This window comes from Nocardiopsis sp. NPDC055551 (genome assembly GCF_053619415.1).
In genome coordinates, this window is the sequence record NZ_JBSHJJ010000003.1 from 55,613 (window position 1) to 113,283 (window position 57,671).

The 57,671-nt window shown below is 67.3% G+C and carries 42 protein-coding genes (2 of these 42 running past the window's edge); 15 read left to right on the top strand and 27 right to left on the bottom strand.

The features are described from left to right. The 4 genes from pdhA to ACWGSK_RS06675 all read left to right on the top strand — a co-directional run. Window positions 1–807: the 3' portion of a pyruvate dehydrogenase (acetyl-transferring) E1 component subunit alpha gene (pdhA, locus tag ACWGSK_RS06660; protein WP_358503963.1), read on the top strand. 309 nt of this gene lie to the left of the window's left edge; 807 of the gene's 1,116 nt are visible here — the last part of the coding sequence; its start codon lies off the left edge, out of view; it ends in the stop codon at window positions 805–807. Between the two features lie 3 nt (window positions 808–810). Beyond that, window positions 811–1,791 (top strand): alpha-ketoacid dehydrogenase subunit beta, encoded by a 981-nt coding sequence (locus ACWGSK_RS06665; RefSeq protein WP_358503960.1) that lies wholly within the window; start codon window positions 811–813, stop codon window positions 1,789–1,791. A gap of 19 nt (window positions 1,792–1,810) precedes the next feature. Continuing rightward, window positions 1,811–3,259, top strand: a complete 1,449-nt coding sequence (locus tag ACWGSK_RS06670) for a dihydrolipoamide acetyltransferase family protein (protein WP_452455381.1) — start codon at window positions 1,811–1,813, stop codon at window positions 3,257–3,259. Between the two features lie 383 nt (window positions 3,260–3,642). Then, a complete protein-coding gene (locus ACWGSK_RS06675; protein ID WP_358503954.1) occupies window positions 3,643–5,343 on the top strand; it encodes an OmpA family protein in 1,701 nt (566 codons plus the stop codon). Window positions 5,344–5,412: 69 nt separating this feature from the next. Here ACWGSK_RS06675 and ACWGSK_RS06680 read toward each other — a convergent pair whose 3' ends face one another. From ACWGSK_RS06680 to eccCa, 15 genes are all read right to left on the bottom strand, one after another. Then, window positions 5,413–6,345 (bottom strand): AEC family transporter, encoded by a 933-nt coding sequence (locus tag ACWGSK_RS06680; protein ID WP_358503951.1) that lies wholly within the window; start codon window positions 6,343–6,345, stop codon window positions 5,413–5,415. A 78-nt stretch (window positions 6,346–6,423) separates the two neighbouring features. Next, window positions 6,424–6,864 (bottom strand): GerW family sporulation protein, encoded by a 441-nt coding sequence (locus ACWGSK_RS06685; RefSeq protein WP_358503948.1) that lies wholly within the window; start codon window positions 6,862–6,864, stop codon window positions 6,424–6,426. A gap of 113 nt (window positions 6,865–6,977) precedes the next feature. Beyond that, a complete protein-coding gene (locus tag ACWGSK_RS06690) occupies window positions 6,978–8,102 on the bottom strand; it encodes a hypothetical protein (RefSeq protein ID WP_452455382.1) in 1,125 nt (374 codons plus the stop codon). A gap of 174 nt (window positions 8,103–8,276) precedes the next feature. Next, window positions 8,277–8,834, bottom strand: a complete 558-nt coding sequence (locus ACWGSK_RS06695; RefSeq protein WP_452455383.1) for a hypothetical protein — start codon at window positions 8,832–8,834, stop codon at window positions 8,277–8,279. Window positions 8,835–8,855: 21 nt separating this feature from the next. Next, window positions 8,856–11,510 carry a TPR repeat region-containing protein gene (locus ACWGSK_RS06700; RefSeq protein ID WP_452455384.1) on the bottom strand — a complete coding sequence of 885 codons (2,655 nt, stop codon included), beginning with the start codon at window positions 11,508–11,510 and terminating at the stop codon, window positions 8,856–8,858. A 30-nt stretch (window positions 11,511–11,540) separates the two neighbouring features. Beyond that, window positions 11,541–11,867: a hypothetical protein gene (locus ACWGSK_RS06705; RefSeq protein ID WP_452455385.1), complete on the bottom strand. Its 327-nt coding sequence runs from the start codon at window positions 11,865–11,867 to the stop codon at window positions 11,541–11,543. A 25-nt stretch (window positions 11,868–11,892) separates the two neighbouring features. After that, a complete protein-coding gene (locus ACWGSK_RS06710; RefSeq protein WP_452455386.1) occupies window positions 11,893–13,995 on the bottom strand; it encodes a serine/threonine protein kinase in 2,103 nt (700 codons plus the stop codon). Between the two features lie 68 nt (window positions 13,996–14,063). Then, the gene (locus ACWGSK_RS06715) at window positions 14,064–14,426 is read right to left on the bottom strand and encodes a hypothetical protein (RefSeq protein ID WP_358503939.1); all 363 of its coding nucleotides are present in this window, start codon (window positions 14,424–14,426) and stop codon (window positions 14,064–14,066) included. Between the two features lie 14 nt (window positions 14,427–14,440). Then, on the bottom strand, window positions 14,441–14,734 hold the full coding sequence (locus ACWGSK_RS06720) for a WXG100 family type VII secretion target (protein ID WP_067602323.1): 294 nt from the start codon (window positions 14,732–14,734) through the stop codon (window positions 14,441–14,443). A gap of 43 nt (window positions 14,735–14,777) precedes the next feature. After that, window positions 14,778–15,119, bottom strand: coding sequence for a hypothetical protein (locus ACWGSK_RS06725; protein ID WP_358503936.1), 342 nt, complete (start codon window positions 15,117–15,119; stop codon window positions 14,778–14,780). A gap of 264 nt (window positions 15,120–15,383) precedes the next feature. Next, window positions 15,384–15,935 (bottom strand): hypothetical protein, encoded by a 552-nt coding sequence (locus ACWGSK_RS06730; protein ID WP_452455387.1) that lies wholly within the window; start codon window positions 15,933–15,935, stop codon window positions 15,384–15,386. Continuing rightward, window positions 15,925–16,482 (bottom strand): hypothetical protein, encoded by a 558-nt coding sequence (locus ACWGSK_RS06735; protein ID WP_452455388.1) that lies wholly within the window; start codon window positions 16,480–16,482, stop codon window positions 15,925–15,927. Before ACWGSK_RS06735 ends, ACWGSK_RS06730 begins: the two co-directional genes overlap by 11 nt. Window positions 16,483–16,540: 58 nt before the next feature. Then, on the bottom strand, window positions 16,541–19,204 hold the full coding sequence (locus ACWGSK_RS06740; protein ID WP_452455389.1) for a TPR repeat region-containing protein: 2,664 nt from the start codon (window positions 19,202–19,204) through the stop codon (window positions 16,541–16,543). Between the two features lie 71 nt (window positions 19,205–19,275). Further along, on the bottom strand, window positions 19,276–19,602 hold the full coding sequence (locus ACWGSK_RS06745) for a hypothetical protein (protein ID WP_067602334.1): 327 nt from the start codon (window positions 19,600–19,602) through the stop codon (window positions 19,276–19,278). 276 nt (window positions 19,603–19,878) lie between these two features. After that, window positions 19,879–23,841, bottom strand: a complete 3,963-nt coding sequence (gene eccCa, locus ACWGSK_RS06750) for a type VII secretion protein EccCa (protein ID WP_452455530.1) — start codon at window positions 23,839–23,841, stop codon at window positions 19,879–19,881. Between the two features lie 218 nt (window positions 23,842–24,059). Between eccCa and eccD the strand changes: the two genes are divergently transcribed. Next, on the top strand, window positions 24,060–25,400 hold the full coding sequence (gene eccD, locus ACWGSK_RS06755; protein WP_358503927.1) for a type VII secretion integral membrane protein EccD: 1,341 nt from the start codon (window positions 24,060–24,062) through the stop codon (window positions 25,398–25,400). Window positions 25,401–25,435: 35 nt separating this feature from the next. On the opposite strand, the gene ACWGSK_RS06760 is transcribed toward eccD, so the two are convergent. The 6 genes from ACWGSK_RS06760 to ACWGSK_RS06785 form a co-directional block, all read right to left on the bottom strand. Beyond that, window positions 25,436–27,469 carry a tyrosine protein kinase gene (locus ACWGSK_RS06760; protein WP_358503924.1) on the bottom strand — a complete coding sequence of 678 codons (2,034 nt, stop codon included), beginning with the start codon at window positions 27,467–27,469 and terminating at the stop codon, window positions 25,436–25,438. 43 nt (window positions 27,470–27,512) lie between these two features. Beyond that, window positions 27,513–29,564, bottom strand: coding sequence for a protein kinase domain-containing protein (locus ACWGSK_RS06765; protein WP_452455390.1), 2,052 nt, complete (start codon window positions 29,562–29,564; stop codon window positions 27,513–27,515). Window positions 29,565–29,583: 19 nt separating this feature from the next. Next, a complete protein-coding gene (locus tag ACWGSK_RS06770) occupies window positions 29,584–31,662 on the bottom strand; it encodes a WD40 repeat domain-containing serine/threonine protein kinase (protein WP_358503918.1) in 2,079 nt (692 codons plus the stop codon). Window positions 31,663–31,820: 158 nt separating this feature from the next. Continuing rightward, complete coding sequence (locus ACWGSK_RS06775; RefSeq protein WP_452455391.1) at window positions 31,821–32,360, bottom strand: hypothetical protein; 540 nt, start codon at window positions 32,358–32,360, stop codon at window positions 31,821–31,823. A gap of 11 nt (window positions 32,361–32,371) precedes the next feature. Further along, the gene (gene solA / locus ACWGSK_RS06780) at window positions 32,372–33,586 is read right to left on the bottom strand and encodes an N-methyl-L-tryptophan oxidase (RefSeq protein ID WP_358503912.1); all 1,215 of its coding nucleotides are present in this window, start codon (window positions 33,584–33,586) and stop codon (window positions 32,372–32,374) included. Window positions 33,587–33,611: 25 nt separating this feature from the next. Continuing rightward, complete coding sequence (locus ACWGSK_RS06785) at window positions 33,612–33,986, bottom strand: hypothetical protein (protein WP_358503909.1); 375 nt, start codon at window positions 33,984–33,986, stop codon at window positions 33,612–33,614. A 607-nt stretch (window positions 33,987–34,593) separates the two neighbouring features. On the opposite strand from ACWGSK_RS06785, the gene ACWGSK_RS06790 reads away from it, so the two are divergent. Next, entirely contained in the window at window positions 34,594–35,844 is a 1,251-nt protein-coding gene (locus ACWGSK_RS06790) for an MFS transporter (RefSeq protein WP_358503906.1), read from the top strand. Window positions 35,845–36,005: 161 nt separating this feature from the next. Here the strand turns inward: ACWGSK_RS06790 and ACWGSK_RS06795 are convergent, their stop codons facing one another. Beyond that, window positions 36,006–37,823, bottom strand: coding sequence for an acyl-CoA dehydrogenase (locus ACWGSK_RS06795; RefSeq protein WP_452455392.1), 1,818 nt, complete (start codon window positions 37,821–37,823; stop codon window positions 36,006–36,008). A gap of 307 nt (window positions 37,824–38,130) precedes the next feature. Between ACWGSK_RS06795 and ACWGSK_RS06800 the strand changes: the two genes are divergently transcribed. Then, a complete protein-coding gene (locus ACWGSK_RS06800) occupies window positions 38,131–38,661 on the top strand; it encodes a hypothetical protein (protein ID WP_452455393.1) in 531 nt (176 codons plus the stop codon). 314 nt (window positions 38,662–38,975) lie between these two features. On the opposite strand, the gene ACWGSK_RS06805 is transcribed toward ACWGSK_RS06800, so the two are convergent. Both ACWGSK_RS06805 and ACWGSK_RS06810 read right to left on the bottom strand, forming a co-directional pair. Further along, window positions 38,976–39,974, bottom strand: coding sequence for a hypothetical protein (locus ACWGSK_RS06805; RefSeq protein ID WP_358503897.1), 999 nt, complete (start codon window positions 39,972–39,974; stop codon window positions 38,976–38,978). Window positions 39,975–40,154: 180 nt separating this feature from the next. Continuing rightward, window positions 40,155–40,826 carry a DedA family protein gene (locus ACWGSK_RS06810; protein ID WP_358503894.1) on the bottom strand — a complete coding sequence of 224 codons (672 nt, stop codon included), beginning with the start codon at window positions 40,824–40,826 and terminating at the stop codon, window positions 40,155–40,157. 166 nt (window positions 40,827–40,992) lie between these two features. Here ACWGSK_RS06810 and ACWGSK_RS06815 point away from each other — a divergent pair, with 166 nt between their 5' ends. The 3 genes from ACWGSK_RS06815 (at window position 40,993) to ACWGSK_RS06825 (ending at window position 44,239) form a co-directional block, all read left to right on the top strand. Continuing rightward, window positions 40,993–41,595 carry a suppressor of fused domain protein gene (locus ACWGSK_RS06815; RefSeq protein WP_358503891.1) on the top strand — a complete coding sequence of 201 codons (603 nt, stop codon included), beginning with the start codon at window positions 40,993–40,995 and terminating at the stop codon, window positions 41,593–41,595. Window positions 41,596–41,670: 75 nt separating this feature from the next. Next, window positions 41,671–43,710 carry an acyltransferase family protein gene (locus tag ACWGSK_RS06820; RefSeq protein ID WP_358503887.1) on the top strand — a complete coding sequence of 680 codons (2,040 nt, stop codon included), beginning with the start codon at window positions 41,671–41,673 and terminating at the stop codon, window positions 43,708–43,710. A gap of 211 nt (window positions 43,711–43,921) precedes the next feature. Beyond that, on the top strand, window positions 43,922–44,239 hold the full coding sequence (locus tag ACWGSK_RS06825; protein WP_358503884.1) for a hypothetical protein: 318 nt from the start codon (window positions 43,922–43,924) through the stop codon (window positions 44,237–44,239). 517 nt (window positions 44,240–44,756) lie between these two features. On the opposite strand, the gene ACWGSK_RS06830 is transcribed toward ACWGSK_RS06825, so the two are convergent. The 3 genes from ACWGSK_RS06830 to ACWGSK_RS06840 all read right to left on the bottom strand — a co-directional run bounded on the left by ACWGSK_RS06830 (window position 44,757) and on the right by ACWGSK_RS06840 (window position 52,690). Next, window positions 44,757–49,811 carry a DNA repair ATPase gene (locus tag ACWGSK_RS06830; RefSeq protein WP_452455394.1) on the bottom strand — a complete coding sequence of 1,685 codons (5,055 nt, stop codon included), beginning with the start codon at window positions 49,809–49,811 and terminating at the stop codon, window positions 44,757–44,759. An 11-nt stretch (window positions 49,812–49,822) separates the two neighbouring features. After that, window positions 49,823–51,868 (bottom strand): flotillin family protein, encoded by a 2,046-nt coding sequence (locus ACWGSK_RS06835; RefSeq protein WP_452455395.1) that lies wholly within the window; start codon window positions 51,866–51,868, stop codon window positions 49,823–49,825. A gap of 180 nt (window positions 51,869–52,048) precedes the next feature. Then, on the bottom strand, window positions 52,049–52,690 hold the full coding sequence (locus ACWGSK_RS06840; protein ID WP_452455396.1) for a DUF1449 domain-containing protein: 642 nt from the start codon (window positions 52,688–52,690) through the stop codon (window positions 52,049–52,051). 307 nt (window positions 52,691–52,997) lie between these two features. On the opposite strand from ACWGSK_RS06840, the gene ACWGSK_RS06845 reads away from it, so the two are divergent. The 5 genes from ACWGSK_RS06845 to ACWGSK_RS06865 all read left to right on the top strand — a co-directional run. Then, window positions 52,998–53,426 (top strand): YciI family protein, encoded by a 429-nt coding sequence (locus ACWGSK_RS06845; protein ID WP_358503872.1) that lies wholly within the window; start codon window positions 52,998–53,000, stop codon window positions 53,424–53,426. 82 nt (window positions 53,427–53,508) lie between these two features. Next, window positions 53,509–54,780: an RNA polymerase sigma factor gene (locus ACWGSK_RS06850; RefSeq protein WP_452455397.1), complete on the top strand. Its 1,272-nt coding sequence runs from the start codon at window positions 53,509–53,511 to the stop codon at window positions 54,778–54,780. A gap of 33 nt (window positions 54,781–54,813) precedes the next feature. Continuing rightward, window positions 54,814–55,797: an NAD-dependent epimerase/dehydratase family protein gene (locus ACWGSK_RS06855; protein WP_452455398.1), complete on the top strand. Its 984-nt coding sequence runs from the start codon at window positions 54,814–54,816 to the stop codon at window positions 55,795–55,797. A 433-nt stretch (window positions 55,798–56,230) separates the two neighbouring features. After that, window positions 56,231–56,788, top strand: a complete 558-nt coding sequence (locus ACWGSK_RS06860) for an RNA polymerase sigma factor (RefSeq protein ID WP_452455399.1) — start codon at window positions 56,231–56,233, stop codon at window positions 56,786–56,788. Then, on the top strand, window positions 56,785–57,671 hold the 5' portion of the coding sequence (locus ACWGSK_RS06865; RefSeq protein WP_452455400.1) for a CU044_5270 family protein. Its footprint extends 199 nt past the window's final position; only the first 887 of its 1,086 coding nucleotides appear in the window; it begins with the start codon at window positions 56,785–56,787; the stop codon falls past the right edge of the window. The genes ACWGSK_RS06860 and ACWGSK_RS06865 overlap by 4 nt, the downstream gene beginning before the upstream one ends.

Consider the following 57,671-nt stretch of genomic DNA (forward strand, 5'->3'; position numbering starts at 1 on the left):
ATCGAACCGAAGGAACTCCTCGGCATGTTCCGCGGGGTCACCAACGGAGGTTGGGACCCGCACGAGTACGGCCTGCACCTGTACACGATCGTCATCGGCAGCCAGGCCCTGCACGCCACCGGCTACGCCATGGGCGTCCAGCGCGACGGCGCCGTGGGCGAGGACGGCACCGCCGTCATCTCCTACTTCGGCGACGGGGCCACCAGCCAGGGCGACACCAACGAGGCGTTCAACTTCGCCTCGGTGAACAACGCCCCGGTCGTGTTCTTCTGCCAGAACAACCAGTGGGCCATCTCCGAGCCCCTGGAACGTCAGGCCCGCGTACCGATCTACAAGCGCGCCGCCGGCTTCGGCTTCCCGGGTGTGCGCGTGGACGGCAACGACGTCCTCGCCTGCCTGGCCGTGACCCGTGCCGCCCTGGACAACGCGCGCACCGGTCAGGGCCCCACCCTGATCGAGGCGTTCACCTACCGGATGGGCGCCCACACCACCAACGACGACCCCACCCGTTACCGGGACGCGGCCGAGCTCGACGAGTGGAAGGCCAAGGACCCGATCATGCGGGTCCGCAACCACCTCGAACTGTACGAGCTCGCGGACGAGGCGTTCTTCGCGAAGATCGACGAAGAGGCCGACAAGGTCGGAGAGATGGTGCGCACCCAGTGCCGCTCCATGGCCGACCCCGAGCCGCTGGAGATCTTCGACGAGGTCTACGCCGAGCCCAACGTCCACATCGACCGACAGCGGTCCGAGTTCGCCGACTACCTGGCCTCGTTCGAAGGCGCCGGCGCGGAAGGGGGCCGTTAGGCCATGGGAACCAACCTCACGATCGGTAAGGCCATCAACGCGGGGCTGCGCGCCTCGATGGAGCACGACCCCAAGGTCCTCGTCATGGGCGAGGACGTCGGTCGCCTGGGTGGCGTCTTCCGCGTCACCGACGGTCTGCACAAGGACTTCGGCGCCGACCGGGTCATCGACACCCCGCTGGCCGAGTCCGGCATCGTCGGCACCGCCATCGGTATGGCGATGCGCGGCTACCGCCCCGTGGTGGAGATCCAGTTCGACGGGTTCTTCTTCCCCGCCGCGAACCAGACCTTCACCCAGTTGGCGAAGATGCGTCGCCGTTCGGCGGGCAAGCTCAGCATGCCCGTCGTCATGCGCATCCCCTACGGCGGCGGCATCGGCGCGGTCGAGCACCACAGCGAGTCGCCCGAGGCGTACTTCCAGCACACCGCCGGTCTGCGAGTGGTCAGCGTCGCCAACCCGGAGGACGCCTACTGGATGATCCAGCAGGCCGTTCGATCCGACGACCCGGTGATCTTCCTGGAGCCCAAGCGGCGCTACTACGAGAAGGCCGAGGTCGACACCGGAGCCTCGATCGACGCGGTCACCCCGATGGGTGCGGCGCGCATCGCCCGCCCGGGTACCGACTGCACGCTGCTCGCCTACGGACCGATGGTCAAGACCGCGCTACAGGCGGCCGAGGCCGACGTCGACCACTCGATCGAGGTCATCGACGTGCGCTCGCTCGCACCGGTCGACTACGCCACCATCACCGAGTCCGTGAAGCGCACCGGCCGCCTGGTGGTCGCGCACGAGGCCACCCTCACCGGTGGCCCCGGGGCGGAGATCGCCGCGCGCGTCACCGAGGAGTGTTTCTACCACCTCGAATCGCCGGTCATCCGCGTGGCCGCGTTCGACACCCCCTATCCGCAGTCCAGGCTGGAGGAGCACTACCTGCCGGACCTGGACCGCGTCCTGGACGGGGTCGACCGGGCGTTCGCGTACTAGATCGGGGAAACCGCAAGACATGGCGATTCAGAAGAGCACGCCCGCGGTCGACGGCGTGAACGCGTTCAAACTGCCCGACGTCGGTGAGGGCCTGATCGAGGCCGAACTCCTCACCTGGTACGTCCAACCGGGCGACAAGGTCACCGACGGTCAGATGATCTGCGAGATCGAGACCGCCAAGGCCGTCGTCGAGCTGCCCTGCCCGTTCTCCGGGACGGTCAAGGAGTTGATGGCCGCCGAGGGTGAGACGGTCGAGGTCGGTTCGGTCATCATCACCGTGGACGACGGAACGGGCGGCACGCGTGCCTCCGGTTCCGCCGACAGTGGTGCCGATGGTGAGGCCGCCGAGGAGACCGAGGAGCGGGAGAAGCCCCTGGTGGGCTACGGCGAGAGGGCGGCTTCCACCCAGCGCCGCGCTCGTCGTCGTCCCACCCCCTCGGCCCCGGTGTCCGCACCGCCGCCCAAGTTGAGCGAGCCCGCTCCGGCGGGCACCCCCGGGGTGATGGCCGCTCCCGCCGGTCCGGCGCCCGCTTCGGGGCCGGTGGGCCGCCCGCTGGCCAAACCGCCGGTGCGCAAGCTCGCCAAGGACCTCGGGGTGGACCTGGCGGCGGTGACGCCCACCGGCAAGGGCGGCGTCGTCACCCGCGAGGACGTGCACGCCGCCGTCGAGACGCCCGAAGCCCCGGCCGCCCCGGCCGCCCCGGCCGCCCCGGCCGCCGCGGTGTCCGCGGCGCCGGAGGCCACGCCCACGCCGGACCGCACCGCGCGTGAACGTCGGGTGCCGATCAAGGGCGTGCGCAAGCACACCGCCGCGGCCATGGTGAACAGCGCGTTCACCGCCCCGCACGTCACCGAGTTCCTTCAGGTGGACGTCACCAAGACGATGAAGGCCGTCGCCCGCTTGCGGGAACGTCCGGACTTCGCCGACGTCAAGGTGTCGCCGCTCTTGTTGGTGGCCAAGGCCCTGCTCATGGCCATCCGACGGCATCCGGACGTCAACGCGTCCTGGGACGAGGAGAGCCAGGAGATCGTGGTGAAGAACTACGTGAACCTGGGGATCGCGGCCGCCACCGAGCGCGGGCTGGTGGTGCCCAACGTCAAGGACGCCGACGCCAAGCCCCTTCCGGAACTGGCGGCGTCCTTGAAGGAGCTCACGGACACCGCGCGTGCGGGCAAGACCAGCCCGGCCGACATGTCCGGTGGCACGATCACCATCACCAACGTCGGTGTGTTCGGGGTGGACGCGGGGACACCGATCCTCAACCCGGGTGAGGCCGCCATCCTCGCCTTCGGCCAGATCCGCGACATGCCCTGGGTGCACAAGGGTGAGCTGAAGATCCGTAAGGTCACCACCCTGTCGCTCTCCTTCGACCACCGGTTGGTCGACGGTGAGCTGGGATCCAAGGTGCTGCGGGACATCGGCACCGTACTGGAGGACCCGGAGCGGACCGCCCTGGCCTGGGGCTAGATCCTGGAAGAGCGAGGGGCCGGCGCACCGTGGGTGCGCCGGCCCCTTCACGTTCGCCCGTCGAACACGTGGACGGGCCCGTCCCCCAAGGGGGTGGGGGCGGACCCTACCGTCCAGTGTTCCCGTCATGTGGACTTGACCAACCTTTGGCCGGCGTTTTTGTCGACCGATTCACGAAGGCCGACCGTGGGCACGGTCGGGTGTCGGTGAGCGGGGCCGACGATTCGGTTTCCCCTCGGCTTTCCCCGATCGACACCTACGGAGAACCGTTCTCTCGGCGCGGGTGCCGTTCCGTCGAGAAAACGGGACCCGGCTAGAACCAACACTGTGTTGGTGGAGTCTCAATCAGCGTTGACCAAAAGAGACACAGAAGGGCACTCTCCATGCCGCCCACCCCCCACCTCCTGCTCCCCGCCAAGGCCGGCACCGGCCGAGACCGCGGTTCCCGGACCGTTGGTGCCAGGCTCCTGGCCGGCACCGCGTTGGTGGCCACCGCCGCCCTCACCCTGTCGAGTTGCGGTCTCGTCCGGGACATCCAGGGCGAGGACCCCGACCAAGTGGAGCCCACGACCGAGGAAGAAGCGGTCGAGGAGGACCCGCGCCCCGAGGTCGAGGCCGACTTCCCCTACACCCGTGAGGGCCGGATCTTCCAGGAGTCCGGCCAGGACTCCACCCTGCGCTTCGCCATCACCGGCCTGGAACGCACCGACGACTACACCGTCATGTACTTCGACAACACCTTCGTCGACCACTTCCGGGGCATCGACAGCAGCCTGTCCATGCCCAACACCCTCATCGACCCGGTCAGCGGTCAGGCATTCTGGGAGCTCACCGACGAGGACGGCTATCCCTTCGGTTCCGTGCCGCCCGACGACGGTGTCTTCCCCGTCCGGGTGGACGCCACCAACCAGTACCGGAGCTACTTCCCCCGCCTACCGGAGGAGGTCGAACAGATCACCTTCGTCGGCAGCGGCCTCGGCGCCATGACCGGTATCCCGGTGGTCGACGTCGACGAGGAACAGCCCGATCCGGCCGACCCCAACGGCGCCGACATGACCGTGTCCAACGGCCCGGACGCGGGCGAGACCGTCGAGTTCGAGAACCGACGCCCCGAACCCGGTTGGGAGGAGTACGCGGGGGAGATGGAGAGCTTCGTCGACTCCGAGGTCGCCTCCACCACCCGAGACGGCGACACCGAGACCGTCGCCCTCAAGTCCGACGTCATGTTCGACTTCGACTCCGCCGAACTCACCTCGGACGCCGAGGAGGTCGTCCGCGAGGCTGCGGCCACCCTGCGAAGCAACATCGATCCCGACGACCCCGAGGTCACCGTCATCGGGCACACCGACGGCACCGGGAGCGACGACTACAACCAGGACCTGTCCGTGGAACGCGCCGAGACCGTACGCGAGATCCTGGAGGGGGAGGTCGATGACCTGTCCTTCAGCGTGGAGGGTCGCGGAGCCGACGAGCCCGTGGCGCAGGAGGGCGGTTCGGACACCGAGGAGGCGGAGGCCCGCAACCGACGCGTCGAGTTCTCCTACCGGGTCGACCGCTCCAACGACGAGAACGGCGAAGGCGGCGAGGGTGGACAGGAGGAGGGGGCGCTCGGCTCCAGCGAACGCCACGTCCACCCGCCCGCGGCCTTCGTCGAGGACGACACCACCGAGATCGTCGAGAGCGTGACCGACGACGACGTCCGACTGGACGTGCACCCGCTGCGCCGCGACGGCGCCTACGTCATCAGCACGGTCACCCTCACCAACAACGGTGACGAGCCCGTCCTGCCCGACATGGGTGGCGAGGACGCCGTCTCCCCCGGCGGGCCGACCGACTTCAGTCAGGGCGCCCTGGGCGGCTTCCAACTGCTGGAGCCCGACACCGACCTGGTCCGTTACGTCACCCAACTGAACTTCGGCATGGAGGAGAGCTACGCCGGGTTCGCCGAGGAGGTCCACGAGATGCAGCCGGACAACCAGTACCAGCTCATCGCGGTCTTCCCCGCCCCCTCCATGGAGGGGGCGGAACTGACTCTGCGCGCCGGCCCGTTCGGTGAGATCGAGGGTGTGTACTTCGCCGAGTGACCACCCTTCCCAGGGAGATCCGCCCGGCCCCGTCCTTCGGGATCGGGGCCGGGCCGGTGAACGCGGGGATCAGCCCAGGAGCAGGGTGACGGTGAACAGGACCGGGACGGTGAGGACCGTGGTCATCAGGACCACCTCGCGGGTGAGCGCCTCACCCGTTCGGTACAGGGTCGCGTAGTTGAACACGTTCTGCGCGGTCGGCAACGCGGCCAGGACCACCACGGCGAACAGGGCGGCGCCCTCCAGACCGAACACCAAGGAGCCCAAGGCCCACGCCGCCAGCGGTTGTCCCACCGACTTCAACGCCACCGCCAACAGCACCGGCACCTGGTCCGGACCGCTCCGCCCGGGCATCGCGCTGCCGTGCAGGGAGATCCCGAACGCCAGCAGCATCGACGGCACCGCCATCCCGCCGACCAGGTCGAAGGGTTCCATCAACGGTGCCGGCGGCACCCAACCGGACGCCGATACCGCCACACCGGTCAGGGACGCGATCACCACGGGGTTGCGCACCGGGGTGCCCAGGGAACGGCGCAGCACCGGCCAGAACCCCCGCACACGCCCGTTGCCCAGGTCCAGCACGGTCAACGACACCGGTGCCAACACCAGCAGTTGGAACAGCAGGATGGGAGCGACGAGGGAGGCGTCGCCGAGGACGTACGCGGAGATCGGAATGCCGAGGTTGCCCGCGTTGACGTAGGAGGAACCCAGGGTGCCCACGGTCGTGCGTCCCACACCCCATCGTCGGATGACCCCGACGACGAGGAAGAGCACCGCGACGACCACCACGCTCAAGACGCTCACCAGGACCGGCGGCGACAGCAGCACGGACAGGTCCGTGCGGGCCAGGATCGTGAACAACAGAGCCGGGCTGGCCACGTAGAACGCCAGCCGGTTGAGGACCTCCCTGGCCCCGGGGCCCAGAAGCGGGATCCGGCCCAGCATGTAGCCGATGGCGACGATACTGGCGATGACTCCGAACCCGACGATGACCCCGGACAAGGGGCGCCCCCCGAACTACCGTGCGGCTAAAGACCGGCAAACGCTATCCGAGGCGGCGCACGACGACTACGGCACAGGTCACACCGAGTGCTGTGAGCACTCCTGGTGTCGCCCACATTCGAGTTCCAGCCGCTTGCGTCGCCGGGCCTCCTTCACGGACACCGAGACGATGCGCGCCGCCGCCACCGCGGTGATCGCGGCGAGTGGCAACACCAACCTGGCGGCCGGCTGATGGATGGCCCGGAAGGCGGCGCCCTCGGGAGAGACGACCAGGAACCCGGCGGGGCGCGCCCGCATGAGTCCCATACCTCCGGCGCCGTCGCCACCGGACATGGGCATCTTCCCGGTGCCGCCGCCGATGGTGTTCAGCACGCTGATCCGCGCCACCGGTACCACGGTGGTGGCCCCGGAGGTCACCGGGTCGCCGAACACCGTGGAGGTTCGGGCCAGTGAGCGCGTGCTGTCGATGAGCGAGGTGATGGCGGCGATCGCTCCGCGCGGCCTGTCCTGCTTCGCCATGTTCGGTGTCCTCTCCTCACGGGTGGTCGTGGGATTTCACGCTATAGGGGGCGACCAGGGGTCGGGGGAAGGTCGATGGTCCCGGAGTGTTCGGATTCCCGGACCGAACGGGATCAGGTGGTGGGGCTTTCCGAGGGATCCTCGCTCGGCTCGGCGGGCGGCTCCTGTGCCCAGCGCACGAGCAGGGGCCAACCGTCCATGGAGGCGTCGTGGTAGCGGGGGAAGAGCTCCTCGGTCTCACCGACCGCCCCGTCCTCCAGACCGACGCGGAACCACGCTTGTTCGGTCTGGAGCAGCACGGCGTCACGTTCGGTGGAGGGGGCGAACTGCACCACGGGGGAGCCCTCGTCGGCCAACAGCTCGGCCGTCGAGAAACCCTGCCCCTCCAGGGTCAGCAGAAGCACGCCGCCGGGTGCGTCGTCGCTCTCGTCGGGGCGCAACAGGGCGCTTTCGCCGCCCCACACCGTCGCGTCGTCGAAGGTCTGCCACTGCTCCCCGCCGGTGGTGAGGGTCGCGTTGACGGTGGTGCCGTTGGTCGATCGCGTCACCAACTGGCCCTCCCCGCCGGACAACTGCTGGGTGGGCACGCTGTTGCGGATGTGCAGGGAACCATCCGGGGTGAGCGCCCAGTCGCTGGGCCGCTGCCCCTCACCCAGGGCCAGGCTGCCCTCCTGGTTGGGGGTGCCGTTGGGGGCGTCCAAGGGCACCGAAAGGACCTGGGGTGGTTGCCCGTCAGGACCTCTGGAGACGTACCAGAGGCGGTCTTCGTGGATCAGGGGTTCCGACAGGACCTCGTTCTGCGGCGCGGCGATCGACTCGATCGGTTGGTAGGAGAACCCCTCGACCTCGTCCCCCTCCTCCCCCTCGGCGTCCTCGGGGTCGGTGAGGGCGGCCAGGTGCACGGCGCTGGGCTCGTCGGTGACGAAGGCGAAGTGCTGCCAGTCCTCGGAGAAGCGCCCGTGTACAGGGACCTCCGAGGCCATCGGGTCCACGGCCCCGTCGGGCAGCTCGATCCGCTGGAGCGGCGCACCGGTCTCGGGGTCGTGGAAGACCAGGACCTGGTCGGTTTCGGGGTCGCCGCCCTCGAATCCCCGGTGGATCAGCGCCAGGCCGACCATTCCCCCCTCGGTGAGCTCCTCCACGGTCTCGGGGGATTCGTCGGAGGAATCGGAGGAGGAGTCACAGGCCGTCACGGCGAGCAGGCACACGGCCGAGGCCAGGGCGAGGGAACGCCGCATCGGGTCGCCTTTCCGGGAAGAGTGGGGCTGAAGAACCTGTCCGGGAGGTGGGATCACCGCAGGCACACGATGGTTCTCCTGGTTCCTCACGTTATCTGAGCGTGCGGGTCCCGGCTCTGGAGACCCCGTTCGAGGACCTGGGGGTACTGAGCTGAAACCGGGAGAGCGTGGGGTTCATTCGGTTCCGCAGTTCACGTACTCGATGATGTCTTCGGTGTACTCTTCTCGGGTTTCGAAGCGCCTTTCGGGCCCATCCAAATAGGAGTCAGCAAAGTCAGTGGCGAGAACGGCCTCGTCTTGGCCTGAGCACCATTCAACATCAAAGTTCCGAATGGTGAGATAGAGCATATCCAGTGTTTTCTCTCGGCCATGCTGTCCGCTGAGATCCCATTTTTCCTGGTCTGTTTCGACATGAAACTCACCATCCTCATCCTCGATGAGGACTTGGGAGGAAGTGAGAATATCGTAATTGGATAGAGTGAAGGGTATGTTTTCGTGGCCGGAAGTTGCTTCGGGGTGGCCGTAGATGTCGGTGACCACCTTGTGGCTTCCGTATTCATCGACGGCCTTCGCAAGGATCTGAGAGTAGACAGATCCCGCAATCCAAAGGCGGTTGACCTTCTTGTCTTGGGGTGGGACGGTTACGGGATTATCCACTTCGGGGCTTGTGCAACTAACCATCGAAACCGATATTAAAACGGAAAAAACAACGCAAGAAGCTTTTTTCTGCATAGGGTCACTCTGAAGTTCTTTTTAGTTCAGCTCTAGGGGTTCTCTATTGTAGAAGTTTTCAAGGTTCTCTTTGCTTGTTCTGTACCTGTCTAGCTCACTGCTAAGATCCTCATATGGGTTTCTAAAGCTTTCAGTGAACTTGTTTGCCAGGGAGCTGCCGGCTGGGTAGTCTCCCTGGATCGTGTCAACATGCAATTCTTCATTAACAAACTCGAGGGCCTCAAGAATACTATCCTGAGAGTAGCCTTCATTCCACCTGGAATCATCGAGTTCGATTCTGTATCTGCCTTCGGACTCGACTAGCACTCCACTCTCTTCAAGTACCTCCGAGGCATTTTTTCCTCGAACAAGTTTATCTGTTTCAGGGAAGGCGCCTCCATTGCTATCAAGTTCTCCCGACAAAACATAGGCATGGCTCCGCATGTCGGTGTAGTTTGCAGTTTCCGTTCCACCCCGGGGGATTGTATCAATAGCCCTACTGAGTGCATTTTCGATCATTTCGTTGGTCAAATATTCGACTCCATTTTGGAGTATGAACCCTACGCGAGGAATGCTTCCGACAGGGTTGGTTAGAGTAGCTGCAGCTGCACCATATAGCTCTCTCTTTCGTTCGTTTATTTCATCTTCCCCTAGACCTCTTTCGAGAGCCTCGTTCATGATGCTTTGATTGACAAGGGCATTCAGTCGGCCAGCATTCCCTCCAGTGTAGTGATGTTCACCTGTCTCCAGCAGAGTTTCCATCTGGATGGCTCGGTAAACTTCTGTTGCGGCAATCGCTTCCGCAGCAGAATCTGAGTTCCCCATAATGTACTCGAGGAAAATTGTCCTTTCCGCGATTCCGGTAGTAAACGTATTGTTATCTGAATCCCAAGATTCTTCTGCAGGAACTCTTTCATAATTTAGATCGATGGTTTCGCCGGAAAAACCTTCTTCACCTGAAAAGCTATCGATATAGCTCTCATAAATTTTCATCAGGCTGTCAGCGATGTAGTCGTTGTACATCGTGAATGAAGGATTGTGGAACTCGCCCCCATTTTCATCCGTGAAGGCCACCTCCGTTCTAGAGAGGGTCTCATGCATCTCTGGGCTGGTAATTGTTTCAATGAAACCAACAGCTGCTTCGCCCGCACGTTGCTGAACATCTGGGTCTTCACTCAGTTTGTCCTCATGGATCCAATCAGTTAGCCCGGCAGCGGCTCGGCCATTATCACTCCAGTCAAAGGCCAAGATGCCGCCAAGTGCGTTGTCAATGACGGACTGTCTTGCTCTTTCGTTTGCTTCTTCCTGGGTTTCTAGATCACCGTTCTCGTCTTCTTGACGTTCAACGTTGAGATAGTTGCCATCGCTATCAATCAGATTAGGGTGATCAAAGTCGCCAGTCAGAACGGCGTGATTAGCATCTCGGTTTCTTGTGGAGGCATCAAGGATGGCTTCGAGATCGTCGGAAGTGAGCAGGTCTGACATGTGAGAATCTGCTGGGAAAGCATCTGCATGCATTCCGGTTGTGAGGTTCAATGTTGCGGAGAATCCAAACCCACCTTCGATTCCCTCTGATGTGTGTTCTAATAGATCAGAAAGATTGCTGAAGTCTGCCGCCCAGTCATCGTAAGAATAATTTTCTCCGTCCGGTAGAAAGTAGGTACCCTCTGCAGTCCGGCGTATGCTTTCGGGAAGATCGTTATAACCTCCACCAATTCGATGATCAGACTGAACGAGAAGTCCATCACCGATCACGCCTAGAGCGTGTTCCATGTCATTTTCATTAATACTCCCTTCTTTCATGATGTCAGGAATGTCAATAATTCCTCCATGGTGGCTATTCTCAAGAGCCTCATTGAATGCGATGAGGAATTCCAGTTCCTCATCGACATCTGTACCATCTTGCTGAGCCTGCATCGCCTTTGTACTGACCATACTCAGTACGAGCATTAGCTCGTGGTATTCATCATCAATTGGCTTCTCCCCGGTCCAATATGGATTAAGTTGATCAGGGAGTTCTCTCGCACGTTCCTCGGAGAGGTCCTCTTCATCCAAAAGCATCGTATATTTTTCTGGGCTGATGTTAAAGAACGCCCAAGAAGTATGTCCACCATCGATTAGTTTTTGAACGTTTTCTTCAGTCGCACCCTGCTCGAGCATTTTTCTGATGTCGTCTGCCGAGTCCCGGTACTCCTGGAGCAGGTCGCTTGCCCTGCCTTGAAGCTCTGATTGGAGATTGGTGAGCTCCAAATACAGGTCTCGGCATTTATTCTCCTGCCAGTCCAGTAGCGCAATTCCTCGCTCTGGATAAGTTGCAGTAATAACAGTCCCTTGATATTTGTCTGGGACGTTTCTTTTCTTCTCGTTCACCTCCCGATTCCATTCTCGGATCAGATTGTTTTTTCCAGAGTTGTAGTCGCCGACCGCCGAGGCCCACATGTCAGTCATGTGTGAGCAGTAGGTTACTGCGTTAGCGGCATCTTGCCAGAGGGCGTAGTCTTCTTCTGATATGTACTTGATGTTCCACCCAATGACATCACTGAATTGAGTGGCCGAATCGTTAAGACTCCCGTTTAGATCTCCGGCGCGGCCTAAAATTCTTGATGTAAGAATCTCTAAATCGCTGGCAACGGATCTTATGCTAAAAGCCTCCCCGTCGATTTCTACTGGTTTAAATGTGAGGTCGAATCCGGCCATGGCTAAGGCTTTCCCTGGTGTCTGAATCAGCTAATTGTTGATGTCTCGGGCCAATTCCCACGGGTGTTCGAACTCCTCGGCGGCTTCCCAGTCAGTTTGAGCAGATTCCTTTGCTCCTGATTGAACATTATCTGCGATCTGGAGTCCATGTTCCCGAACCTTTTCGATAAACTCGATATGGTCTTCCTTGAACCTTTCGTAGCCAATTCCTACTTGAGTGTTTCCGGATTGCTCTTTTGCGTCTGAGATGAGATCCTCGAAGACTTCCACCAGGCCAATCATGGCTTCAGCCAGGGATTCTGAGAACTCCGCATCCTCGTGTGCTTTGAAGGGGTTTACTCCGACAGACCCACTCACGGTCTCTCCTCTTATAGGGGGATTTCTAGTCGTCGGCGTTGGGGGAGGGGGACGGCGAGGGGTCGGCCTCGGCTTCTTCCTCCTCCTCTTCCTCCGCCTCCCGCTCGGCCTCTTCCTCGGCCTGGCGTTCGGCTTCGGCGGCCCTGTCCGCGGCCCGCGTCGTGCAGACCTCCTCGGCGGGGGCGGACCCCTCGTCGACGGCGACCAGGGTGAAGCAGTACTCCACCTGCGTGTTCTCCGTGGGGACCTGCGCGGTCACGGCACCGGGGCCGGTCCGTGCCAGGGTCCGGGGGTCGTGGCCCTGGGCCCCGCCCACCACGAAGTAGGAGCCCGTGCCGCCGGTGTTGTCCGTCCAATTCAGGGTGACCGCGCTGAGGGTGTCCTCCAACATCACGTTGGAGGCGGGGGATACCTCCGGCAGCGGGGAGGGTTCGGCCACCGGTTGGGCGGGGGTGTCCTCCTCGACCGGTTCCTCCTCGGTCTCCTCGGCGGCGACCGCGACCACTGGTTCGGGGGTGCTCGTCGCCGCGAAGGCACTCGCCACCATGCCGGCCACGAGAACACCGCAGACCGTCACCGCGATGTGCATCTGCTTGCGCCACCGTGGCGGTTCCTGGATCGCGGAAAGGGAGTCCCACTCCGGATCCGAGGACTCCTCCTCGGCCTCGTCGACGGGGAGGTACGCGGACTTCGCGTCACCGCTCCAACCGTCCAGCCGTGACCAGGCGCGCAGCGTGGAGACCTCCTCCCCACGCAGCTTCGCCATCATGAGGTCGGCGGTGCTGTGGGCGGAGGCCTCGGGAACGGCGCCGTGGAGTTCGCGTTCCTCGGGGGTGGGCAGCGGTCGCTGGGGCGGACGCAGCCGCGCCGCGCTCTCCAGCCGACCCCGGTCCCCTCCATCGGCCGGAGGGAACCCGTCCTGGGGGAATCCGTGGCCGGTTCCCTCGGCCGGAACGTGTGGTGGGCGCTGTGGTCCGGTTCCGAATGGCGCGGGCGAAGTGTGGGGCCCGGAAGGAACGGATAGGTGCGGAACCTGGGGCCCGGACGGGTGGCCGGTCGGCCCGGGGGAAGGGGGCGCCTGAGAGGTGGGAGCGGTCGGCGGGTTCTGCGGTCCTGGGGGTACCGGAGGGGCCTGTGGTCCGGAAGGGGCGGGTGAGGTCTGCGGTCCGGTGGCTACCGGAGGTGACTGAGGCCCGGAAGGGGCCGGCGGGGTCTGCGGGCCGGAGGACGCGGGCGGGGTCTGTGGGCCGGAGGGAGCGTTCGTCGGGGCGATACCGCTCATCGAGGGCTGGGCGCCGCTGGGGGCCGTCGCCGTGCGTCCGGACCGTGCCTTCTCGAAGGCCGCGGCGAACTCGGAAGGGTTGGGGAACCGGCCCGCGGGGTCTTTCGCCAGGCCTCGGGTGAGGACCCGACGCAGGGAACGGGACACGTCCGGACGCGGCACCGGCGCGGGCTCCTCCGAGAGCACGCGCCGAGCGTAGGCCTGGGGGTCGAAGGGGGAACCGTCCATGGACGAGAACGGTGCCCGACCCATGAGCAACGTCCAGATCGTCGAGGCGAGCTGGTAGACGTCCGACGCCGGTGTACGCGGTTCGCCACGGAGGGCCTCGGGGGCCGAGTGGAGGAAGGACTCCAACTGGGGTGAGGGCGGGGTGAGCGGCTCACCGGAGGTGGACACCGCACCGAACCCGGTGAGCACGGGTGTGCGCCCGGCCCGCAGGACGTTTCCCGGACAGACGTCGTTGTGCAGCAGGCCACGGGCGTGCAGGGCGCCCAGGGCGGCGGCGACGCTTCGCGCGATCGCGGCCGCCTCCTGCAACGGAGCGGGGCCCCTCTTCGCCAGCATCTCCCCGAACGAACCGTCCGGGTAGTAGGGCATGGCGATGAAGAACGCACCGTCCGCGGTGGAACCCGCGTCCAACAGGGGGACCACGCCGGGTACGCCGTTGAGCGTGCGCAGGTGACCGAGTTCGACCTGGCCGGCCTCCACGGGAAGCACCTTGAGCACGACCTCGGCGCCGCTGGTCGCTCGGGTCGCGCGGATGATCCGGGCGCGTCGCCCCTGGCGAAGCTGCGTCGAGGTGTCGTACCCCGGGGCCCGGACGGGCCCGGGAGCGGAGCCGGACATGAGAGATCGACCCCCTGTTGGTGGTGGGATACCCGCTCGGGCGAACGGGGCAGGTGTACCGGGCTACGTCAAGGACGATCCTGGAACACCGGATGATCGAGCGTGGGGATCTCGATCATCTGGTTGCGAACGTTGTTGTTGGCTCCCCACCCTCGCTCCTCATTGATCTCCTGCTGTTTGCCGAAGGCGCCGATGAGGGCGATGACCCCGCAGATGAGCGCGATGAGGATGGCGCCGCCGATCACGGCGGGCCACACCCGCTGACGACGGCGCCAGTACCGGCTGGAGCCGTACAGCAGGGCGGATCGAAGTTGCCGATGCCGGAGAGCGTCCGCTTCGAGGACGTACTTCTCCTCGTCGGGCGTGTAGTGGAACGCCTCGGGAAGCTGCGGATCCGGATCGGTGGCAGGAGGCGAGGGTGGGGAGGACATCGGGACCCAGTTTACTAGAACAGACCGTCCAGGTACCGGGTGAGCTTGTCGTACTTGCCGGCGGTGTCACTGGTCGCGTCGATCATCTTCGCGAACGCGGAGTTGACCTCGGAGAAGTGGGTGTCGAATTCCTGGGCCTTGGCCTGGAACTGCGAGCTGCCCGACCCCTCCCACTGGCTGACGGTGCTCTCGGACTGCTCGTTGATCGCGCTCATGATGGCCGTGAAGCGACCCAGGTGCGCCTGCTGGTCGGAGGCCAGGTTCTGCAGCCCACCGACATTGCCGTAAACGTCGAAGTTACTACCCACGAATGTGCCTTTCTCGAAAGCCGTGACGGAAGCGGTGAAGGGGTCAGGCGTTGACCGGACGGGCCATGGCGCCGAGGTCGTTGGTGGACTGCGCGTAGTCGTCGCTGGCCTCGTCGTCGGTCAGGTTGAACTGCTGCTGGCCCTCGTTCAGCTTGATGCCGTTCTGGTTGCACCAGCTCATGAGCTCGTCGAAGCGCTCCATGAGGGTGGTGCGCGCCTCGCGGAAGTCGTGCAGGGCCTGTCCCTGGATGGAGTCGGCGTCACTGCTCATGTCGTCGATGAGCTGGTTCATCTGGGTGCGGAGACCGTCGGACTCCTGCCCGAGCTGCTCACCGCCCTGCGACAGGCTATTGACGTTTTCAAGACCGGCGTGCTGGGAGGACATCCGAACCCTTTCGAAGAATCTCTGATGGGAAAGTGTGCGTCCCGTCCTCCAAGAGCAGGGTGTTCGCCCGAGGCTCGGGATCAGGGGAGGTACGGCGAGTAGGGACATTAGTCAGGGTTTGACCTGTCGGTCAATGCGTATGCGCGTTTCGTGATGTTGTTGACCGGGTGCGAATTCCCTCCTTTCCTTGGTCGAACCGGCGGGCCTCGGTGGGCGTCTCAGGCCACCTGGTGCGCGTTCCGATCACCGGGCCGTCGAGGACCATCACGGCTCACCGGTGCCGCAGTCGACGTAGTCGACGACGCTCGCCTCGTAGGCGTCGTGGATGTTGAGGGTTCCCTCGTACTCGTCGATGTAGGCGTCGACGAACTCCTCACCGGTCACGACGTCCCCGCACCAGGTGACCTCGTTGTGGTACATGGCGTCGTTCAACGCACTGTCGATCCGGCTGAGGTTGATCGTGGTGTCCCACTCATCCTCGTCGAGTTCGACGGTGTACCCGTCGCCATCCTCTTGGACGACCCGGGATTCGAACAACCGATCCCGTTCGTCACCGATGTTCTCGACGACCTCGCCTGAGTCGCCTTCGGTGAACATCCGATCCAGGGTCAGCACCCGCACCTGGCGTTCGACCCAGAATGCCGAGATGTGCTCAGAGGCGTCATCGGTCTCCGGCCCGGTCTCGGACTGGGAGGTCGAGCAACCGGTCAGGGCCAGACTCGCCGACACGGCGATGCCGAGGAAGACGGGCGCACGGCCCTCACGACGGATCAACGGTTTCTCCAGGTGCTGTCGAGGCGGTCGTTCAGGGCTCACCGGTGCCGCAGTCGACGTAGTCGGCGACGCTCGCCGTGTACTCCTCCTGGCTGTCGAAGACGTCCTCGTACTGTTCCTTGTAGGCCTTGACGAAGTCATCGCCGCCGACGGTCTCGTCGCACCAGGTGACCTCGTTGTGGTTCATCGCGTTGCCGAGGGACCCATCGACATAGTGGAGGTTGGTCGGGTGCCAGGCGTCCTTGTCCAACTCGACCACGAACCCCTCCAAGTCACCGTCCTCGTATCCGGTATCCCAGTCCACGTCCGCTTCCCCGCCTCCCTCGGCGACGATGACCCCTGAGTCGAAGAGGCGCTTACGGGTGCCGCCCATGTTCACGAGGACCTCGTCGGAGCCGGCTTCGTCGATCATGCGGTCCAAGGTGTACAGCCGGATCTCCCGCTCGATCCACTGCACGGAGACGTAGTCCTCGGGCAGGCCCGACGTGGGCTCCGGTTCGGGTTCGGACGTGGAACAACCCGATAGGACCAGCCCCGCGGCGAGGGCGAGCACCGGCAGGGTGGATGTCCGGACCGTACGGTGGGTCAAGGGATCCTCCGAGGAGAGTCTGTGGCGGGGGAGGAGACGGTGTCGCGGCGATGGGGGGTCAGTTCTCCTCCGGGGGCTTCCCGAAGGTCTCCAGTTCGCCCCCGAAGTAGTCACGTGTGGTCTTGTACGCGTCGCTGTACTGACCGGTGAAGTCGCCCACCCACTCACGGCCGGACGCCGTGTGTTCGATGGGTTCTCCCGTGTGGGGGTCGGTGCTGTTCGCGGTGAGGACGGTGTTGTTCATGACGTTGCCGAGGGCGTCGTCCATCCCGGAGAGGTTCCGGTCCTCGTTGTGCTCCCACGCGCTCGGGTCCTTCTCGAACGTCAGAGTCACCGAGTCGTCGATGACGAAGTCGTTGGTGATCTCGGAGGGCTTGAGCTCCTGACCGTCCTGCACGATGGTGAGCGCGCCACCGTCGACCAGGGTCCGAAGGTCCGAGCGCTGGGTCTCGCCGTTGAACGCCTGGGGATCGTTAGCGAGCATGAAGTCCAGGGTCTCCACCCGGAAGTTCCGTTCCACGCTCTGCTCACTGGTATAGGTCGGGAACCGTGGAGACACGTCGTATTCGCCGTCGACGATCGCCGCGACGATGCTGTCCTTACCGAGGTCCAGACCCTTCGAGACTCCCTGACCGATGACCGGGATCTTCTCGGACAGGGTTCCCGCCTCGCTCACCACGAAGTCGGCGATCTGCGTCTCTCGCTCGATCGTCTTGTCCAGGTCGGCGGTGCGGTCCTCCGACTCCAGGTACAGGGCGCGCTCCAACAGTCCTTGGAGCTGCGCCGAGCCGCGCGCGGACGTCGCCTCGTTACCGGACTCCAGGTAGGCGATGGCCTCGATCTGCTGGTAGGCGTCCACCGAGTTCACGATGCGCCCGGCGGTCTCGTCGTTGCCCATGAGGAGCTGCATGAACTGGGCACGCTCGTCGGGACCCATGCGCACGTAGTTGGTATCGGGATCGAAGTCCCCGATCCCCTGCACCGGGTTGCCGTCGGTGTCCAGGATGTCGCCGTTGGCGAAGCTGAAGATGTGGGCTTCGAAGATGTCGCCCAGGCTGTCGGCCAGAGCGCCGTTGAACTGGGTGAAGGAGGCGTCGGAGTAGTCGTTGTCCCCCTCGGTGACACTGACGCCGGTGTTGATGAGGGCGTCGTGCATCTCCGGGTCGGTGATGGTCTCCATGAACCCGGTGAAGGCGTCGCCCGCGCGCTCGTTCACCTCGGGATCCTCACTGTGCACGTCCTCGGCCAACCAGTCGGTGAGCTGTCGCGCGGTGTGCCCGTCGTCGTGCCATTCGAAGGTGAGGGTGCCCTCCAGGGCCTGCTTGCGCAGGTCCTCGTCGCCGTAGGGGACGCCCGGCTCCTCGTTGAGGTGCTCCCCGGTGAGGATGTAGTAGTTGGAGTCCTTGTTCCGGGAGGCCACGTCGACCATGTGCGAGACCTGCTCGGAGTCGGGCAGCACGCCGTCGGAGTCGTGGACCTCGCCGCCCCAGGCGTCGAGGAAGGCGCCGGTGCTCAGGTGGAGGTTGGTGGACAGGCCGTAACCGGCCTCCAGGTTCTCATCGGTGTGCTCCATGAAGGCGGAGAGCGCCTTCATGTCCATGCCCATCCCCGCGGGGCCCGTGGAGATCTTGCCCTCCGCGTCGGGGTTGATCCACGGCCCCTCGACCGCGTAACGGAAGCTCTGGGGCAGGTTGTCGTAGCCACCGCCGATACGCGGGTCCGACAACGCGAGTAGACCGTCGCCGAGCGTGCCGAGGGCCTGTTCGCGTTCCTCCTCGCTCATGCCGGACTCGGCCATGAGGTCGGGGTAGGCCATGAGGCCCGCGCCGGCGCCGTCGCGGTAGTAGGGCTCCTCCAACTGCCGGTAGAACTCCTCCAGGAACTCGACCTCCTCCGACTCGAACTGTGTCCCGTTCTGCTGGTGACCGCGGGCGTTCGACCCCATCATCGCCATCACGAGCATGAGCTCGTGGTAGCGGTCGTCCAGGGGCTTGTCTCCGGACCAGTAGGCCGAGAGTTCGTCGGCGTACTCCTCGGCGTTCTCCGGGGTGAGTTCGACGTCTTCGAGGAGTCCGGAGTAACGCGACGGGTCGAGGCTGAGGAACCCCCAACCGGCGTTCCCGGCCTCGATGAGCTTGGAGACGTTCTCCGGGGTCGGACCCTCTTCGAGCATGGTCCGAACGTCTTCGGCGGTGTCCTGGAGGGTGTTCCAGTTGGTCCGCTCGCGCTCGATGAGGCCCTCCTGCACGGTGGAGAGTTCGTCGTAGAGTTCGCGACACTTCTTCTCGTCACCGGCGCCCCAGTCCGTCCAGAGGAACCCGTCGGCCTGCGGGTGGGACTCGGTGATCCGGTCACCCTGGTACTTGGAGGGGACGGCGCCCTCCTTCTCGCCCTTGCTGGTCTGCCAGGTGGAGAGTTGGGCCTCGCGTTCGTCGTCGAAGGCCTTGACGGTGTCGGCCCACATCTCGGCGACCGACGAGGCATAGCTGACCGAGACCGCGGCGTCTCGCCACTTCTGGAGGTCCTCCTCGGAATGCCCTTGGATGTTCCAGGCGATGAGGTCGGTGAACTGATGCGAGGCGGAGTCGAAGCTCCCCCCGAGGTCGTCGGCGCGACCGAGCACGCGGGCGTTGAGGATCTCCAGATCCGAAGCGCAGTCGTACATGTCGGCCGAGCGTCCGTAGAAGTCTCGGGGGAAGAAAACGAGGGCGATGGTGGCCACGGTCATCCTCAGGGGCGAAGAGCGAGCGGGGTGATGGAAGGGGACTCGGGCTGGGGCGAGGCCACGGGGCGTCAGTCGAAGTTCAGGTCACGGTGGGACTGCCAGGGGTGGAAGCCATCCGAGCTGTCCAGGTCGTTCTGGGCCACCTCACCGGCGCCGGCCTGGATGTTGTTGGCCAGGGCGAGACCGTGTTCCTGGAGGTCGATGAGGGCCTGGTCGGCCTCTTCCCGGAACTTGTTGAACCCGGATCTGACGTCTTCGTGGCCGCAGGCGCCCACCGCGTCTCCGAGGAGGAGGTCGAACGCGTCGGCCAGCCCGGCCATCGCGGCGGCGAGGGTCTCGGCGTACTCGCCGCCCTCCATCGCCTCGATCGGGTTGGCGCCCGCTTCGTTGGTCATGGGGGCACTCCTTTCGGATGAGGGTGTGCACCGGTGACGGGTACCGGTGTCCGCTGACACCGCTTCGCGGAGTGACGGGGACAGGGTCGCCTGGTGCGACGACGGTAAGAGGACGAGAGTTTCATACCAAAGGAAACAGAAGTGTAACGAGACCCGTATTGTCCGAGGTGACCGTGCGTAGGGTGACCACGCATGTACACACCGAGTTGGAGTCGTCGGCGGCGATGGCTCGCGGCTCTTGGCCGCCTGAGCCACCGTCGGTCGAGGCGGGCGTCGTTACGCGGGGGGCTCGCTCCAGCCGACCTGCAGCAGGTCGGGGCGCTTTCCACGAAGGGCCAACTGCGCACGACCCTGGGGAAGCTGCTTGGAGGCCACACCGTTGGCCAGGCGTCCCTCCATACGGTCGCCGGAGAACAGCACGCCCGGGGTGGCCATGTCGCTCAGCGACTGCAGTACCGGCTCGAACATCGCGCGTGCCGTACCACCGGTGCGGCGGGCGGCGATGACGTGCAGGCCCAGGTCGGCGCCCTGCGGGATGAACTTGGCCAGGGGAGCCAGCGGGTTGCTGCGCGAGGCGATCATGTCCATGTCGTCCACGATGACGTACAGGTCGAGCCCCTTCCACCAGCTGCGATCCCGCAGCTGTTTGGGGGTCACGTCCGGGCCCGGCAGACGTTGCTGGAGGGAACCGGCGAGGTTGTCGGCGACCGCCTTGGTCTGCTCCGCGGTCGTGCAGTAGGCCAACAGGTGCTCTTCGGGAACCAGTTCCAGGTGTGAGCGCCGGAAGTCGACCATCACGATGCCCAGCTCCTTGGCCGGGCGTTGGACGATCTGCTTGACCAGCCCGCGCACCAAGGCGGACTTGCCGCTCTGCGGGTCTCCGAACACCAACAGGTGCGGGTCCCGGTCCAGGTTCATCACGGCCGGGGCCAGGGAACTCTCGGCCATGCCCAGCACCAGCTCCCGCGACCTGCTCCGGCCGGATCTGCGGCCCTTGAGCAGCTCGTTCAGTTCGACGCGCTCGGGGAGGGTGCGCACGCCCTGGACCGCCTTCTGCGGCCAGCGTTCCCGGATCCGTTTGATCAGGTCCTGGACACCGTCGGTCAGGTCCTCGTCGCTCGCGACACCGTCCACCCGGGGCAGCGCCACGTGGGTGTGGTGCTCTTCCGCCGACAGACCTCGACCCGGGGTGTCCTTCGGGATGTCCTCGGCGATCTTGCGTCCGATGCCCGAGTCCATGGGGTCGCTCAGCCGCAGCTCGAACCGGCCGCCGAAGAGCGCCTGCAGACGGGAACGGACCTGGGAGGAGGCCGCGCCCGTCAGGATGGTGTGCACGCCCAGGGAGGGACCACGCGTCGCGATGTCCATGAGGTAGTCGTCGGCGGCGTCGAAGGCGTCCCGAACGGCCGACCAGCCGTCGATCATCAGGAACAGGTCGCCCGGGACGCTGGAGGGCACCTCGCCCTCCGCGCGGGCCTGACGAAAGGCCGCGGGCGAGTCGAGCTTGTGCTTGCGGAACAGACGCTGGCGGCGGTCGAGGTGTCCGGACACGTCGGTGAGGACCCGCTGGACCTTCTCCGGGTCGGCCCGTCCGGCCACACCCGCGACGTGCGGAAGCTCGTCCATCGCCTGGAGCGCGCCACCACCGAAGTCGATCGCGTAGACCGCCACACGACCCGGCGGGTACCGCCACGCCAGACTCGTGATGATGGTCCGCAGCAGGGTGGACTTACCGGACTGGGGGCCTCCCAGGACGACGATGTTGCCCTCGCCACCGGTGAAGTCCAGTTCGGCGGGGACCACGCGTTGTTCGCGCGGGATGTCGGTCAGTCCGAAGACCGCCTTGGCCTCGGTCGGGTTCGGCTCGGTGCCCGCGCCCTCCAGGTCCTCGCCCTCGCCGAGGTCGGTCAGGACGGTGTCGAAGGTCAGCAGCTCCGGGAGGGGCGGCAGCCAGACGGGGCGTACGGGGTCGGCGCCGGAGGCCACCAACCGATCCACGGTCACCTGCAGGGTGGTGCGCTTCTCCTGCTTGGGTTTTTCCTCCGACTTCGCCTTGATCGAGTCCACCAGCGACTCCACCAGCGATCCCGCACCCGTCACCTTGCCCAGGCCGTTGTAGGACAGCAGCGGAAGGACCGGGTCGTGCTCGGTCTTCTCCTCCTTGGCCGGTGGTTCGTAGGGCTGGGAGACCATGGCGGCCTTGAACCGTTCGAAGACCGAGGTGTCGACCTTCAGGTAACCCGAACCGGGCTCCGGGGGCAGGTGGTAGGCGTCACCGACACCGATCGCCTCCCGGCTCTCCGCCTCGGAGAACGTCCGCAGACCCACCCGGTAGGACAGGTGGGACTCCAGCCCCTTGATCTTGCCCGACTCCAGCCGCTGGGTGGCGAGCAGGAGGTGCACGCCGATGGAACGGCCGATCCGGCCGATCGCGACGAACAACTCCGCGAAGTCGGGGTGGGCGGTCAACAGTTCGGAGAACTCGTCGATGATGATGAGCAGGTGCGGCAGTGGTTCCAGGCCGGGATCGTTCTCCCGGGCCGCTTCGTAGGCGTGCAGGTTGGGCAGGTTGCCGGCGTTCTTCAGGATCTGTTGCCGTCGTACCAGTTCACCGAAGGTCGCCTCGCGGAACCGGATGACCAGGCCGTCGTCGTCGGCGAGGTTGGTGATGAGCCCGGCGCTGTGCGGCAGCCGGTCGGTGTCGGCGAAGGTCGCGCCACCCTTGAAGTCGACCAGCAGCAGGGCCAGGTTCTCCGGTGAGTGGTTGATGACCAGGGAGGCCACCATGGTCCGCAGCATCTCCGACTTACCGGAACCGGTGGCACCGACGACCAGGCCGTGCGGTCCCATACCGCCGAAGGCTGATTCCTTCAGGTCCAACAGGACGGTGTTGCCGCTCGGGCCCACCCCGATGGGTACGCGCAGGTAGTCGCCGGTGGAGCGTTTGCGCCAGGTACGGCGGGTGTCCAGCGCGGCGACGTCGGGGACGCCCAGGATCTCGGGTAGCCCGACGGTCTCGTGCATGGCGTCGTCGCCGTCGGTCACCGCGATGCCGTAGGGGGCCAGGACGCGGGACAGGGTGGTCAGTTGGGCGACGCCGGCGTTGTCGGCCCTGCCATCGAGGGGCACGTAGGCGGACTCCGGGTCCGGCTTGATGCCCTCGGTGTCCTCACGCAGGGTGCCGTCGGCCTCGATCAGGAGCCGTAGCTCCACGGAGTCGGGTTCCTCGCGTCGCTCCGAGGACAGGATGATGACGTGGATGCCGAGGTCGGCCAGGTTGGTGACGGGGGGCTCGGCCTGAAGGCCGGAGAGGGTGGACTGGTACTCGCCGTCCAGGACGACCACGAGCCGCTGTGTGCCGGGGCCCGGGGGCTTGCCACGGCGACGTTGCAGGTCGACGGTGCGTCGTTCGATCTCGTCGGAGAGGAGTTCCGCGACCTGCACGGTGTTGTCCGAGACGAAGCGGGCGGGCATGGGGCCGTCCGTGGCGTCCTCGAAGGTGTTGTGCGGCAACCACTTGGTCCACTCCCACCGCTCCCGGAGCTTCGGGTCGCGGACCACACCGATGCGCAGGTCGTGTGGGGAGTGGAAGACCGAGAGCTGGGAGATCATCGCTCGGACGAGACCGCGTCCGGCCTCCCGGTCCCCGTTGATCGAGATGACGCCGTGCCGTCGGAGTGGAACGATCAGGGGCATCTCGGGGACGTCGCCGTAGAGCTCGATGAGCTGGTCGGCGGCGCCTTGGCAGACGGGATCGTAGACGATCAGCGGGGAGGAGGTATCGACCTTGAGCTTCAACCTTCGGGCCAGAGGCCGTGTGCCGCATCCGACCCGCACGTCGAGGAAGTCGGGGTCGGAGGCCCGGCGTTCCCATCTTCTCGCCCGGGAGCGGGCCGGTTCCGTGAGCAGACTCGGCTTCGGATGGCGGAAGGCGTTGTCCGAACGCTGGCCGGCGGCGACGTCTCGAACGATCTCGCGCAACTGGTCCAGGTAGTCGACGTAGCGCTCTCGTTGCTCACGAATGCGCTTACGCGGGCCGTTGTGCTGGGCGACGAACATGATGATTCCGACGATGACGCTCGCGAGCATGATCATCACGCCCGCCACCATCATCAATGGTCGGTGACCCATGGTGATGGACATCAGAAGGGAGCCCGAACCGGTGATGATCGGCATGATGATCATCGCGCCCGAGCTACCGGCCGGCGCGTTCTCCGGCATCTGCGGCGGTGTCGCGATGACCAGCGGAGACGTCCCTGGTGCGGGTGGTATCTCACGAGCCGGGCGGGGAACAGGTCTCGTCGCCACGGGGGTCCCTTCTCCGTCCACCTGCAAGGTTTCGTGTTTCGGTGACTACGCTATAGATGATCTCGTGGACACAGCGAATCGCCTAATTGTCATCGGTTGCGCCCGTTGAGCATGGTAATCACAGAACGAGTCGACAAAGAGGGTCTTGGGTGAGCGGATACTGCAGGGTCACGGTCACCGGACCCCGGCGCTGGGCCGATCTGGCGCTACCGGGAAGTGTTCCCGTCGCCACACTCATGCCTCGCATCATCGAGGTCTGCGTGGACGAGGGAGAGAGCACCGAACCGGCTTCCTGGACACTGACCACGGTCGACGGTCAACCGGTTCGCCCCGAAGCGCCTCTCGAAGGCGCGGGTGTCTACGACGGGGACGTGCTCCTCCTCGATCGTGTGGTCGCTCCGAGCCGTCCCGAACACGTCGATGACGTACGCGGCGCGGTCGAGGACAGCGTCGACGAGACCGCGTGGATCTGGAACCCGACGACCACGTTGTCGTTCGGCCTGCTCGTGGGCGGCATCGGGCCGTTGCTGATGCTGTTCCTCATGATGTGGCTGCGTCCGTCGCCGGGGCACCTCGCGGTGGCGGCGTTGGGCACGTTGTTGACGATCGGCACGATGATGCTGGCGGCCCGCCGGCCGCTGCCCGCGGTCGCCTACGTCCTCTTCGCGACGGCCTGTGTGTGGGGTGGTGCCACCGCGGTCCTCGCGGCCGGGTTCCTCTTCAACCCCACCCCCTTGGTCACGGGGGCCATCGCGCTCTGCGGGGGTCTGCTGGTGGCGGTGATCGGCTGGTCCATGCACGAGACCGGGCTGCCCTACATCGCCGGACTCACGGTGCTGACCCTGACCGGGGGCGTTCTGGTCGTGGTCGGGATCTTCGCGCAGCCGGTACAGGGCGTGCGCGCGATGGGGATCGCGCTGGCCCTGTGCGTGGGCGCGCTGCCGCGTGTGGCGATGGTGATGGGCGGCCTGTCCGGACTGGACTACGAGGTCGGACGGTCGGGTCAGGTGGCCACGGACCGGTTCGAGGAGACCTTCACCAACACCGACCGCCTGCTGCTGGGCATCGTGATGGGCACGGCCCTCTCCGGCGGGATCTTCGCGGTCCTGCTCGCCTACTTCGGCACGGGCCTTCCCGACCTGCTGCTGTGCGGTCTCCTCGGGGTGCTGTTGGTGATGCGCTCCCGTCTGTTCGACCGCATCCGTCACGTGCTGCCCCTGCGCCTGGCGGGCGCCGTGGGTCTGGGCGCCGCGGGTGTCGCGGTCACGGTGCAGCACCCGGTGTTCGGCCCGTGGCTTCCGGCCGTGGTCCTGCTCGCCGGGATCCTCCTGAGCGTCCTGAGCTGGGTGAAGTTGAACGACGTCCCCCGTGCCTCGCTCCGAAGGGTCCTGAACTGGACCGAGATCCTCATCATCATGACGATGTGCGTCATGTTCGCCTGGGGCATGGGCCTGTTCGACTTCGTGGCGAGGATGACCGGAGCCACCTGATCCCACGGTGCTCCGAAGCAGGGTGACGCGGGCCCTCAGTAGAGGGTGCCGGTCTGTTCGAAGGTGTCCGGGTCCAGCAGGACCGGGGGTGTGCCGTCGCCGGGCAGGGCCGCGATGACCTCGCCGTCGGGGTGGATCGCGACGCTCCGGTAGGAGGCCGCCTGATCGGCCGCCTCCAGCAGGTTCTCGCCGGACTCCAGGTCCCAGACGTAGGGGTGGTACTCCCGGGAACCGGGGCCCGTGCCCGCCGACCACGTCGCGTACAGCCGCTCCCCGGCGGGGTCGAACAGGAGTTGGACGAGGATGGGCTCGTCGTCGGACTCGAACTCCTCGCGGGTGAACGAGGCGACCTCGCTGCCGTCCTCGTAGTCCTCGACTTGGACCTCGGGGTCTTGCGCGTAGGCGATCTGGGTGGTTCCCGGCCGTACCGCCAGCGAACTGTCCGAGGTCCCCTCCACCGTGCCGACCTCTTCACCGGTGCCGACGTCCCAGACGTGGACGGTGTCGTTGTCGTTGGTGGCGACGTGGTCCTCGTCCACGAATCGGGTCTCGAACTGGAGCCCCTCGGCGAAGGGCTCGCCGGCCTCGCCGGTGGCGGTGTCGACGACGTTGGTGCCCGGGCCCTCGCCGGAACCCTTGTCCAGGGTGACGGCCAGTCGGGTGCCTTCGGGGGAGAACGCGAAACCCCGGACGTTCTTCGGGCTGGCCAACCAGCGTTCCTGGTCGTCCGGGCCCTCCTGCGCTCCCAGGTGTCGGACGGTTTCGCCGGAGATCAGGTCGTAGGTGTGCGCGAGGAGGACGGGATCCTCTCGTCCCTCGTATTCGACGGGCGCGGCGGTGACCAGTGTGCAGCCCACCGGTGAGAGCGCCGCTTCCGAGAACAGGTCCGAATCCGATGTGGTGGGGCGGGCGATCTCCCGTCCCTCCCGCCAGTCCCAGACCATGAACCCCACCTCGGAAGCGACGCCCAGGACGTCTCCGTCACCGGAGAACGTGAGGTTGGAGATGTTGATGTCCGGAGCGGGAGGTTCCTCCGGAGGCGGGAACCCGGTGGCATCCAGGCAACGGCCCTCGCCGACCAGCGACTCCGAGCCCTCTTCCGGGCCGGTCGCGTCCGCCGGATCATCGGACAGTCGGTCATGGGCGAACATCGCGCCCCCGGCCGCGAGTACGACCAGGACCAGCGCCCCGGTGCCCAGGGCGAGCAGTCGTCCGCGCCCGCGACGCATCGTCTGCGGCGGCGTCACCTCCCGTCCCGCGGGGCCGGTGGCCAGGACCTCGCCCTGACGTGTGGCGACCGCGTCGATCGCCGCGCGCAGCGGAGGCGACCACGGAGGTGGCTCGGTGGGCCCACCGAGCATGCTCACCAGGTCCGAGGAGCTGGGACGCAGTCTGGGGTCCCGCTTGAGACAGGCGTCCACCAGGCCGCGCAGTTGCAGTGGCACGGCGGACAGGCCCTCGGGCCCGGCCACCCCGGAGACCGCGTAACAGAGCGTCGCCGCCCACGAGAACACGTCCGTGGCCGGGCTCGCTCCGCCCTCCGGAGCGGCGAACGCCGGATGCGGCGCCCGCCGTTCGGTGTCGGAGACCGCCCACTCCAGGCCGGGGTCGGCCAAAACGGCCCCGTGACCCGCCATGAGGACGCCGTCCGGCCACAGCGAACCGTGTGCCGGGCCGGCGCCGTGCAGGTCGGCCAGCGCCTGGGCCAGGGCCAACGCCAAGGGGCGCACCGCGTCTACGGGGAGCGGGCCGTGTGCGCGCAGGAGTTCGGCCAGGGTGGGCCCGAGCGGACGGGAGACGGCGACCCAGGGGACCGCGCCGCTCAGGTCGGCGTCCCGGACCGCGCACACGTGCGCCCCGGACAGCCCGCGCGCCCCCTCCACCTGGCGGGCGAAGGCGGCGCGGAAGGTGGGGTCGGTGGCGTACTCCGGACGTACGACCTTCACCGCCACCGACGAACCGTCGTGGGGTACCCCCAGGTAGACGCGGGCGTAGGCGTCCTCGCCGAGGCGGGCGCGCAGCCGGTAGGGGCCGATGGCGGGCGGGTCGTGCGGGTGGAGAGGGAACATGGGCCTTACCGGGGTCGGGGAGGGAGGGGACACGGGGCGGGGGTCACATCTCTTCCACCAGACGCAATTCGACCGCGTCCACGAACCACATGCCGCTGCCGTGCCCGGGCACGCCCGAGATGACCTCACCCTCCGGGTGCACGGCGATCTCGTGCAGGTATCCCTCGTTCTCGGCGGCGGTCAGGTCCTCCCCCGTGGAGTACTCCCACACCTTCATGTAGGCGTCCTCGAACTCGTAGTCCACGGGGACGTAGGTGACGTAGACACGGTCCGCCTCCACGCTGTACTGCACGTCGTGGACCTCGAACTCCTCCGCGTCCATGTCCTCGTCGACGAAGTCGGTGGAGTCGGAGGGATCGTCGAGGTTCATCCGGTGGGCGCCGTTGGAGATGGGATGCAGGATGGTGGAGTCGTCCACCATGGACACGCCCTGGGGGCCCACGAGGGGGCTTTCCTCGCTCTGTCCGATGACCTCACCGCTCTCCACCTCCCACAGGTACAGCTTCTCCGAGTAGTCCTGACCGACCACGTGGGCACCGTCGGGGGAGACGTCGACCGAGCGCACGCTGTAGGGACCGGAGAGCGTGTCGGCCATCTCGTCGGTCTCCAGGTCGTAGATCATCACCGCCGAGTCGGTACCCCCACCCGCGCCGACCACCAAACGGGTGCCGTCGTCGGTGAAGGCGATGGAGCCGATGTCGAAGCCCTCCGAGTAGACCGTGTGCTCGCCGCTCTCCAGGTCGTACACGTGCGCGCCGTCGTCGGAGGCGTAGGCCAGCAGGCAGTCGTTCGGGCTGAAGCTCGGGTGCCCGTACAGCATGGGGATCCGCGTCTCGATCCGCGCGACCTCGGTGTCCTCCCGCCAGCTCCACAGGGCCACGCCGCCGGTGCCGGCGACGGCCAGGACCTCGCCGTCGCTGGAGAACTCCGTGTAGAAGACGCCTTCGTCGTCGTTGGGCGCGGTGGGTTCCTCCTTGGCCGCCTCGGTGAACTCGGGGGCGAGGTGCTCGGTGGCGTCGCACGTCTGGCGCGGAGCCGCCTCCTGCTCCTCGGGGTCGGGGGACCCGCCGACCAGACCGGCCTGTCCCGCGGTCCACACACCGAGCCCGGCGACCATCGCCAGGGCCACGGTGGCGGCGCCGGCGATGAGCAGGCGCCCGCCCAGACCACCCTTGGCCCCGGGGGAGGGGGCGGCGGACACCGTGGAGTGGAACTCGTGCGCGACCCCGTCGATTCGGGCCGCGGCGTTCGGCGGCGACCAGGCGGCGGAGGTCGGAGCGGGGGCCACCGGACCACCGAGGGCGTGCAGCACCTGCGCGGCGTTGGGCCGCGAGGCCGGGTCCTTCTCCAGACAGGCCGCGATGACGTCGCGCAGGGACGGTGGGACCTGGGCGAGGTCGGGGTCGAGGTTGGCGATGCGGTACAGGACGGTTGAGGGGTGGCCATCGCCGAACGGTCCCTGGCCGGTGAGCGCGTAGACCATGATCCCGCCGAGCGCGAAGACGTCGGCGGCCGGCCCCGGGCCGTGTTCGGAGTCGACGGACTCCGGTGACATGAACGCGGGGGTGCCCGCGAAGCGTCTCCCCTCCTCGCCGGCCTCGGGGGAGTCCCCCATCGCGTGGGCGATGCCGAAGTCGATCACCTGGGGGCCCTCGGCCGCCACCATCACGTTTCCGGGCTTGAGGTCGCGGTGGACCAGCCCGGTGGCGTGGACGCGTTCCAGGGCCTGGGCGATGCCGCGGGCCATGAAGCGCACCGACTGCTCGGGGAGCGGCCCGGTGTCGTACACCAGGTCCTGCAGGGAAGGGCCCATCACGTACTCGGTGGCCAACCAGGGGGTCTGCCCGGAGGTGTCGCCGGCCAGCACGCGCGGCGTGTAGTCGCCGTGGACCCGCTGGACGAGTTCCAGCTCACGGGCGAACCGTTCACGGAACCCGGGGTCGTAGGCGTACTCGGCGCGCACGACCTTGACCGCGGCGGGCCTGCCGTCGGAGTCCATCCCGAGGTACACGCGCCCCATGCCACCGGAGCCCAGCAGGGCGATGACACGGTAGGGGCCTACCTCGCGGGGGTCGTGTGGGGCGGGTTGCTGCATGGTGGCCTTCCGGGGGTGTTCAGGAGAACTCGGCGACGACTTCGTAGTCGGTCGTGTCCAGGACACGGACGGTGGCGTAGCCGTCCTCGGTCACGGTGGTGGCGATGTGCTCGCCGTCGGCGCTGACCCCGATGACGTCCGAGAGACGTAGCCCCTCGACCGGCGTGACCTCACCGGTGGCCGTGTCCCAGACGGGAGTGTCCGCGGTCGGCCAACTCGTCCCGCCGTAGGCGACGGAACCGTCCTCGGACAGCGCGACCTCGTAGATGTTGTCGTCGCCGAGGCCCGACATGTCCATTTCCCGGGTGGAACCGTCCGTCAGGTCGACCGCCAGGACCTCGGTGTAGTCCATCAGGACCACCAGGGTGCTCCCGTCCCTGGACAGCGCGAAGTCCGAGATCTCCTCACCCTCGAACCGGTGGACTTCCTCGCCGCTCTCGGCGTCCCACACGATCGTGAAGGCCGTGCCCTCACCATCCAGGTTGTAGCTCGCCCCCACCAGCATCGATCCGTCCGGGGTGTAGTCCAGGGCGTGCAGGTATCCGTCGAGGGGGAGGTCGAAGACGACCTCCTCGCTCTCCACGTCCCACGTCTGAAGAATCGGGTTCCCGTCCTCGGTTCCATCGTCGGAGGCCTCGGCCGCCAACGTGGAGGCGTCCTCGGTGAGGGCGGCCATGTCGAACATGCCGAACTCCTCGTCCTGGCCCAGGACCGCGATCCGATTGTCGCTTCCGCCCCGCCAGACCCGGATGTACTCGTTGACGGCGGTCGCGACGTGGCCACTATCGGTGAAGTCGGCCCCGAGGGCGCTCGGGTACTCGTCGATCAGCTCCCCGTCGCGCCAGTCCCACGTGCTGAGGGTGCTCGCGCCGAAGACGTGCAGGTGGTCGCCGTCCTCGGAGAAGGTGAGGGTGTACATGAACCCGCCGAAGTGGTCGCTCTCCTCCGTGTCCGGATCGCCTTCGCCGGCGGCCCCGCCGTCCGTCCCCGCGTCCGCCCCGTCATCCGCCCCGGCGGAGGCGTCGGCGGTGGGTTCCCGCCCGTCCTCGGATCCGAGGGGCAGCGCGGTCCACGCCAGCGCCCCACCACCGAGCAGGACCAAGGCGGTGGCCGCGGCCGCCGCGATCACCACGGACCGGCGGCGCCACCACGAGGTTCCACCGCCCCGACCCGGGCCGTTGCCCATGGGCAGGGTGGTGCGCTCGGCGGCCCTGGCCTGTTCCGTCTCACCCGCCTTGGCGTCGATCTGCCGGTTCACCCGGGTGGGAAGCCAACCGTGCGCGGCCGACGGCAGCGGCAGACCGGACAGCTCACGTAGGATGGAATCGGTGTCGGGGCGTTGTTCGGGTTCCTTGGCCATGCACCGGGCGATCAGGTCCCGCAGCGGCCCCTCCGGGAGGGCCTCCAGGTTCGGTTCCGCCTTCAGCACCTTGGCGAGGGCGTTGACCGGGCTGCCCGCACCGAAGGGCGGCGTCCCACTGGCGGCGAAGATCACCGCACCGCCCAACGAGAACACGTCGGCGCGCGAAGTGACGTTCTTACCGGTGATCTGTTCCGGAGACGTGTACGACGGGGTGCCGAAGGTCTGGCCGGTCCTGGTGAGGACGGTCCCCTCGACGGCGCGGGCGATTCCGAAGTCGATGACCTGTGGACCCCGCGGGGACAGCAAGATGTTGCTGGGTTTGAGGTCGCGGTGCATCAGCCCGGCGGCGTGGATGGTCGCCAACGCCTGGGCCAACCCCAGGGTGAGCACCAACAGGGACTCGGCGGGAAAGTGCCCGACCTCCCGGACGGCCTCCTTGAGGGTGGGGCCGGGCACGTACTCGGTGGCCATCCACGGTTCGGGGGCCTCGGGGTCGGCGTCCACGACCGCCGGGGTGAAGGGGCCTCGCACGCGTTGCGCCGTGCGTACCTCACGGGCGAACCGTGCCCGGAACCCGTTGTCGTGCGCCAGGTCCTCCTTGACCACCTTCAGGGCGCACAGGTGACCGTCGGGGGTACGCGCGAGGTACACCTTCCCCATCCCGCCGGCGCCCAGCCGGGCCAGGAGTCGGTGCGGACCGATGGCGGGGGGATCGTCGGCGGTGAGGGGTTGCATGACTGCAGGGGATCCTTACTGCGCGCGAGTCGGCGGCGTTTCCGGAGGGTTCACGGAGAGGACGTGTACCGGGCCAATGTAGCGGCTTGGCGACAAACCACCCAGGGCGCTGTCCTCATCCGGCCCGGAGTTCCGCCTGATGGGGCGGTCGAGGGGGCTCAGTCGCGTCCGCCCAGGAGCATCCTCGGGAAGTAGCCGAGTTCGGGGTCGATCTCGTACACGGCGACGGCCCCGCCCTCGGAACGCACGCCCGTCAGGAGGCTCCCGTCATCGGAGAGCGTGAAGGGGTGTACCTCGGGTCCGGAGGTCGACGGACCCTCCGGCCGGAACTCCTCTCCGGTGTCGGGATCCCAGGCCACCAGGAATCGGGCCCGACCGTCCTCGCCGGTGCGCGAGGCCAGGACGAGGTCGTGCTCGCGACTGTGGGCGACGTCCATGAGGGCGCCGTCGACCATCAGACAGCCGCTCGGGTGGAAGGCGACCGGGGCGGGGGAGGACAGGTCGGTGTCGACGGGAACGTGCGCGAGGGGTTCACCCGACTCGGAGTCCCACAGGGAGGTGCCGTCCTCCATGGCGGTGGCCAGGGCCATGGAGTCGGGGGTGTGGACCAACGTGGACGTGGAACGGGAGTCCGGTGCGGACAGGTCGCCGGGGGCGGCGGGCTCATGGGATCTTCCGGACGTCGTGGACCAGGACACGACGTCGGGGTTCAGCGAGACCGTCGCCCGTCGGTATCCCAGCGGTGCGGATCGAACATACCGATCGGCAGGTCCGTGTGTCCGGTGCGGGCCAGGTCGGCGAGGGCCACGCCCACGGCGGAGGCGAACTTGAACCCGTGACCGGAGAAACCACCCGCCAGGACCAACCCCGGCAGCTCGTCCCGACGTCCGATGAGGAAGTGCTCGTCGGGCGTCATCGTGTACATGCAGGCCACCATGTGTTCGGGCAGTGGGCCCACCCCGCGCAGTCCCGCGGCGAGGTCGCCCAGACGGCGTGCGTCGTCCTCGTCCGGGGGACGGGGGCCGACGTCCGGGTCGACGGGTTCACCCCACTGGGAACCCGCGCGTCGGCCCGCGGCGGCGCGCACCGTCTCGGACTCGGCGTGGATCCCGATCTTCAAGGTGCGACCGTCGTCCATGCTGGGGAAACCGAACCAGAGGGTGCCGTCGGGTTCGTCGCGCGCGAAGACCGGCTCGGGGCCGGCCGTGCTGGGCAGGGGATCGGTGATGGGGAACCATCCGAGCACGCGCCGCTCGACCCTGATGCCACCGCCCAGGTCGGTGAGACCGGGCAGTAGACGGGTCAGCCAGGCGCCCGCGGTCACGACCACGCGGCGGGCACGGATCTCGGTGTCACCGACCCATACGCGCGGGCGGTCGGGATCGGGCTCGACGCGGGTGACGGCCCGCTGCGTGAGCACCCGCGCCCCGGCCTGGCGGGCCAGCCGGACGGCGGCGAGGATCGCGGGTTCGGGCAGGACCACCCCGGCGCCCTCCTCGAACACGCCGACCTCGTCGGGGCGCGTGAGGTGGCGGGGGTGGCGTTCGGCCAGGGCCGACGCGGAGAGGTGTTCGTGGGCGAGGCCGTGTTTCTCGGCGGCCAGGGTGGATCCGGCGATGGCCGCCGAACCGGGGTGGCCGAGCATCAGCGCGCCGGATCGGATGACCAGGCGTGCCCGCGCGGCCTCCTGGAGTTCGTCCCAGGCACGCCACGCGGCGCGCACGAAGGGGACGTACTCCGCGCCCTCCAGATAGGCGGTCCGGATGATGCGGGACTCGCCGTGGCTGGAACCCCGGTCGTGCCCGGGGGAGAACTGTTCGACACCGATCGCGTCGACGCCCTCACGGGCCAGCCGCCACAGGGTCTGGGATCCCATCGCGCCCAGGCCGACCACGACGGTGTCGGTGTCCAGGGGTCTGCTCATGGGGCAGAAGGCTAATGGGAGCGCGTCAGGCGGCGGCCACCGGGCTGCGGTGCGTGTAGTAGTGCGCCGGCTCGGGGATCTGGGCGAACGGGTTGAGCAGGGCCGCGGCGCCGGTGGGGTCGTTCGCCGGGTGCGACATGGTGCCGCCCTGGAAGAGGTCGTTCCAGAAGAAGCGGCCGTCGCGGCACCAGACGTTCACGTCGCGCATGACGGAGGCGACGGCCATCTCGGAGCTACCGGACCAGTAGAGGGGACGGGTGGCCACGGCGGAGAGTTCGTTCAAGAGCGCCGTGATCGCTCGCTGGGCGCAGAAGGCGTGGCGAGGCTTGTGCTTGACCCGGCTGGCGAGTACCGACTTCGCCCGGGAGGCCCGGGGGTTGTTCAGGCGCCAGTGACTCAAGGTCGTCTCCAGTGTGTGTCGAGGAACCGCGGGTGCTGACCGTGTGTGCTTGTGCGGCCACGTCGCCGCGGTGTCGAGGGGCCACCGGATGGCTTCCTCGAACGAAGTTGGTGCGGTGTGAACTCTGCCGTTACCTCGCAGTTATTCTTCGCGCTCCGGATGCTAGCAGCAACGTCCCCCTGGGAGTCGAGGCTTGTAAGTGTGACGCATGTAACACCTAACAAGTCTGTATCGACCCGTTGATTCATAAAACCTGCAGTTCAGAAGGGTCGAATAGAACTTGTGTTCGAGTTATCGAACCGAGATGAAAGGACTCTGGTCCCGATTCGACTGTCGCCAGAGTCACCCGTTTTCGCCACGTTGAGCCGCGAAACTGTCGCCTACAGTGACTTTGTGCAGGTGGGGCAGGTTTTGCCGGTCGGCGGCGGTGCTTTGCCCTTTCCACACCCGCCGCACCACAAGGCATTCCCGTTCTTTTTGCGCGGCCGGTCACCCCGGTGCGGGGGGTGTTCGCCGGTGTGGAGGACACTGGAAAACGGCGGGAAACAAGGAGAGAAGCGGCGAAGTGACCCAGATTCGGTCCGAAACATCCGGTGACAGGACAACAGTGAACGGCGCCGACCCCGACGAACCACGGGGCGGTGCCCGCGCCTGGTTGGTGTGGGGCGTGGCCGTGGGCGGTTACTTCCTCGCCATGCTGCACCGCAACGGACTCGGTGTGGCCGCCCTGGAGGCACAGAGTCGATTCGACGTCGGGCCCGCGCTGCTCTCCCTACTGCCCATGCTGCAGCTGCTCGTGTACGTGGTCCTGCAGGTGCCCGCCGGACTGCTCGCCGACCGGCTCGGCCCCCGGTACACGCTGGTCATGGGCATGGCGGCGATGGCCATCGGATCCTGCATGTTCGCGCTCGCCCCGGGGATCGAGATGGCGGTCGCCGGCCGTTTCCTCATCGGTCTGGGTGACGCGCTCGTCTTCCTCAACGTCATCAGGCTCGCCGCGCTGTGGTTCCCCCGCGCGCGCTACGCGCTGGTGAGCGGTCTGACCGGTGTCGTCGGCGGCACCGGCCAAGTGGCCAGCGCCGCCCCGCTGGCCTGGGCACTGGGCGGGATCGGCTGGGTGGCGGCCTTCCTCGCCACAGCCGGGCTCACCGTGCTCATGGCGTCCCTGATGCTGCTGATGGTCCGTGACCGACCCGACGGGGCGGCCGGACGTTCCACCGTCGCCGACCCCATATCCGCCTGGGCGGCCCTCAAGGAGGCGCTGCGCGCCGACGGGCCCCGGATCGGCATGGCGCACCACGCGGCCGTCATGGCGCCGTTCACGATGATGATGGTGCTGTGGGGCTACCCCTTCCTCGTGAACGGTCTGGGGCTCTCCGAGGGCGCCGCCGCACTCACCCTCACCGGTCTGGCCGCCGGTGCCCTCCCACTCGCACCCCTAGCGGGGGTCCTGGTCGGTCGCAGGCCGGGCGTGCGGGGCTACTTCGCCCTGGTCTTCGGCGGAACCCTGAGCCTGGGGTGGCTCCTGTTGGTCCTGTGGCCGGATGGCGCGCCCGTACCCCTCGGCGTGGCGGTACTGGCCTTGAGCGCGCTCGGTCAGACCATGGCGCCCACGATCTCCTTCGACTTCGCCCGCGACGGTATCCCCGCCGGTCGCACCGGAGTCGCCTCGGGCCTGGTCAACATGAGCGGGTTCACCACCGCCGTCGTCTGCACCGTCGCCGCGGGCGCGATCCTCCAGGCGCTCCCCGAAGAGCCCTCCTCCTACCAGGTGGCCTTCGTTCCCATGGCCGTCACCACGGTCCTGTCCACCTGCGTGCTCGTCGTGTTCCTCCTCCGCGCCCGCCGCCGGAGATAGGGGGCGCGCGTCGGCCCGCGCGCCAGGTCGGGCGAGGAACGCCGCCGCGGTGGCGACCTCGTGGGCGTGGAGCCCTGAGCCCGTGGGGCGAGAACGCCCGAGGGGCGGGGCGGTCGTGTGACCACCCCGCCCCTCGGCGGTGTCCTGTGTCCCGTCGGAGCCTAGAAGGCCTCTTCGGGGACGTCCATGAGGCCCAGGTTCACGTTCTGGGCGATCTTCAGCTCGGCCTCGACGCGGGGCAGGAACTGCTCGGAGAAGAAGCGCGCGGCGGCGATCTTCCCGGTGTAGAAGTTCTTGTCCACGTCGTCGGCGCCGTCCACGCTGTTCAGCGCGATCTCGGCCTGGCGGAGCAGCAGCCAGCCCAGGACGACGTCACCGAAGGCGAACAGCAGGCGGACGGAGTTCAGGCCGACCTTGTACAGCTCGCGGGAGTCCTCGGCGGAGCCCATCGCGTGGCCGACCATGAGCTCGACCATCTTCTCGACCTGGCCGAGGGCGCCGAGCAGGAGCGCGCGCTCCTCCTTCAGCTGGCCGTTGCCGGCGTCGCTCTCGGCGAAGGCCCTGATCTCGGCGGACAGCGCGCCGATGGCCTGGCCACCGTTCTTCACGATCTTGCGGAAGAAGAAGTCCTGGGCCTGGATCGCGGTGGTGCCCTCGTAGAGGGTGTCGATCTTGGCGTCGCGGATGTACTGCTCGATCGGGTACTCCTGCAGGAACCCGGAGCCGCCCAGGGTCTGCAGGGACTCGGCCAGCAGCGCGTAGGAGTGCTCCGAGCCGACACCCTTGACGATCGGAAGCAGGAGGTCGTTCATGGCCTCCAGCCCGGAGGGGTCCTCACCCTTGGCCCGGGCGATCTGGATCGCGTCCTGCTGGGTGGCGGTGTAGATGACCAGCGAACGCATGGCCTCCACGTACGCCTTCTGCGTCATGAGGCTGCGACGCACGTCCGGGTGGTGGGTGATGGTGACCTTGGGGGAGTTCTTCGCCCCGGCGAGGTCGTTGCCCTGCACGCGGTTCTTGGCGTACTCCAGGGCGTTCAGGTAACCCGTGGACAGGGTCGCGATCGCCTTCGTTCCGACCATCATGCGGGCGTACTCGATGACGAGGAACATCTGACGGATGCCGTCGTGCTTGTCGCCGACGAGGTAACCGATGGCGGGGTGCTTGTCGCCGAAGGTCAGCTCACAGGTGGTGGAGGCCTTGAGGCCCATCTTGTGCTCGACGTTGGTCACGTAGGCGCCGTTGCGCTCGCCGAGGGACCCGTCCTCGTTGACCAGGAACTTGGGCACCAGGTAGAGGGAGAGGCCCTTGGTGCCGGGGCCGGCGCCCTCGGGGCGGGCCAGCACCAGGTGGAAGATGTTCTCGGACATGTCGTGCTCGGCCGAGGTGATGAAGCGCTTGACGCCCTCGATGTGCCAGGTGCCGTCACCCTGGTCGGTGGCCTTGGTACGGCCGGCGCCGACGTCGGAGCCGGCGTCCGGCTCGGTCAGCACCATGGTGGCGCCCCAGCCGTTCTCGATGGCCTGCTGGGCGAACTTCTTCTGAGCCTCGTTGCCCTCGGCGTGCAGGATGCCGGCGAAGCCGGGGCCCGCGGAGTACATGTGCACGGAGGGGTTGGAGCCCAGGATGAGCTCGGCCGCGGACCACACCAGGGAGCGGGGGGCGCCGAGGCCGCCGAGCTCCTGGGGAAGGTCGAGGTTGTACCAGCCGGCGTCCATGTAGGCCTGGTAGGACTTCTTCAGGCTCTCGGGGATGGCGACGGTGTTGGTCTTGGGGTCGAAGACGGGCGGGTTGCGGTCCGCGTCCTCGAACGACTCCGCGACGACACCGGTGGCGAGGCGGTCGACCTCTTCCAGGATGGTGCGCGCGGTCTCCTCGTCGAGTTCCTCGAAGGGGCCCTGGCCCAGGATGTCCTGGCGCTTGAAGAGTTCGAAGAGGTTGAACTCGATGTCGCGCAGGTTGCTCTTGTAATGCGTCATGGACAGCTCCGCTGTGTCCCTGGCCGCGGTGTCTGTACACGCGGATCTACCGACTAGTAACAAGTCAATGTTACTACTGAGTAGCTCCATGCGCCAGTCTTGACAGGTACTTGTGTCGGCCAAGAGTGCGTCAACTGTCCCTCAGGGCAGGTTATGGGGGCATTTCGGACACTATGTCCATCGGCATGGGTGCGCTCCCAAACCGACGCGAAGACGCGCAAGAGCCCCCGACCGCCCCACCCTCATCGCCCGCCGTGAGGAGGGGACGGACCGGACCCTGGGTTTCGGCGCCTCCACCGCGGAGGCCGTGACCGCCGCGTTGCGCGACCTGATCGCCATGGAACAACTGGCGGAGCACGGGGTCCCGCCCCACGAGGTGGCCGACACGTGGCTGGAGGCCTTCGACCCACGTTCCCTCGTCCTGGACACCGACTCCCGGGCGGAGCCGCCGGACGACGTCCGAACCACGGCCGACCAGGTGTGCGAGGCGTTGGCCGAGGACGGTCGGAACGCCGTCGTCGTCCGGACCGGCACCCCGGACCTGGAACGTTGCGGGATCCACACGGCCAAGGTGTTGTTCACCGTGCCGTCCGGGACCACCTCGGCCGACGGGACCGAGTATTTCAAACCTGTACTTCATGCTGAAGTGACACCGTGCCTTGTGAGTTCGGGGGATTTTTCTGCGAGCCCCGTGCGCACAGTAACTTTTGTTTCGCTTCCGGTGGGGAGGCAGTGGTCGTGGCCGGTGTCAGGGCCGGCTTCCGATGTGTTATTCGAATATGAAAAGCAGAGTTGGTCGTGTGTTCAGGCCATGTCAATGGTGATTCTTTTTATGTGAACCTCGATGGCCGTTGAAAGGTCTGATTGCGCAGGTAGAACACTAGGCATCTTATCCACCTGTTCGCACTTGACCTTTTTCCTCCAAAAGTCGCATGAGGGTGTCGAAGTTCGCGCGAATACCTGGCCGGGCGGGCCTTTGCATGTTTTTCCCGTGACGTTAAGTGACTTCGGTCGGAAATGGTGTCGGAGGTTGGATCCTATTCGTCTTCTATTCGACCGGGACAAGGATGTGCGGGCGGTTCCCATCGATGTGTCGCGTTCGATATGGCGCGGGGCGGGACGGCCGAGCCGTCCCGCCCCTGGGTGAGTGCCTCAGCAGGCGCCGCGACCCTCGGTCGTGTCGCACAGCCCTCGTCCGTCGGTCCAGGACAGGGCGTCACGGGCGTTGCCGCCGAACGGGCGGGTGACCGTCACGTCCACCCCGTGCCCCGAGTCCTGCGCCAACCACACCCGGACCTCGTTGTCACCGGCCCGGAGCACGTAGAACGGGTGCGGTACCGGCGACTGGCCACTGCCCGGGTTCGCCCACCAGTCCGCGCCCTGGGCGTTGGCCACGTCCACGAACAGGCAGTCGTACGAAGAGCCCTCGTAGGAGCAGGTCCGCGCCTGGCCACCGCCGTAGCGGTCCACGGTCGGCTCCGCGCCGATGCCGTTGTTGTACGCACGCCAGTAGACGGTGTCGCAGTCACCGGCGGAACAGGCGTTCCAGTCCGACCACGCCGTCGCCCGCGCGGCCGGCGCGGCCGATCCGCCGTTGATGGCGCCGCAGTACTTGTCCACGATGTAGGGCACCACGAAGTCGGACACCCACACCGAGTCGATGGCCTCACCGGCGGTGTTGTCGGTTCCCAGCCCGGCCGAGTCCATCTGCCACAGGCCGACGCCCGGGTTGAAGAACAGGCCGTCACGCCCGGCGGGGTCGTAGAGACCGGACTGGTTGTCGTACCGGGAGAGGGTCATCGGCGAGGGCGGCTCGGAGGAACCGCCGGACACCTCGGGCCAGACCGGGGCCAAGGCCATCGCGGTGGCCTCCTGGGCCGAGATGGTGCAGGACGCGCCGGCCGCCGCGCTCTCCGCGGCGTTCTGGGCCGCGGCCAGGGGCTCGGCGCCGAAGGTCAGCGGGCCGGTCGGGATGGAGACGGCTTCGAGCTTGTCCTCCAGGGCCTGCCGGTCGGCGGACGCACGCTCGGCGGGGGTGTCCGCGGGGGTGGGTGTGAAGTCGGTGTCGGCCATGGCGACCTGGGGCGTGAGCGCGAGAAGCGCCGCCGCCGCCAGGCCGCTCAGGGCGCGTTTGAACACAGGGGAGTTCATGGGGGTCCACCTCTTGAGCGGGTTCGAGGGTGTGCGGGTCTACCACCAAGGTCACGGGAAGTAGTTTTCGTTTATCTCATTGAGATTGGAGGAAACCTACAAGTCTCTCGACCCGCCGACAAGACCCCTTGCCGTGTACCGCGCGGAAACTGTCACCCACCCGCCAGGGAACCCTGTCCCTCAGAGTGTTCGTTCGGAGTCGACCCGAGTGCCCCGCACCTTAGGGCGGCGGCGTTCACGCACCCGCACCACGACGAACCACACGCACGCCAGGCCGACCCCGGCCAGAACCACCTTCGAACCGATACCCACGTACTGTTCCACCACGTGCCACTGCTCGCCCAAGTGGTAGCCGAGCAGGACGAACACGGTGTTCCACACGGCGCTCCCCAGAGCCGTCAGGGCCAGGAACACCGAGAGGCGCATCCGCTCGATCCCGGCCGGGATCGAGATGAAGCTGCGGAAGATCGGCACCATGCGTCCCAACAGGATGGCCTTGGTCCCGTGCCGGCGGAACCAGGCCTCGGTGCGATCGATGTCGGACAGCTTCACCAGGGGGACACGGTCGGCGAGCCGCCGGAACCGATCCCGGCCCAGCCACGCGCCGAGACCGTAGAGCGCCAGCGCCCCGACGAGGGAGCCCATGGTGGCCCAGAGGATCACCTCGATCAGACCCAGGTCGCCCTGGGAAGCACTGAACCCGGCCAACGGCAGGATCGCCTCACTGGGGATCGGCGGGAAGAGGTTCTCCAAGGCGATCGCCAGACCCACCCCCGGCCCGCCCAAGGTCTCCATGAGGCCGACCACCCAACCGACGATGGCCCCCGCCTCGGTCGGATCACTGCTGCTCATCGCTGTCCCCTGTCTGTCCGCCCCCCTCTTCGCGAAGGGGCGGACAGCGACTCTACGTAGGGGCGCGCAAGTTCTTCATAAGGACGGTCGGCGTGCCCTCGGACGACTCCTATCCTCTGAAGTGCGCCGACCACCGCGCACCGAACCCGAACCAGGAGAACGCACGATGCTGGAGATGCTGCCCGGACTCACCCAGATCTACGAGGGGTGGGCGCAGCACTACCCGGACGTGCGGCCGCTGACCATCCAGTTCCCCGGTGGTGGGAACGACCAGGGCATCGACGGCGTGCTCGCCTACCCGATGGAGGGGCACTGGCTGCTCGTGACCTTCGGCCTCACCGAACTGGGGGAGAAGACCAGCGAGGAGAAGCGGGTCTCCGGGGCCGGGTTCGAGTTCTCCTGCCGCATCCCGCGTGAGGAGGGGGACGAGACCGTACCCGCGTGGATCCTCCGTGTCCTGCACGCCCTGGCCGAGCAGTACGTCGCCGGGGCACAACTCGACGTGGGGCACTGGATCATCACCCGCTCTCCGCTCGGTGGCGAGAGGTCGAACGGCGACATGACCTCGCTCGCGATCGTGCCCGACGCCGACATGCGCATCCTGGACACGGACAACGGGCTGGTGCTGTTCTTCCAGGTGGTGGGGCTCAAGACCGAGGAAGCCGAGTACGCCCAGGAGGCGGACACGATCGCCCCGATCATGGCCCTGCTGCGTGACCGCGACCCGAAGATGCTCACCGACCCGAACCGCGAGACGATCCGCCTCTGACCTTCGACGGGGTTCTTCCGGACGAGACCGGGAGGTCGACCCACGTACGCGCGCCCTTCACCCGGGCGGGCCATCATGGCGACCTCCCCGTTCCCTTCGCGAAGGTCGTCCGTGCGTTCTCCCGTGCCCACCGAAGGCCACCGGCCGGAGATCGACGGGCTTCGCGCGATCGCCGTCCTCCTCGTCGCCGCCTACCACATCTGGTTCGGCCGGGTCTCCGGCGGCGTGGACGTCTTCCTGCTGCTCACCGGCTTCCTCATCACCGGATCCCTGGTGCGGGCCGCCGGCCGCGGACGCATCCGCTACGGGGACTTCCTCGCGCGACTGGCCACACGGTTGGTGCCCACCGCCGTCCTGGTGATCGGGGCGACCCTGGTCGCCACCCGGTTCCTCCTCCCGGAGACCCGGTGGCGCGACACGGTCGCCGAAGGAGTCGCTTCGGCGCTCTACCTCGAGAACTGGCACCTGGCGCTCGGGTCGGTCGACTACCTGGCCCGTGACGACGGCGCGAGCCTCTTCCAACACTTCTGGTCGCTTTCGATCCAGGGGCAGTTCTACCTGCTGTGGCCGCCGCTGATCGGCCTGGCCCTCTGGTGGGCGACCCGGAGAGGAACCTCCCCGCGGCGCGGCCTCGTCGTCGCCCTGGGCGCGGTGTTCACCGTCTCCCTGGCGTACTCGGTGTACGTCACCCGAACCGACCAGACCTGGGCCTACTTCGACACCGGCGCGCGCCTGTGGGAGTTCGCGCTGGGCGGTCTGCTCGCGCTGTTCCTGCCGTACCTGAAGCCGGCGAAGAGCCTCCGGATCCTCCTCGGCTGGGCCGGCCTGGCCGCCCTCGTCCTCTGCGGTGTCCTGCTCCAGGTGTCCACGGTCTTCCCCGGCTACGCGGCACTGTGGCCGACCCTTGCGGCGGCCGCCGTCGTCGTCGCGGGAACCACGGATTCACGCTGGGGCGCGGACCGGATGCTCACCCCGCGCCCGGTGCGCTACCTCGGCTCGATCTCCTACGCCCTGTACCTGTGGCACTGGCCGGTCCTGGTGTTCTACCTGGAGTTCACTGGCCGAACCCTGGCGAGCCCCCTCGGCGGCGCGATGGTCCTCGCCGTGTCCATGGCCTTGGCCGCCGCGACGACCCCTCTGGCCGACCGGGTCACGACCTACGCCCGGGCTTCGCGGGTCCGAGGCCCGGCCCTCGCCTTGGCCTGCCTTTCGCCACTCCTCCTGGCCACGACCGTGTGGACCACACACATGGACACCGAACAGCGACGCCTGGAGGAACTCATCGCCGATCCGCAGCGCTACCCGGGCGCCGCGGCGATCGGCGCCGAGCACGGAGAGTACCCCGACCCCGTCCACCCCGCTCCCGCCTCCGCGGCCCAGGACACCCCGCTCACCTACGAGGACGGCTGCAACCAGACCATCGCCGGAACCGAGGCGATCGTCTGCGAGTACGGGCCCGAGGACGCCGACCGCACCATCGCCCTCGTCGGCGGCTCCCACGCCGCCCACTGGTTCCCCGCCCTCGAAGTCATCGCGGAGCAACAGGGCTGGCGACTGCTCAACATCGTCAAGGGCGCCTGCCTGTTCACCGACGCGCCCCAGCTCTACAAGGGTGAGCCCTACACCGAGTGCGCCGAGTGGAACCAAGGCGTGATGGCCGAACTCGCCGACCTACGCCCCGACACCGTGTTCACCACAGGCACCACCACCAGCCTGGACACCACCGCCGGTTTCGGCGAAGAGGTCTTGGTGGAGGGGTACGTCGACCGCTGGCGCGAGCTGGAGGCCCTGGGCATCGAGGTCGTCGCGGTCCGCGACACCCCGCGCCTGGGCTTCGACGCCCCCGAGTGCCTGGCCACGGCATCCCCAGAGGAATGCACGGCGCCCCTCACCGACTCGATGGCCGAGGCCTCCCCCTTCGAAGCCGCCGACCTCGACCTCCCGAACAACGTCGTCACCCTCGACCTCACCGACCGCATCTGCGAACCCGACCTGTGCCGCCCGGTCGTCGGCAACGTGCTGGTCTTCTGGGACGCCGGACACATCAGCGCCACCTACATGCGCACCCTCGCCCCAGAGCTGCGTGACCGCCTCCTGACCGCCACCGAGTGGTAGACACACGAACGCCTCAGCGAGCGTGCCGTTCGTACTGTCGCTCCACCACGTCGACCACCGTATGGACATCGGCCCAGGGGTGATCGTCGTAGTGGTCCGCCCTGGTTCGGGCCGTGATCTCGATCTTCACCGGCTCGGGACCTCGCCCCGAAGACACGGAGGCTCTTCGCCCGGACCACTTGAAGTGGTCGCGTAGGCCTACGAAGTACTCGTGCTCCGTTTCGCCCTCCCCAAGGATCAGGACCTTGGGACGCTCTCGAAGCCCACCCGGTCGTTTACCCGGGCTGCGACCTCTCCTCATCGGGGGTTCCTCTCCTGGGCCCTGACGCTCTACGGGGGTTCGTGGGCGAAGGGCTTCGATCTCGGCCTGTTCCTCGGGAGTGAGGGGGATCCTCTCGACCTTGTAACCATCGATGCCGGTGCCGACCGCGCCTGCCGGTTCGGTGAGGCGGCGCAGATGTTCTGTATCGCCGGCCGGTGGTCGGTTGCCTCGCAAGGACCCCAGATCCCCGGAAATGACACGGAGTGAGGTTCTGAACCATCGACGTACTCGGTTGAGGGCGCCGACCGCCTCCGAATGGAACGTGGTGGGGCTCGCGAGGGATTTGGGGCAGGCCATCGCCTTCTGGGCCGTAAGAAGAGAACGCCGGTGTCCATCTGAATGGATCACCACGCACCTTACGCCGCATGAACGCGATCGCCCTGACCACGGAAGACTTCCCGGAGGCGTTTGCTCCGAAGATCCCGGTCGTCTTGAGCGGACCGATCTCGTCGGGTGAGGGGAATCCAACGGCGCTCTGCTCGGCGGGTACGAGGATGAGTTCCTGCTCGTCGCGTAGCGACCGATGGTTCTCTACCCGAAAACTCGGCAGTATGCCCTTGACTCGTCGTTCGTCGCGACGCTCCAAGGCTTGGCTTTTCACTATGCCCGCATCACTTTAGAGGAGTCGTGAGCACATGCGCAGGGGCGGGGTGAACTTCTGTGGACAACTCGAAGGGCCGGTTCCGGGGCGTCCCCGGAACCGGCCCTTACCGGCCGAACGGTGTCAGCGGTCGTTGTTGTTGAGCGCGGTACCGATTTCTCCGACCCGGTCGGCGAGCAGGCCCATCGCACCGATGGCCCTGGTCATCGGGTCGTCGTCGGCTCCGCCCAAGGCCCGGCCCCGACGGAAGCCGTCCTTGACCTCGGCCCAGCGCCGTTCCTGCTCCTGGGTCATCACCCCGCGCAGCTCGGCGAGCTTCAGCAGGTTGGCCTCGGCGCCCGACGTCAGGGTCTGTGCCTCGCCCAGGTAGTGGTCGTCGATGACGGCCTCCACCTCGGCTTCGTTCATGACCGGCACGATCTTCTCGGAGAGCCGGTTCATGTTGCGGTACGAACCCTGGAGCTGGAAGGGCGGTTCGGTGCGGGAGTCCTCGGACTGCGCGGCCGAGGCGATGTAGGCCTGGTTGTTGGCCAGCACCACTTCCTGCACCCGCAGCAGCTTCTGGAGCACCGACACGATCCGGTCCACCTCGGCCGCCGAGTACGGGTGCTTCAACCGGTCCGTGCCGACCGACTCGTCCCCCTGGGCCATGCGCACGAACGTGTGCACGTCCTCCTGGTCCCGGGTGGACAGCGGCGCCAGGGTCGGGTTGGAGGTGATCGCGTTCTCGATGTAGCTGAGCGCGAACAGCTCCTCCTTCCCGGACAGCACGTCGCCCAGGTTGTACACGTCGGCACGGTTGGCCAACATGTCCGGGATCCGGAACCGCTTGCCCTGTTCGGTGTAGGGGTTACCGGCCATGCAGACCGCGAACCGCTTCCCGCGCAGGTCGTAGGTGCGGGTTCGGCCCTCCCACACGCCCTCCATCCGGCGCTGCCCGTCGCAGAGCGAGATGAACTTCTGGAGCAGCTCGGGGTTGGTGTGCTGGATGTCGTCCAGGTACAGCATCGTGTTGGCGCCCATCTCCAGCGCGAAGGAGATCTTCTCGATCTCCTGGCGGGAGGTGGCGTCCGGGGCCTCGGCCGGATCCAACGAGGTGATGGAGTGCCCCAGAGAAGGCCCGTTCACCTTGACGAACACCAGCCCCAACCGGCTGGCCACGTACTCCATGAGCGTGGTCTTGCCGTATCCGGGCGGGGAGATGAGCAGCAACAGGCCGCTCTGGTCGGTGCGCTTGTCGTCACCGGCCGCCCCCAACTGCTTGGCGAGGTTGTCCCCGATCAGCGGCAGGTACGACTCGTCCAACAGACGGTTGCGCACGAACCCGCTCATCACCTTCGGCTTGTACTCCTCCAGCCGCAGACGTTCGCGTTCGGTGCCCACCAGGTCGTTGCGGCGCCGTTGGAAGTCCCGGTAGGCGGGCACGTCCACGGCCTGGAACCGGCGGGTGCGCGGCAGGATCTCGTCCAACCGCACGGAGAGCGACCGCCCCTCGATCCTCGGGTGGGACCCCAACAGCCCCGGCACCTTCTCCTCGACCGAGGCGGAGGACTCGTACCGGTTCACGGTGGCGAGTTGCAGCGCCACCGCCTCGGGCAGGTCACCCGGGGCGGCCGGTTCCTCCAGGGTGGTCGCGTAGGCCTCCAACCAGGCCGTCACGAGCTGGTGTCGGGCGGCCACGTCGTCGCCGAGCCCTCGCAGGTCCTCCTCGAAGGCCTTACGGGTGGTCTCGCGGGTACTGCCCAGAGCCCGGTGGAACCGGTCCAGCAGGGTGCGCGCACCCGCACCGGAGACGAATCCGCGCCGGTTCGGACCGTCCAGGGCCATTTCCTCGAACAGGTAGTCGCCCACCGTTTCGAGGTCGGTGTCCTGGTGCAGCCCGGTCTCGGTGAGGAAGGTGTCCACGGCCTCGGCGAGCTCGGTGCGCAGGGCGTCGATCGCCGCCGACCTCCGCGCCCCGAACACGCTCCGGGCCCGGGCCAGGGAGACCGCGCGAGTACGCCAGGAACGTCGCAGCCCCTCGTCCGCCCCGTTGGCCCAGAACAACTGGGCGACCGCGCGCACCTGCCCCGGGTAGCGCAGCAACTCGGCCCCGGCGCGCAACCGCAACAGCACCGACAGGATCTTCGCGGCGTCGTGGTCGTGCACGCCCCGCTCGTATCCCTCGTCGTAACGCGACTCCGCGACCCCGCGCACCAGCGAAAGCAACGAGTCGCCGTTCTCGGCGTGCAGCTCCGCGTCGTGCAGGGCGTCCAGGGACAGCCCTTCGGCGCCTTCCTCGGCCGTGGCCAGGATCGACGTGGCCAGGTACTCGGCCCGGTACACGTCGGGGCTTTCGGAGACCAGAAGCCGGTCCCACAGGTGCCGGGTCTCCTGGAACGCCTCGTCGGTGACGGGCGAGCGGAAGTCGGTACCGGTGATGGCCACCGACATGTGTCCGTCGTGCGGAGTGAGGGTGAGGTCGATGGGTTGGGTGTTCACCGCGAAACGGTGCCTGCCCAACCGGATCGTCTCGCCCCCGGGCCCGCCCTCGAACAGGTCGCTGCGGTCCTGTAGGGCCCGTCCGGCCTCCTGCCGGGCGGCCAGGATCTGGCCCTCCAGCTCCTCGGCGCGGACGGTGTCACCGAGTTCGCGCATCTCCGTGACGGTGCGGCGCAGTCGCGTCACCATCGCGTCGGACGCGAAGTAGGTGTTGATGTCCTCCAGCGTGGTCAGGGTGGAGACCCGCCGGTGCACCCCCTCCAGGACACGGGCGGCCGAGGACGCCAGACGGTCGGCCCGCCTGGACCTCTCGTCCACCAGCGACTGCTTGCGGGTGGAGAACGCCTCGTAGACGTCCTCGCGTTTGTCGGCCAGCTCTTGGAGGAAGTCGTCGAACTCCGCGAAGCGCGACTCCAGGTTCTCCAGCTGGAGCATGATCCGGCCGAGCTGTTCGTCGCAGCGCTCCGGGGTGTCCGCGGCGGCGATCGCCCCGGTGATGGCCTGTCCCAGCAGCGCGAACTCGGCGGCGAACTCGGCCCGACCCTCCAGGGCGAGGAGTTCCTTGCGCCGGGATTCCAGGGTGGCCCGGGCGCGGTTGACCCCGCCCATGACCTCGCTGATCCGCTCCAGGATGCGGGTGCGCACCTGGGCGTCGCCGATGTCGAGTGAACCGATGACCTCGGTGACGACCTGCAGGCCCTCGGTCTGTTCGGCGATGCGTTCGCCGACGGCGGTGGCGGCGCTGACCGCCTCCAGCGCCTCGGCGTCCTCGACCAGCCGCTCCACCTCGGAGTGGTAGCCGTCGAAGGCGTCCTCCTGCTCCAGGAAGGACACCGTGCGCCGGCCGGTGGAGGCGATCTCCTCGTCGAGGCCCTGCTCGATCGCGTCGATCCGCTCGCCGTCCACGTAACGCATCTCGCGCAGCGTGGCGGCCTGACCTTGGGCGCGGCGCAGTTCGGTCAGACGGGTCACCCAGCCCTCCGCCGACCTCGGGGTCTCGCCCCTGGATCGACGGATGAGCGCGGTGACCTTCGCCTCGGTCTCCGCGAGGGTCTCGGCGGCCTGCCGGGTCAGGGACTGGACGGTCTCGAACTCGTCCAGCACCCGCTCCGCGGTGCCGCGTACCTCGGTCAGTGGAGCTGCGAGGTCGCCCAGTTCCTCGTCACCGAGCCAGTGGAACCGGTCCAGGACCCTCCGGCAGGAGGCGATGATCGCCTCGAACACCTCGGTGGAGGGCCGCATGTCCTCGGCGATCCGCGACACCGACAGACTCTCCGATATGCCCTGCACCAGTTCGGCGTTGCCGATCCGCTCCAGGGGCCCGGTGCCCACCGGCTGTGCGGCGGCGTACACGTCGGACACGAACGGGGTCCGCCACACCTGCATCGGGTGCACCCGGGTGGGTTCGCCCGAGCCGTCGCGGAACACCGTCATGGTCCCGTCGTCGAACAGCGAGTGGCCGTGACAGACGATCGGGTTGGCGACCTCCTTGCGGATGGTGTTGTAGGGCAGCAGCAGGCTGCGCCCATCCGTTGGGGAGTGGAAGACGTACAGCACGTCCTCACCGTTGGGAGAACGCACCACCCGGTCGAACTCCAGGTCGGTGACGTCGGTGTCGAAGGTCCGCGCCACCCCGGTGGCCAGGTAGTAACCACCCGGGAAGATGAGCCCTTGGTCGTCGGGCAGCCGCTGGCAGGAACGGCCGATGCCGTCGAGGCGCTCGACCTCCTTGGTCCGCTTGTTGAAGACCAGGTACCGCCACGTGGTCTCGTTGTACGGCAGGACCTTCAGCAGGATCAGCGCGCCGACCTCGGCGTGGAACACCGAGGCGTCGGCCAGGCTCTGCAGCGGCTCGTCGACGGGCTCGCTGTAGATCCCCTCGCCGACCTCGGTGTTGTTCTCGATCTTGATGGTCAGGTCGCCGCCGACCGTCTCCACGAACAACTCGTCGCGGATCGAGATATGCGGATGCCGCCCCATCACGTGGTTCTCGCGGGTGGCCTCCACCCACTCGAAGTCGTGCGCAGGCGGGAACACGTGGTCGCGTTCGCCCCGGTCGTCGAGGTAGGCGATCTCACCGGCGGGCGAGACCGACCACCTCAGGACGCGGACGTCCTCCGTTCTCGGGCCGGTCTGGAAGACGGCCAGCAGCCGCTCCTCGACCCTGCGCAGCTGGAGCAGGCGGGCGTCGCGGTAATAGCGGTACAGCTGCTCGAAGTCCTGCCGGAAACGCTCGTCCGCGAGCAGCCCGGGGATGGCGTCCTCGGCCGCGTCGGTGAACTCGAAGGAGTCGTCACCGTGCTCGTACCGGTGCAGGGAGAACACGTCGGGGACGTGTGTGGTGCTCTGCATCCCGATGTAGACGTTGTAGCCGAAGAGGATCGTGTCCCCGCCGGCGTCGTCTCCGACGGAACGCCCCACGCTGACGATGTCGCGCGGCACGCAGTTGTGTTCGGTGCGGATGCGTTCGGTGCCGAGCAGGGCCAGCTCGGTGCCGCCGAACACCTCCAACCGTCGGTTGTTGAGCTCCTCGGTCCGTCGGGCCAGTTCGCCGGTCTGTTCGCGGAGCCGGGCGCGGAGCACCTCATAGGTGCCCGCGTCCAGCGACCGCGCGTCCTCGGCTTCGGGCCCGGGGCCTTCGGTCTCCTGGAGCCGTGCTTCCTGGGGCTGTGCGCCCCCGGACTGGGCCTCGGTCACGGAGGACTACCTCACTGCTTCACGGGGGCGAGTGCGTTGACGGGCAGCTGGTCCAGCCCCATGGAACGGGCGGTGCCGAGCAGCCGGTCCAGCTTGCCGGTGTCCGGGCCGCCCGCGCCGATCAGCTTGAGCAGCAGCGCGGAGACCGTGAGGTTCTTGACGTCCTCGGTGTCCACCTCGGCCAGGACCCTCTTGATGTCCTCGGCGAAGTTGCCCTCGCCGTTCAGCCAGCCGTTGCCCAGCGCCTGCACGGTCTCGGAACCGTTGACGAACCCGTCCACGGCCTTGCCCATGCCGATCGAGTTGACCATCCGGTCGAAGAAGGCGCCGTCGCCACCGACGATGTTGATGTCGGCGCTTTCCAGCCCGGCGGCCATGGCCGTTGCCTGGGCCTCGGCGATCTGACGGTTGACGTCGATGCCGGCGAGGCGGACCTCCTTCTCCGCCTCCAGACGCAGGCGGTACTCCTCGTGGTCGCGGCTGACCTCGTCCAGGGCGGCCATCGCGGCGGCCTTGTCGGTCAGACCCGCGGCCTCGGCGCGCAGCTTCTTCTCCACGGCGTCGGCCTCGACGTCGGCCTTCTCGCGGGCCACGACGGCCTCGGCGCGGCCCAGCTTCTCGACGGCCTCGGCGTCCTGCTCCCGGACCTGGACCTCGGCCAGACCCGCGGCGGCGGCCTCGGCCTGCAGGCCCTCGGCCAGGCGGATCTTGGCGCGGGTGTCCAGCTCGGCGGCCTGCTGACGGGCCTCGGCGAGGGTGAGTTCCTCCTGCGCCTTGTGCTTGGCCGCGGCTTCGGCGGCCTCGGCGGCCTTGATGTCCTTGACCAGGTTCTCCTGGGCCTCGGCCTCGGCGTGGATGATGATGGCCTGACGCTGGCGCTCGGCCTCCTCCACGGCCCGCAGCTTCTTGATCGCCTCTTCCTGCTCGGCGACGGTGCGGTCGACGGCGATCCGCTCGCGGACGACGTCGGCGACCTCGCGCTTCTCGGCCTCGACCTCCTTGTCCTTGGCGATGCTGCTCAGCTCGGTCTCGCGCTCGCGGCCGATGACCTCCAGCATGCGGTCCTTCTCGATGCGTTCGGTCTCGATGGCGATGACCCGCTCGCGGTTCTTCTCGGCGACCGCGATCTCACGCTGCTGGTTCTGGTGCTGGACGCCGAGCTGCTCGGAGGTGCGGATGTTGGCGGTCTCGGACTTGAGACGCTCCTCGGCCTGGACCCGGGCGGTCTCGGCCTCCTCGCGGGCGCGGATGATCTCGATCTCGCGCTTGGCCTTGGCGGCCGCCTCCTCACGACGCTTCTCCAGTTCGGCGAGGGTCTCGGCGGTCTCCGTGTCCTGGCGGTCGATCTCCTTCTTGCGGTCGTTCTCGAACTCGTTGGTGCGCTTGTGCTCCCGGGCGGTGCGCTCGGTGATCTTCGAGATGCCCTGCGCGTCCAGGATGTTGTTGGCGTCGTGCTGGTGCAGCGGGGTCTGCTCCAGCTCGTCGATGGCCACGTCCTCCAGGATGTAGCCGTTGAGGTCGGTACCGATCAGGGAGACGATCGCGTGCCGGAACTGCTCGCGGTGGGTGAACAGCTCCTCGAAGTCGAACTGCTTGCCGACGGTCTTGAGCGCCTCGGAGAACTTGGAGTTGAAGAGCTCCTGCAGGGTGTCCTGGTCGCTGGCGCGTTCGGTGCCGATCGCCTTGGCGACCTTCTTGACGTCCTCGGCGGTCTCGTTGACCCGGACGTAGAAGAACACCGTGATGTCGGCGCGGATGTTGTCCTTGCAGGTCAGGCCTTCACGGCCACCGCGTTCCAGGGTCAGGCTCTTGAGGGAGATGTCCATGATCTCGGCCTTGTGCAGGACCGGGAGGACGATCGATCCGGTGAAGGTGACGTGGACGTCCCGCACCTTGGAGATGATCAGGGCCTTGCCCTGCTCCACCTTGCGGAACAACCTGGTCACCATCAGCAGTAGGGCCAGGAGGACGACGATTCCGATGGCGATGGCGACACCGATGGTCAGGAAGGTGGCATCGGCCGCTTCCTGTCCGGTGGCCGGAGCACTCAGCAACACGTAGGGGTCTCTTTCTGCGAGCGGCGTGGATCGGGGGACACGCGGCGTCGGGCGGAGGGACGGGAGCGGGACGGCCGTGCCCGAAAAGATCGCTTGTCAGGGGTTATGACGCGTCCGCGTGGCGAACGGTTCCGAAGTGGACAAGATCATCCCTGCTCATCGCGGGTGGAGCCGGGACACTCAGTGCTGGCCGGGATCCAGAGCGGGGTCGAAGGCGGTGACGAGGAAGTGGTCGTCGGCCGCGTCGTGGTCGAAGATGAGGGCCGTGCTGCCGACGGACAGGACCTCGCCGCCGGTCGTTCGCACCGGGATGGAGATGGCGGCTCCACCGGCGGTGGTGATCTCGGCCTGGCCGAAGTCCTCACGGGCCTCACCGATGCGGATGCGGCAGGTGCGGCCGACGAGTTCGTGCTTGGAGTCGCCCTTGCGCTTGGGCAGGAACCGCTGGAGTCCCATCACCACGCCGCTGGTGACCGCCCACGCGGCGACCAGGGCGATGAGTAGGACGACGGCCCCCAGGGCCCACAGCATCGGCGCGGAGGTGGTCTCGATGAGGCTGGTCACGATGCTTCCCATCATGCTGACGAACCAGGCCACGCAGATCAGCATGGTCAGGGCCACGGTCACCGGAACCCTCCCCAGTCCGGCCTTGCTCAGGACCGCGCTGAGCCCGGCGACGTCACCGTCGGCGTCCACGCTGTCGAGTGCTTCGGTGTCCGCGGCACCGACGATCACGAAGATCCAGTAGCCCAGGACCACGATGAGCATCGGCGTGAACAGGACGGTGGGGAATCCGAAGGCGGTACTCAGGAACAGGCCCATCCCGCGTACTCCTTCGTGTTCTCGTGGTTCCGCGACCGGCGCCGGGGGAGGGCGACCAGGGTTCGTATCCGTCGGAACCGTGCCGAAACCCTATCGAACGCCCCAGCTCAGCACGTTCCCCGGGGTGTTCGTTGACCACTTGTGGCCGGCACCCCGCTCCGTGGGCGCAGGTCGAACGAGCCGCGCTGGGAAGGAAGGAGGAGTAGGAAAAAAAGTTCATGGCGGGTGTCGATCCGGCGTCGACCCGTTCGACGAACAGGTGAGAGCGGGGAAGACCCCGCCGGACACTCGAAAGAGGGCGAACACCATGCGTTACCTGATGTCGATCATGAGCGACCCCGCGTCCGAGGCCGCCGACTACGAGCCCGGGCCCGAGATCTACGAGGCGATGGCCGCCTACAACGAGGAGCTGGCCAAGGCCGGGGTCCTGCTGACCGGTGAGGGCCTGGCCCCCACCTCGGAGGGCGCCGAGGTCGTCTTCCGCGACGGGGAGGCCACCGTCGTCGACGGGCCCTTCACCGAGGCCAAGGAGTTCATTGCCGGGTACTGGGTGCTCCAGGTGTCTTCGCACGCCGAGGCCGTGGAGTGGGCCAAGCGTTGCCCGCACCCGCCCAAGGGGGACCCGACCGAGATGAAGCTCCAGCTGCGCCGGATCGGTGAGCTGGAGGACATGGACGACATGCCCGAGGAGCTCAAGGAGCGAGAGCGCGCCCTGCGCGCCCAGCAGGAGGGGTGAGCTTCCGGTGGTACGGGGGCGGGTCCGCGTGGGCCCGCCCCCGTACCTTGCGGCCGGAGCCCGCCGGTGCTGTCATGATGCGGTGGATCATACGGATGTGACGCGCCAGGTGGAGGCGGTCTGGCGGATCGAGTCGGCCCGCCTGATCGCGACCTTGACGCGCATGGTCGGCGATGTCGGATCGGCCGAGGAGTTCGCGCAGGACGCGCTGGTCACCGCGCTGGAGAAGTGGCCCCGGGAGGGTGTGCCACGTAGTCCCGGGGCCTGGCTGACCACCGTCGCCAAGCGGCGGATCCTCGACCGCTGGCGCCGGGACGAACGTTTCCGGGACCGCATGGTGGAACTCGGCCGGGAGTTCGTCGAGCACGACGGACAAGCGGAGTTCGACGCCGTCCTGGAAGAGGACTACGGCGACGACCTTCTCAAACTCATGTTCGTGTGCTGTCATCCCGTGCTGTCCACCGAGGCTCGGATCGCGCTCACCCTCCGCCTGCTCGGTGGACTCACCACCGACGAGATCGCCCGCGCCTTCCTCGTGCCGGAAACCACCATCGCCCAGCGCATCGTGCGGGCCAAACGACGGCTGACCGAGAAGAGGGTTCCGTTCGAGGTGCCCTCGGGTGCGGACCGCGACGCCCGCCTCGCCGACGTGCTGGAGGTCCTCTACCTGGTGTTCAACGAGGGGTACACGGCCACCTCGGGGGAGGGGTGGCTGCGTTCCGAACCGTGCGAGGAGGCCATGCGCCTGGGACGGATCCTCGCCGGGTTGATGCCCAAGGAACCCGAGGTGCACGGGCTGATCGCGCTCATGGAGCTTCAGGCCTCCCGGTTCCGGGCCCGGATCGGTGCCGATGGGGCGCCGGTGACCCTCGCCGATCAGGATCGTTCCCGGTGGGATCGGCTGCTCATCCAACGTGGACTGGTCGCGTTGGAAGGTTCGATCCCCGTCGATCCCGCCCGTCCACGGGGCGTCTACTCCCTCCAGGCCGGCATCGCCGCCAAGCACGCCACGGCCCACACCGCCGAGGACACCGACTGGCGTGGGATCGCCGTCTTGTACGAGGTGCTGGCCCGCCGCACCGGGTCGCCCGTGGTCGAACTCAACCGTGCGGTGGCGGTGTCGATGGCGATCGGGCCCGGTGCGGCACTCGACATCGTCGACGCCCTGCGCGATTCCGGGGCACTGGACGGCTACCACCTGCTCCCGGCCGTTCGCGCCGACCTGCTCCAGCGTCTCGGACGAGGTGAGCAGGCTCGTGCCGAGTACGAACGGGCCGCCGACCTCACCCGCAACGAACGCGAACGCGCCCTCCTATTGGAGCGCGCCCGTTCTGCCGTGGGCAGTGGGCTCTAGCGACGAGCGCTCGTTCTGGTCACACTGGTCCGCATGAGACTTCTGGTTCTGGGCGGTACCGAGTTCGTGGGACGGGCGATCGTGGAGGACGCGCTCGCCCGAGGGTGGGACGTCACGGTGTTCCATCGAGGACGGCATGAGGCCCCGGCGGGGGCGCGCGTGCTGCACGGCGACCGTACCGAGGAGGGTGGTCTCACGGCGTTGGAGACGGGGGAGTGGGACGCCGTCGTCGACACCTGGTCGGGTGCCCCCGGAGCCGTTGCGGCCACCGCTCGACTGTTGGACGGTCGGGTCGGCCACTACGCGTACGTCTCCAGCCGTTCCGTCCACGGCATGCCCAGCGCTCCCGGTGCGGACGAGACCGCCCCGACCGTCAAGCCCGCCCCCGCCGACGAGGGAGAGGACTACGCGCGGGCCAAACGCGGGGGCGAGGTGGCCGCCGAGGAGGTGTTCGGTGACCGGGCGCTGTTCGTCCGGGCCGGGCTCATCCTGGGTCCGTACGAGAACATCGGCCGGTTGCCGTGGTGGCTGAACCGGATCGCGCGGGGTGGTCCCGTTCTCGCGCCTGGGCCGCGTGACCTGCCGTTGCAGTACATCGATGTCCGGGACCTGGCCGCCTGGACCCTCGACGCGGTGGAGAAGGGGTTGGGAGGTCCGTACAACCTGGTCAGCCCGAGTGGGCACGCCACCATGGTGGAACTCCTGGAGGCCTGCCGGGAGGTGACGGGTTCGGACGCGGAGTTCCGCTGGACCGATCCCCAGGTGATCGAGGCGGAGGGGATTCGACCCTGGATGGACCTTCCGGTCTGGCTGCCTCCGGGCGAGATGCACGAGACCCTGCACCAAGGGAATGTCGATCGTGCCCTGGCCACGGGGTTGAGGTGCCGCCCGGTCATCGAGACCGTCGCCGACACCTGGGCGTGGTTGAGGTCCATCGGTGGCGAGGCGCCCCAACGCCCCGACCGGCCCAGTCTCGGTTTGGACCCCGAGGTCGAACGGCGTGTTCTGGGTTTGTGAGCATCGCGAAGGCCCCGACCGTTCGGGTTCCAGCCGGCGGGTAGGGGTTCCCATCCCCCGTGATCTTGCTACCAGTAGCAATGAAAGCCCTTGCTTCGCCACTGGTAGCAAGATCACGAGGGTAGAGGCGAGATGGTGAGCATGGTGCCCTCCGGCGGTCGCTTGGCCGGCCCCGGGGGCCTTCACTGTGCCCACCAGCCCGGCCCACTCTCCCGGAGCCGGGTCATCCGCACGCTGCACATGCCCACCGCCACCACGGTCCAGGTCGCGATCGTCGACGACGGCATCCGTGCCGAACGCACCCCGAGGCCACCGGTTCTCCCGGCCGGGCCTTGCCCATCCCGCGAACCTTCCGCAGGAAAAATCCTCACCGGCGACCGAACACACACCCCCCGTCCCGACATAAGCAGGTGAGAGGACGGGAGGGATGCTCATGGGACGCAGCACGGACGGAGACCCCTACTCCGACGAACGCGCCTTCAACGCCCTGTTCGAGAAGCACTACGACGCCGTGTACCGATACGCCCGGCGCAGAGTGGGCGCCGACCAGGCCGACGACGTGGCCTCGGAGTCCTTCGTCGTGGCCTGGCAACAAAGAAGGCGCCTGGTCCCGCAGCAGGAACTGCCCTGGTTGTACGCGTGCGCACGAAGGATCACCCTGGCCCACCTGCGCCGCGACCAGAGGCAGGACCGGATCGCGCAATCGCTGATCCGAGAACCCGGACGGATCGACATGCTCGCCGACCACGCCGACCGTGTCATCGACCGAAGCGGAGCCCTGGCGGCCCTGGCGCGGTTGACCGAGATCGAACGCGAACTCGTGATGCTCGTGACCTGGGAGGGGCTCGATGCCCGCCAGGCGGCCAAGGTCGTGGGATGTAGCCACGTCACCGCCCGTGGACGACTGCATCGGGCCCGCAAGAGGCTCACCACTCACCTGAATGAGGCGACCGAACCCGAACCGGACTTCACCTGGGAGAAGACGTCATGAACGACCTGACCAGCCTGCGCGCGGCCCTCAACGACAGCGACCCGGCCAGGGACACCACCCCCACCGCCCAGGGCCGTCGATGGGCCCGGACCAACGCCATCGCCAGACTGAAGGAGAACACCCCCGTGACGAATCCCCTGTGGCGCCGTATCCCCGTGCTCGTGACCGGTGCCGCCGCCGCTGCCCTGGCCGTGGGCGTGGGAGCGATGCTGTTGCCCACGGACCACCCGGCCGGCGTACCCGTGGCCTACGCCTCCCCACCCGAGACCGTGGAGGTCGTCGGTGGGGAACCGGTCGACGGCACGGAACCGTTGCTGGAGCTGGCCGAGGTCACGGCCGGACGCGGCGACCCCCAGGGCCGGGGGGACGTGGGGTTCGTCGCCTCCACCGGCACCACCATGTATCGGATGAACGCCAACGCCGGTGACGCGGACCCGGAGGAGACCCACGGATACGGGTTCATCCCCTTCGAGTGGAACCGGTGGCAGAACCTGAACGGTGACATGCGCGAGGACAGTCATCCCCAGCCCCCGACCGAGACGGGGGGAGAGGCCGGCGACCACGAGTGGTTCCTGGATCAGGTCGGTGAATCCTACGAGGACACTCTTCACCCCAGCCTGGTCCTGCCAGAGACGCTGCCCACCGACCCCGACGCTCTGGCGGAGACCCTCATGGACCTGGGTCAGGACCCGGAGGAGGTCAAGAGGACCGATTCCTCCCTGTTCCACGCCGTCGCGAGCCTCTACGAGTACCGGCCCTTGTCCGGTGAGGAGGAGTCCGCCGTCCAACGGATCATCGCCGACCGTGCCGAGACGAGCCACCTGGGCACCGCCACCGATCCGTTGGGTCGAGAGGGCGAGCTCTTCTCGTTCGTCGTCGAGGA

Coding starts and splice junctions, on each gene's coding strand:
- ACWGSK_RS06815 (WP_358503891.1), top strand. CDS start 40,993: ATGCTGGAGATGCTGCCCGGACTCACCCAGATCTACGAGGGGTGGGCG.
- ACWGSK_RS06805 (WP_358503897.1), bottom strand. CDS start 39,974: ATGAACTCCCCTGTGTTCAAACGCGCCCTGAGCGGCCTGGCGGCGGCG.
- ACWGSK_RS06675 (WP_358503954.1), top strand. CDS start 3,643: ATGCCGCCCACCCCCCACCTCCTGCTCCCCGCCAAGGCCGGCACCGGC.
- ACWGSK_RS06690 (WP_452455382.1), bottom strand. CDS start 8,102: ATGCGGCGTTCCCTCGCCCTGGCCTCGGCCGTGTGCCTGCTCGCCGTG.
- ACWGSK_RS06665 (WP_358503960.1), top strand. CDS start 811: ATGGGAACCAACCTCACGATCGGTAAGGCCATCAACGCGGGGCTGCGC.
- ACWGSK_RS06670 (WP_452455381.1), top strand. CDS start 1,811: ATGGCGATTCAGAAGAGCACGCCCGCGGTCGACGGCGTGAACGCGTTC.
- ACWGSK_RS06695 (WP_452455383.1), bottom strand. CDS start 8,834: ATGCAGAAAAAAGCTTCTTGCGTTGTTTTTTCCGTTTTAATATCGGTT.
- ACWGSK_RS06685 (WP_358503948.1), bottom strand. CDS start 6,864: ATGGCGAAGCAGGACAGGCCGCGCGGAGCGATCGCCGCCATCACCTCG.
- ACWGSK_RS06700 (WP_452455384.1), bottom strand. CDS start 11,510: ATGGCCGGATTCGACCTCACATTTAAACCAGTAGAAATCGACGGGGAG.
- ACWGSK_RS06770 (WP_358503918.1), bottom strand. CDS start 31,662: ATGCAACCCCTCACCGCCGACGATCCCCCCGCCATCGGTCCGCACCGA.
- ACWGSK_RS06715 (WP_358503939.1), bottom strand. CDS start 14,426: ATGTCCTCCCCACCCTCGCCTCCTGCCACCGATCCGGATCCGCAGCTT.
- ACWGSK_RS06710 (WP_452455386.1), bottom strand. CDS start 13,995: ATGTCCGGCTCCGCTCCCGGGCCCGTCCGGGCCCCGGGGTACGACACC.
- solA (WP_358503912.1), bottom strand. CDS start 33,586: ATGAGCAGACCCCTGGACACCGACACCGTCGTGGTCGGCCTGGGCGCG.
- ACWGSK_RS06725 (WP_358503936.1), bottom strand. CDS start 15,119: ATGTCCTCCCAGCACGCCGGTCTTGAAAACGTCAATAGCCTGTCGCAG.
- ACWGSK_RS06840 (WP_452455396.1), bottom strand. CDS start 52,690: ATGGGCCTGTTCCTGAGTACCGCCTTCGGATTCCCCACCGTCCTGTTC.
- ACWGSK_RS06745 (WP_067602334.1), bottom strand. CDS start 19,602: ATGACCAACGAAGCGGGCGCCAACCCGATCGAGGCGATGGAGGGCGGC.
- ACWGSK_RS06760 (WP_358503924.1), bottom strand. CDS start 27,469: ATGTTCCCTCTCCACCCGCACGACCCGCCCGCCATCGGCCCCTACCGG.
- ACWGSK_RS06795 (WP_452455392.1), bottom strand. CDS start 37,823: ATGACGCATTACAAGAGCAACCTGCGCGACATCGAGTTCAACCTCTTC.
- ACWGSK_RS06860 (WP_452455399.1), top strand. CDS start 56,231: ATGGGACGCAGCACGGACGGAGACCCCTACTCCGACGAACGCGCCTTC.
- ACWGSK_RS06855 (WP_452455398.1), top strand. CDS start 54,814: ATGAGACTTCTGGTTCTGGGCGGTACCGAGTTCGTGGGACGGGCGATC.
- ACWGSK_RS06845 (WP_358503872.1), top strand. CDS start 52,998: ATGCGTTACCTGATGTCGATCATGAGCGACCCCGCGTCCGAGGCCGCC.
- ACWGSK_RS06810 (WP_358503894.1), bottom strand. CDS start 40,826: ATGAGCAGCAGTGATCCGACCGAGGCGGGGGCCATCGTCGGTTGGGTG.
- ACWGSK_RS06820 (WP_358503887.1), top strand. CDS start 41,671: ATGGCGACCTCCCCGTTCCCTTCGCGAAGGTCGTCCGTGCGTTCTCCC.
- ACWGSK_RS06765 (WP_452455390.1), bottom strand. CDS start 29,564: ATGCAGCAACCCGCCCCACACGACCCCCGCGAGGTAGGCCCCTACCGT.